The organism is Actinomadura sp. NBRC 104425 (assembly GCF_030269545.1).
Lineage (GTDB): Bacteria > Actinomycetota > Actinomycetes > Streptosporangiales > Streptosporangiaceae > Spirillospora > Spirillospora keratinilytica.
Window position 1 is genome coordinate 225,826 of record NZ_BSTN01000004.1, and the last position, 56,136, is coordinate 281,961.

General features: G+C 72.3%; 52 protein-coding genes. 29 read left to right on the plus strand and 23 right to left on the minus strand.

Going from position 1 to position 56,136, the window contains the following annotated elements; genetic code table 11:
* Nucleotides 1-113 precede the first annotated feature (113 nt).
* On the minus strand, nt 114-1,754 hold the full coding sequence (locus QSK22_RS08855) for a glycoside hydrolase family 64 protein (protein ID WP_285493529.1): 1,641 nt from the start codon (nt 1,752-1,754) through the stop codon (nt 114-116).
* Nucleotides 1,755-2,360: 606 nt separating this feature from the next.
* Between QSK22_RS08855 and QSK22_RS08860 the strand changes: the two genes are divergently transcribed.
* Nucleotides 2,361-4,445, plus strand: a complete 2,085-nt coding sequence (locus QSK22_RS08860; RefSeq protein WP_285493530.1) for a bifunctional phosphatase PAP2/O-acyltransferase family protein — start codon at nt 2,361-2,363, stop codon at nt 4,443-4,445.
* A 209-nt stretch (nt 4,446-4,654) separates the two neighbouring features.
* Here QSK22_RS08860 and narI read toward each other — a convergent pair whose 3' ends face one another.
* The 7 genes from narI to QSK22_RS08895 all read right to left on the minus strand — a co-directional run bounded on the left by narI (nt 4,655) and on the right by QSK22_RS08895 (nt 14,585).
* Nucleotides 4,655-5,437, minus strand: coding sequence for a respiratory nitrate reductase subunit gamma (gene narI, locus QSK22_RS08865; protein ID WP_285493531.1), 783 nt, complete (start codon nt 5,435-5,437; stop codon nt 4,655-4,657).
* Nucleotides 5,434-6,129: a nitrate reductase molybdenum cofactor assembly chaperone gene (gene narJ, locus QSK22_RS08870; RefSeq protein WP_285493532.1), complete on the minus strand. Its 696-nt coding sequence runs from the start codon at nt 6,127-6,129 to the stop codon at nt 5,434-5,436. Before narJ ends, narI begins: the two co-directional genes overlap by 4 nt.
* On the minus strand, nt 6,126-7,856 hold the full coding sequence (narH, locus tag QSK22_RS08875) for a nitrate reductase subunit beta (protein ID WP_285493533.1): 1,731 nt from the start codon (nt 7,854-7,856) through the stop codon (nt 6,126-6,128). Before narH ends, narJ begins: the two co-directional genes overlap by 4 nt.
* A complete protein-coding gene (locus QSK22_RS08880) occupies nt 7,856-11,524 on the minus strand; it encodes a nitrate reductase subunit alpha (protein WP_285493534.1) in 3,669 nt (1,222 codons plus the stop codon). Before QSK22_RS08880 ends, narH begins: the two co-directional genes overlap by 1 nt.
* Before the next feature lie 94 nt (nt 11,525-11,618).
* A complete protein-coding gene (locus QSK22_RS08885; RefSeq protein ID WP_285493535.1) occupies nt 11,619-12,884 on the minus strand; it encodes an MFS transporter in 1,266 nt (421 codons plus the stop codon).
* Nucleotides 12,885-13,259: 375 nt separating this feature from the next.
* Nucleotides 13,260-13,502, minus strand: a complete 243-nt coding sequence (locus QSK22_RS08890; RefSeq protein WP_285493536.1) for a hypothetical protein — start codon at nt 13,500-13,502, stop codon at nt 13,260-13,262.
* A gap of 156 nt (nt 13,503-13,658) precedes the next feature.
* A complete protein-coding gene (locus tag QSK22_RS08895) occupies nt 13,659-14,585 on the minus strand; it encodes an amidohydrolase family protein (RefSeq protein ID WP_285493720.1) in 927 nt (308 codons plus the stop codon).
* A 548-nt stretch (nt 14,586-15,133) separates the two neighbouring features.
* On the opposite strand from QSK22_RS08895, the gene QSK22_RS08900 reads away from it, so the two are divergent.
* The 10 genes from QSK22_RS08900 (at nt 15,134) to QSK22_RS08945 (ending at nt 26,769) form a co-directional block, all read left to right on the plus strand.
* On the plus strand, nt 15,134-16,720 hold the full coding sequence (locus QSK22_RS08900) for a DUF1593 domain-containing protein (RefSeq protein ID WP_285493537.1): 1,587 nt from the start codon (nt 15,134-15,136) through the stop codon (nt 16,718-16,720).
* Nucleotides 16,721-16,850: 130 nt separating this feature from the next.
* The gene (locus QSK22_RS08905) at nt 16,851-17,882 is read left to right on the plus strand and encodes a sugar phosphate isomerase/epimerase family protein (RefSeq protein WP_285493538.1); all 1,032 of its coding nucleotides are present in this window, start codon (nt 16,851-16,853) and stop codon (nt 17,880-17,882) included.
* Complete coding sequence (locus QSK22_RS08910) at nt 17,879-18,778, plus strand: transketolase (protein ID WP_285493539.1); 900 nt, start codon at nt 17,879-17,881, stop codon at nt 18,776-18,778. Before QSK22_RS08905 ends, QSK22_RS08910 begins: the two co-directional genes overlap by 4 nt.
* Complete coding sequence (locus QSK22_RS08915; protein ID WP_285493540.1) at nt 18,775-19,728, plus strand: transketolase family protein; 954 nt, start codon at nt 18,775-18,777, stop codon at nt 19,726-19,728. The genes QSK22_RS08910 and QSK22_RS08915 overlap by 4 nt, the downstream gene beginning before the upstream one ends.
* On the plus strand, nt 19,728-21,197 hold the full coding sequence (locus tag QSK22_RS08920) for an FGGY-family carbohydrate kinase (protein ID WP_285493541.1): 1,470 nt from the start codon (nt 19,728-19,730) through the stop codon (nt 21,195-21,197). The genes QSK22_RS08915 and QSK22_RS08920 overlap by 1 nt, the downstream gene beginning before the upstream one ends.
* On the plus strand, nt 21,194-21,871 hold the full coding sequence (locus QSK22_RS08925) for a DUF2291 family protein (RefSeq protein WP_285493542.1): 678 nt from the start codon (nt 21,194-21,196) through the stop codon (nt 21,869-21,871). The genes QSK22_RS08920 and QSK22_RS08925 overlap by 4 nt, the downstream gene beginning before the upstream one ends.
* A complete protein-coding gene (locus QSK22_RS08930) occupies nt 21,868-23,433 on the plus strand; it encodes a sugar ABC transporter ATP-binding protein (protein WP_285493543.1) in 1,566 nt (521 codons plus the stop codon). Before QSK22_RS08925 ends, QSK22_RS08930 begins: the two co-directional genes overlap by 4 nt.
* Before the next feature lies 1 nt (nt 23,434).
* Entirely contained in the window at nt 23,435-24,628 is a 1,194-nt protein-coding gene (locus tag QSK22_RS08935; protein WP_285493544.1) for an ABC transporter permease, read from the plus strand.
* Between the two features lie 70 nt (nt 24,629-24,698).
* Nucleotides 24,699-25,688 (plus strand): D-ribose ABC transporter substrate-binding protein, encoded by a 990-nt coding sequence (locus QSK22_RS08940; protein WP_285493545.1) that lies wholly within the window; start codon nt 24,699-24,701, stop codon nt 25,686-25,688.
* Between the two features lie 115 nt (nt 25,689-25,803).
* Complete coding sequence (locus QSK22_RS08945; RefSeq protein ID WP_285493546.1) at nt 25,804-26,769, plus strand: sugar-binding transcriptional regulator; 966 nt, start codon at nt 25,804-25,806, stop codon at nt 26,767-26,769.
* A 105-nt stretch (nt 26,770-26,874) separates the two neighbouring features.
* Here the strand turns inward: QSK22_RS08945 and QSK22_RS08950 are convergent, their stop codons facing one another.
* The 3 genes from QSK22_RS08950 to QSK22_RS08960 are packed head-to-tail and all read right to left on the minus strand — an operon-like array spanning nt 26,875 to nt 29,143.
* Nucleotides 26,875-27,330, minus strand: coding sequence for a MaoC family dehydratase (locus tag QSK22_RS08950; RefSeq protein ID WP_285493547.1), 456 nt, complete (start codon nt 27,328-27,330; stop codon nt 26,875-26,877).
* A gap of 11 nt (nt 27,331-27,341) precedes the next feature.
* Entirely contained in the window at nt 27,342-28,229 is an 888-nt protein-coding gene (locus QSK22_RS08955; protein WP_285493548.1) for an amidohydrolase family protein, read from the minus strand.
* Entirely contained in the window at nt 28,226-29,143 is a 918-nt protein-coding gene (locus QSK22_RS08960; RefSeq protein ID WP_285493549.1) for an SDR family oxidoreductase, read from the minus strand. Before QSK22_RS08960 ends, QSK22_RS08955 begins: the two co-directional genes overlap by 4 nt.
* 157 nt (nt 29,144-29,300) lie before the next feature.
* On the opposite strand from QSK22_RS08960, the gene QSK22_RS08965 reads away from it, so the two are divergent.
* Nucleotides 29,301-29,780: a MarR family winged helix-turn-helix transcriptional regulator gene (locus tag QSK22_RS08965; RefSeq protein WP_285493550.1), complete on the plus strand. Its 480-nt coding sequence runs from the start codon at nt 29,301-29,303 to the stop codon at nt 29,778-29,780.
* A gap of 3 nt (nt 29,781-29,783) precedes the next feature.
* Here QSK22_RS08965 and QSK22_RS08970 read toward each other — a convergent pair whose 3' ends face one another.
* Both QSK22_RS08970 and QSK22_RS08975 read right to left on the minus strand, forming a co-directional pair.
* Nucleotides 29,784-30,977, minus strand: a complete 1,194-nt coding sequence (locus QSK22_RS08970) for a cytochrome P450 (protein ID WP_285493551.1) — start codon at nt 30,975-30,977, stop codon at nt 29,784-29,786.
* Nucleotides 30,978-30,998: 21 nt separating this feature from the next.
* Nucleotides 30,999-31,937, minus strand: coding sequence for a PhnE/PtxC family ABC transporter permease (locus tag QSK22_RS08975; RefSeq protein ID WP_285493552.1), 939 nt, complete (start codon nt 31,935-31,937; stop codon nt 30,999-31,001).
* Nucleotides 31,938-32,007: 70 nt separating this feature from the next.
* Between QSK22_RS08975 and QSK22_RS08980 the strand changes: the two genes are divergently transcribed.
* On the plus strand, nt 32,008-33,012 hold the full coding sequence (locus tag QSK22_RS08980) for a PaaX family transcriptional regulator (RefSeq protein ID WP_285493553.1): 1,005 nt from the start codon (nt 32,008-32,010) through the stop codon (nt 33,010-33,012).
* 55 nt (nt 33,013-33,067) lie between these two features.
* Here the strand turns inward: QSK22_RS08980 and QSK22_RS08985 are convergent, their stop codons facing one another.
* Together QSK22_RS08985 and QSK22_RS08990 are read right to left on the minus strand one after the other, a co-directional pair.
* Nucleotides 33,068-34,291 carry a CaiB/BaiF CoA transferase family protein gene (locus QSK22_RS08985; protein ID WP_285493554.1) on the minus strand — a complete coding sequence of 408 codons (1,224 nt, stop codon included), beginning with the start codon at nt 34,289-34,291 and terminating at the stop codon, nt 33,068-33,070.
* A complete protein-coding gene (locus tag QSK22_RS08990; protein ID WP_285493555.1) occupies nt 34,288-34,932 on the minus strand; it encodes a GntR family transcriptional regulator in 645 nt (214 codons plus the stop codon). The genes QSK22_RS08985 and QSK22_RS08990 overlap by 4 nt, the downstream gene beginning before the upstream one ends.
* Nucleotides 34,933-34,953: 21 nt before the next feature.
* On the opposite strand from QSK22_RS08990, the gene QSK22_RS08995 reads away from it, so the two are divergent.
* On the plus strand, nt 34,954-35,892 hold the full coding sequence (locus QSK22_RS08995; protein WP_285493556.1) for a hydroxymethylglutaryl-CoA lyase: 939 nt from the start codon (nt 34,954-34,956) through the stop codon (nt 35,890-35,892).
* On the opposite strand, the gene QSK22_RS09000 is transcribed toward QSK22_RS08995, so the two are convergent.
* Nucleotides 35,889-37,241 (minus strand): phosphotransferase family protein, encoded by a 1,353-nt coding sequence (locus QSK22_RS09000; RefSeq protein WP_285493557.1) that lies wholly within the window; start codon nt 37,239-37,241, stop codon nt 35,889-35,891. The genes QSK22_RS08995 and QSK22_RS09000 overlap by 4 nt on opposite strands.
* Nucleotides 37,242-37,380: 139 nt before the next feature.
* Nucleotides 37,381-38,016, minus strand: coding sequence for a TetR/AcrR family transcriptional regulator (locus tag QSK22_RS09005; RefSeq protein ID WP_285493558.1), 636 nt, complete (start codon nt 38,014-38,016; stop codon nt 37,381-37,383).
* A 134-nt stretch (nt 38,017-38,150) separates the two neighbouring features.
* On the opposite strand from QSK22_RS09005, the gene QSK22_RS09010 reads away from it, so the two are divergent.
* From QSK22_RS09010 to QSK22_RS09035, 6 genes are all read left to right on the plus strand, one after another.
* A complete protein-coding gene (locus tag QSK22_RS09010; RefSeq protein WP_285493560.1) occupies nt 38,151-38,381 on the plus strand; it encodes a hypothetical protein in 231 nt (76 codons plus the stop codon).
* Nucleotides 38,378-38,998, plus strand: coding sequence for a VOC family protein (locus QSK22_RS09015; RefSeq protein WP_285493561.1), 621 nt, complete (start codon nt 38,378-38,380; stop codon nt 38,996-38,998). The genes QSK22_RS09010 and QSK22_RS09015 overlap by 4 nt, the downstream gene beginning before the upstream one ends.
* A complete protein-coding gene (locus QSK22_RS09020) occupies nt 38,982-39,623 on the plus strand; it encodes a carboxymuconolactone decarboxylase family protein (RefSeq protein ID WP_285493562.1) in 642 nt (213 codons plus the stop codon). The genes QSK22_RS09015 and QSK22_RS09020 overlap by 17 nt, the downstream gene beginning before the upstream one ends.
* The gene (locus QSK22_RS09025; protein WP_285493563.1) at nt 39,620-40,789 is read left to right on the plus strand and encodes an acyl-CoA dehydrogenase family protein; all 1,170 of its coding nucleotides are present in this window, start codon (nt 39,620-39,622) and stop codon (nt 40,787-40,789) included. The genes QSK22_RS09020 and QSK22_RS09025 overlap by 4 nt, the downstream gene beginning before the upstream one ends.
* 583 nt (nt 40,790-41,372) lie before the next feature.
* Nucleotides 41,373-41,888 carry a DUF4189 domain-containing protein gene (locus QSK22_RS09030; RefSeq protein WP_285493564.1) on the plus strand — a complete coding sequence of 172 codons (516 nt, stop codon included), beginning with the start codon at nt 41,373-41,375 and terminating at the stop codon, nt 41,886-41,888.
* Between the two features lie 297 nt (nt 41,889-42,185).
* The gene (locus QSK22_RS09035; protein ID WP_285493565.1) at nt 42,186-43,121 is read left to right on the plus strand and encodes an aldo/keto reductase; all 936 of its coding nucleotides are present in this window, start codon (nt 42,186-42,188) and stop codon (nt 43,119-43,121) included.
* Between the two features lie 228 nt (nt 43,122-43,349).
* On the opposite strand, the gene QSK22_RS09040 is transcribed toward QSK22_RS09035, so the two are convergent.
* Together QSK22_RS09040 and QSK22_RS33715 are read right to left on the minus strand one after the other, a co-directional pair.
* Nucleotides 43,350-44,312, minus strand: a complete 963-nt coding sequence (locus QSK22_RS09040) for a Gfo/Idh/MocA family protein (RefSeq protein WP_285493566.1) — start codon at nt 44,310-44,312, stop codon at nt 43,350-43,352.
* A gap of 368 nt (nt 44,313-44,680) precedes the next feature.
* On the minus strand, nt 44,681-44,809 hold the full coding sequence (locus QSK22_RS33715) for a hypothetical protein (RefSeq protein ID WP_352231425.1): 129 nt from the start codon (nt 44,807-44,809) through the stop codon (nt 44,681-44,683).
* A 188-nt stretch (nt 44,810-44,997) separates the two neighbouring features.
* Between QSK22_RS33715 and QSK22_RS09050 the strand changes: the two genes are divergently transcribed.
* Nucleotides 44,998-45,795 carry a thymidylate synthase gene (locus QSK22_RS09050; RefSeq protein ID WP_285493567.1) on the plus strand — a complete coding sequence of 266 codons (798 nt, stop codon included), beginning with the start codon at nt 44,998-45,000 and terminating at the stop codon, nt 45,793-45,795.
* Nucleotides 45,792-46,250, plus strand: a complete 459-nt coding sequence (locus QSK22_RS09055) for a dihydrofolate reductase (RefSeq protein ID WP_285493568.1) — start codon at nt 45,792-45,794, stop codon at nt 46,248-46,250. Before QSK22_RS09050 ends, QSK22_RS09055 begins: the two co-directional genes overlap by 4 nt.
* A gap of 103 nt (nt 46,251-46,353) precedes the next feature.
* Here the strand turns inward: QSK22_RS09055 and QSK22_RS09060 are convergent, their stop codons facing one another.
* On the minus strand, nt 46,354-46,596 hold the full coding sequence (locus QSK22_RS09060; protein ID WP_285493569.1) for a hypothetical protein: 243 nt from the start codon (nt 46,594-46,596) through the stop codon (nt 46,354-46,356).
* A gap of 252 nt (nt 46,597-46,848) precedes the next feature.
* Between QSK22_RS09060 and QSK22_RS09065 the strand changes: the two genes are divergently transcribed.
* Both QSK22_RS09065 and QSK22_RS09070 read left to right on the plus strand, forming a co-directional pair.
* Complete coding sequence (locus QSK22_RS09065; RefSeq protein ID WP_285493570.1) at nt 46,849-48,087, plus strand: MFS transporter; 1,239 nt, start codon at nt 46,849-46,851, stop codon at nt 48,085-48,087.
* Between the two features lie 284 nt (nt 48,088-48,371).
* Nucleotides 48,372-48,872, plus strand: a complete 501-nt coding sequence (locus QSK22_RS09070) for a GNAT family N-acetyltransferase (protein ID WP_285493571.1) — start codon at nt 48,372-48,374, stop codon at nt 48,870-48,872.
* A 45-nt stretch (nt 48,873-48,917) separates the two neighbouring features.
* On the opposite strand, the gene QSK22_RS09075 is transcribed toward QSK22_RS09070, so the two are convergent.
* Nucleotides 48,918-49,469, minus strand: a complete 552-nt coding sequence (locus QSK22_RS09075) for a TetR/AcrR family transcriptional regulator (RefSeq protein ID WP_285493572.1) — start codon at nt 49,467-49,469, stop codon at nt 48,918-48,920.
* A gap of 83 nt (nt 49,470-49,552) precedes the next feature.
* Between QSK22_RS09075 and QSK22_RS09080 the strand changes: the two genes are divergently transcribed.
* A complete protein-coding gene (locus tag QSK22_RS09080) occupies nt 49,553-49,873 on the plus strand; it encodes an SDR family NAD(P)-dependent oxidoreductase (RefSeq protein WP_285493573.1) in 321 nt (106 codons plus the stop codon).
* Nucleotides 49,874-49,974: 101 nt separating this feature from the next.
* A complete protein-coding gene (locus tag QSK22_RS09085) occupies nt 49,975-50,481 on the plus strand; it encodes a Rossmann-fold NAD(P)-binding domain-containing protein (RefSeq protein ID WP_285493574.1) in 507 nt (168 codons plus the stop codon).
* 638 nt (nt 50,482-51,119) lie between these two features.
* Here QSK22_RS09085 and QSK22_RS09090 read toward each other — a convergent pair.
* Together QSK22_RS09090 and QSK22_RS09095 are read right to left on the minus strand one after the other, a co-directional pair.
* Nucleotides 51,120-51,935: an aminotransferase class IV family protein gene (locus tag QSK22_RS09090; RefSeq protein ID WP_285493575.1), complete on the minus strand. Its 816-nt coding sequence runs from the start codon at nt 51,933-51,935 to the stop codon at nt 51,120-51,122.
* 813 nt (nt 51,936-52,748) lie between these two features.
* On the minus strand, nt 52,749-53,555 hold the full coding sequence (locus QSK22_RS09095; RefSeq protein ID WP_285493576.1) for an IclR family transcriptional regulator: 807 nt from the start codon (nt 53,553-53,555) through the stop codon (nt 52,749-52,751).
* Nucleotides 53,556-53,672: 117 nt separating this feature from the next.
* On the opposite strand from QSK22_RS09095, the gene QSK22_RS09100 reads away from it, so the two are divergent.
* The 3 genes from QSK22_RS09100 to QSK22_RS09110 are packed head-to-tail and all read left to right on the plus strand — an operon-like array spanning nt 53,673 to nt 56,131.
* The gene (locus tag QSK22_RS09100; protein ID WP_285493577.1) at nt 53,673-54,320 is read left to right on the plus strand and encodes an ABC transporter permease; all 648 of its coding nucleotides are present in this window, start codon (nt 53,673-53,675) and stop codon (nt 54,318-54,320) included.
* A complete protein-coding gene (locus tag QSK22_RS09105; RefSeq protein ID WP_285493578.1) occupies nt 54,313-55,359 on the plus strand; it encodes an ABC transporter ATP-binding protein in 1,047 nt (348 codons plus the stop codon). The genes QSK22_RS09100 and QSK22_RS09105 overlap by 8 nt, the downstream gene beginning before the upstream one ends.
* Nucleotides 55,349-56,131 carry an ABC transporter permease gene (locus QSK22_RS09110; protein ID WP_285493579.1) on the plus strand — a complete coding sequence of 261 codons (783 nt, stop codon included), beginning with the start codon at nt 55,349-55,351 and terminating at the stop codon, nt 56,129-56,131. The genes QSK22_RS09105 and QSK22_RS09110 overlap by 11 nt, the downstream gene beginning before the upstream one ends.
* The last annotated feature ends 5 nt before the right edge of the window (nt 56,132-56,136 follow it).

The window sequence follows — 56,136 nt, forward strand, 5'->3', positions numbered from 1 at the left end:
GAACGCCCGCCCAGTCTCCTCGGCGCCGGCTGGTGGCCGCCGCCCGGGCAGAGCCGAGTGGGGCGGTACGTGTTGCACGTACCGCCCCTGTCGTCACGCGCGGCTGTTGCCGCTCAGCCGCGGCGCCATTTCTGGTTGGCGCCGCCGTTGCACTCCCACAACTGCAGGGCGGCTCCGTCGTTCGGGTTCCAGTCCTTGATGTCGACGCACTTGTTCGCCTGCGGATTCACCAGATCGCCGGCCTCGCTCAGCACGAACTGCTGCGCCGGGTTCCCGCTGCAGTTCGCGATCTGGATGACCGCGCCGTTGTCCCGCGACCCCCAGGCCACGTCCATGCACTTGTCGTTCTGCGTGCGCAGCGTGCCGTCGGTGAAGGTCCACTGCTGGGCGGCGGTGCCGTTGCACGTGTAGGTCTGCAGCGGCACGCCGTCGCTGAAGTTGGCGGCCGGGACGTCGATGCACTTGTTGTTCCAGTTGCTCACCAGCGCGCTGGTTCCGCCGTCGGAGGAGCCGCCCGAACCGAACGGCGTCAGCGTGATGGAGGCCGAGCGCGGGTCGCCGTTGTGCACCAGCGACTCGAAGTTGCCGACGTCGTCGAAGGGGAACCCGTACGCTTTGCCGTCCACCATGTTGGCGTGGATGATCCGCGAGTAGTGGTTGGTCAGCGAGCCGCGGTAGAACTCGGACGGGTCGTAGCTCGGCTGGGTGTCGATGGTGCCGAGCGTGGAGCGGTGCAGGGCCGCGCAGACCGTGCGTGCGATCGGGCCCTGGACGTTGTCGTTGGGGGCGAAGAGGGCCCCGCTGCAGCCCCACACGTCCGCGGTGCTCGGCTTGGTGATCGAGTGGACCTGGTTGCCGGAGGCGTCGGTGAAGTACATGACGTTCCCGGACGTGCGGCCGAAGTACTTGACGTCCGGCTGGTCGCGGAACGGCACGACGGTCAGTGTCTTGCTGGTGAAGGCGTTCCACGCGCTGTCGATGTACGAGGCGAGGTAGTTGCTGTCGAGCAGTCCGGCGTCGGTGGCCTTGCCGGGGGCCAGCACCCGGAGCACCGTGCCGTCGCTGCGCGTGTACACCGTGTTCTCCCAGCCGGGCTGCGCCTTGATGGCGTTGATCACCTTGTCGCGGCCGCCGTCGACGAGTTGGCCGGTCCGCTGGGTCGTCCCGTCGGCGCCGGTCACGCTGACGGCATGCGGGATCGCGAACTGGTCGACCTGCGTGCTGTTGAGCCACAGGCCGGCGTCGTTGTAGGTGAGCTCGCTCCAGTCGAAGAGGATGTCGCGGTTGGGGTCCCCGGCCGCCCACGGCGCGGGCTGCACCAGGCCGTCCGGGGTGAGGTAGAGCTTGAGCTTCTCCCCGAAGGAGAAGTACACCCGGCCGGACAGGAAGCGCGGGATGTAGATGGTCGTGCTTGCGCCGTTGGCCGGGCCGGGGATCGACACGTCGGGCGCCGCGGACGGCGGCTGCGAACCCGCGGGCCAGGCCGAGAACGCCCCGCTCTGGTTCACGTAGCCCAGCTTGCCGCCGGGCCGGAGGTCCTGGCCGAGGACGTAGAGGTACACCGGTTCGCTGCGTCCGGTGTTGTTGGTGACCGTGATCGGCAGCAGGTCCGGTCCGACGGCCTGCACCTGCGTCGCGCCGGCCGCGACGGTGAGCGGCAGCATGACGGTCACCGCGGCCAGCCAGGTCAGCAGTCTCCGGCCGGCGGACCTCAGTGTCCCTGTGACGGGGGGTTTCTTCGCTTTCTGTGACATGGCGGATCTCCATGGGAGTCGTGGGGGCGGTGTGTGCGGCACCGCCCCCGGCCGTCGATGGCGGTCTCGTGCGGAATCAGCCGAGGCGCGTGCGCACCCGGCGCTCGACCTGGGCCGCCGCGGCTTGGTGGGCCAGGCGCACGCGCGCTTGCGCGGCGGTCAGGTGCAGATCGCGCTGCAGCACCTGCTGCATGGACTTCCCGGACGGGACGGGGGTGGAGAAGAACCATTGGGCGGGGCGGCGTGGGCGGCCGCGGAGGGCGGGACGAGCGCGGCGGCGGAAAACGCCGCGCAGGCCGGCACGGTGAGTCTCATGACGATCCTTGGGAGCGGGGGCAGATCGTGAGAGCGCTCTCTGTTAAGAGACCTTACAGTTAGAGGCGCGGCAAGATCTACCGTTTCGCCGGAAATGTCGCCCAGGCTGCGAGTTCGCGGCCTCCGATCGGCGCGGATCCCCCGCCGGAGGGTGACAGAAAGGACGAGCCGGACCATCTGTCTCCGAGGTGGCCGTCCGCGCGGGGCTCGCCTGGCGCGAGGGCCTCGATCATCGCTCTCCGTGGTGACATGCATGCGTACAGGAAGGGTGAACGGGTTAGAGAAGATCATGTGACCGTCGAAACGTCGGCCCGGCCCGCGCGCGGAGCCGGCCTGTCCCTGCCGCGCGAGCTGGCACTGGGGCTGGTGCTGTTCGCCCTCTACTGCCTGGTCGACCTCCTGCCCGCCGGAGACCGGGCGGCCGCGGCGGAGGCGAACGCCCGCGCCCTGTACGCGTGGGAGCGGTCGCTGCACATCGACCTCGAACGGCCGCTCAACGCGTGGCTGGCCGGACACGACACGCTGACCGTCCTGGCCGACTACGAGTACGCCGTCACCTACCTGGTCACCACCGCACTCATGCTGGCCTGGCTGTACCTGCGGCGCCCCGACCGCTACCGGACGGCCCGCACCTCGTTCGCGCTGGTCAACCTGTTCAGCGTCGCGGTGTTCGCGCTGTGGCCGGTCATGCCGCCCCGGCTGATCGCCGACCTCGGCTTCGTGGACACCGTCGTCACCGAGGGCACCTGGGGTTCGTGGGGAACCCCGCTGGTAAACCACGCCAACCAGCTGGCCGCGATGCCGTCGCTGCACGTCGCCTGGGCGGTGTGGGTGAGCGCGGAACTGGCCCGGGCGGGCGCCGGCAGGGTCCCGCAGGCGGCGGGCGCGCTGCACGTCCTGGTGACCGTGCTGGTGATCGCGGCGACCGCCAACCACTTCCTGCTGGACGTCGTCGGAGCGGTCGCCGTCGTCGGGGCGGCGATGTGGGCGGCGGGCCGTCCGGCCAGGGCGCGCCGGCGGGTGCGGCCGCCGGACGCGTTCTTCCTCGCGGTGGAGTCCGCCCGGGCGCCCCAGCACGTCGGCGGGCTGATCATGCTGGACGCCCCCGACGGCTCGGTGCAGGCCGCCGATCTGGCCGCCGTGGTGCGGGCGCGACTGGACGGGCTGCCCCGGCTGCGGCAGCGGCTGTCGGCGCCCGCCCGATTGCGGCGGCCCCGCTGGGTGGACCATCCGGACCTCGACTGGGACTGGCACGTGACCGCGATGACGCTGCCGTCCCCCGGCGGTGACGAACGGCTGGCCGAGCTGGTCGCCGCGCTGCAGGCCGAACCGCTGCCGCGCGACCGGCCGCTGTGGCGGCTGATCGCGGTACGCGGCTACGCCCCCGACCGCACGGCCGTCGTCTTCCTGATGCACCATGCCGTCGCCGACGGCATGGGCGTGATCGCCCACGCGCTGAGGCTGGCCGGCCCGGGCCGCGTGGACCTGCCGACGGCGCCCCGCCCCCGCAACCCCCTGGGCACGGCGATCGGACTGGTCCAGCTCGCCGTCGACCGGCGGCCCCGGAAAGCGCCGCTGCCCGAGCCGCGCCCGGGGCGGCGGTCCTTCGCCTGCTTCCGGGTTCCGCTGCCGACGGTGCGGCGCATCGCCCGGCGGCACGGGGCGCGGGTGACCGACGTGATCCTGTGCGCGGTGATCGGGGGACTGCTGCGCGCGGGGCCCGCCCCCGCAGGCCCGACGCTGCGCGTCGCGGTGCCGCTGATGACGCGCACCGCCCGCACCCCTCCGGAAGGCAACCACACCGCCGCCGTCATGGTGGACCTGCCGTGCGGCCCGATGGCCGAGGCGGAGCGGCTCGAACTGATCGCGGCGGCCACCGGCAGGCGGCTGCGCACCGGCACCCGAGCGCTGGCGTCCGCCTTCGTCATGCAGCGGCTGACCCGACTGCTGCCGCAGCCCGCGCACGCCGCGTTCGCCCGGTCGGTGTACGGGGGGCGCTCCTTCCAAGCCGTGGTGTCCAACCTGCCCGGCCTCGATGCGCCGATCACGTTCGCCGGCGCACCGGTGCTGGCGGCGCATCCCATCGTGCCCACCGCGAAGGGCGCGCCGCTGGCGGTGGGCGCGCTGGGCTGGAACGGCCAGCTCGGCTTCGGGGTGAGCGTCGATCCCGCGCTGGTCGCCGACGCCGGGGCGCTGTGCCGGGCCATGACCGGTGTGCTGCTGGAGCTGTCCTCGAGCGGAACCGGCATGGTAACGCCGGCGCGTCAGCAGCGAGGAAGGGACGGAGCGTTGGCCGGCCCGTGGCGAGGCGACGCGGGGCGGGGGAGGACCGGGCCGAGGACGCCACGGCCTTCCGGCAGGCCCCGCCGGCGGTGAGTTCTACGGCGGGGCGTCGCGGCGGGCGGGAAGGCGGGTGACATGGCGGCGGCGAGAAGCGCCGCCGCCGTGACGGTGTTGCCGTAGTCGTCGGCGAGTTCCCATGCCCGACCTTCTTGCTCGGCGCCGCGCCGCGGTGGACGGCGCTCACATCGTCGGTGCGCGAGATCGCCGAACGCTGGTCGCGGTCGACGGCGTTGCCGGTGCGCTCACCCGGGGCGGTGCTCCCAGCCGCGGCGCGGAGCGCGGGTGCTGAGCAGCTCGTCGCGGCTGCGGTAAACGATGTAGGGCCGGGTGAGGTAGCCGACGGGCGCGGTCAGCATGTGCACCAGGCGGGTGAACGGCCAGATGCAGAACAGCAGCAGCGCGCTGAGGGCGTGCAGCTTGAACAGGATCGGGACGTCCGCCATCAGGTGCGGGTCGGGCTGCAGGTAGAACACCGACCGGAACCAGGGGGAGACCGTCTCGCGGTAGTTGTAGCCGCCGCCCACGAGGTTGGCGGCGACGGTCGCGGACAGCCCCAGCACGATCACCAGGGTGAGCACCGCGTACATCAGCTTGTCGTTGCGGGTGGTGGCGGAGAAGACCGGGCCGACGGTCCGGCGCCGGTAGATCAGGATCGCCAGCCCCGCCAGCGTGCAGAACCCCGCGACGGTGCCCAGGGACACGGCCGTCACGTGGTAGGCGTGCTCGCTGATCCCGATCGCCTCGGTCCACCTGTCGGGGATGACGAGCCCCCCGACATGGCCCATCAGCACCAGCAGGATGCCGAAATGGAACAGCGGGCTGCCGATGCGCAGCAGGCGGCTCTCGTACAGCTGGGACGAGCGGGTCGTCCAGCCGAACTTGTCGTAGCGGTACCGCCAGATGTGGCCCAGCACGAACACCGCCACGGTGACGTACGGCAGTACCACCCACAGCAGGACGTCGACGACCCCCGCCGACGTGTCCGCGGAAGGTGCGACGGTGGACAGGACCGTGCCGCCGGTCATCGGTGGGCTCCTTGCACATGAGGTGGGGACGGTGGGCGCGGCCGCGGATCCGGGAGGAGGACCGGGCCGCCGGAAGCGGGGCCGTAGGGGGCGAGACCGACCTCCTCTTCCGGCGGCCCTTCCTCGGCCAGCCGCAGGACGGCGTCGCGGACGCCGCCGTCCAGTCGGGGGAGCGTGGCCGAGACCGCGTCGAGCACCGCCGCCCACGGCGAGTGGGACTCCTGCAACGCCAGCCGCAGCAGCTCCAGGCCGGCGCGGTGCTCGTTGAGCAGGCGGGCGCCGGCGGCGGGGTCGGCGGCGGCGAACTCCAGCACGACGGCCAGGTGGTCGGGCAGTTCGCCGTCGCCGAGGACGAGCCCCGCGCTCCGGTAGGCCTGCTTGAACCGCAGGAGGGCCATGCCGCGTTTACGGGTGTCGCCGCAGGTGTAGTACGACAGGTACAGGCAGCAGCGTTTGCGGTGGTCGAACGTCTCGACGTAGTCGGCGGCCAGCTGCTGCAAGGGCGTCGCGTCGACGTGGTCGAGGAAGCGCCCCAGCGGCTCGGCCAGTTCCGCGGGCAGCGCGGCGGCGGCCCGGCGGAGCAGGGAACGGCGGCCGAGCAGGTCCTCGTCGGGGTAGTCGAGCAGCAGCGAGGCCGTCTGCCAGGCCGTCGCCAACCGCGTGTCGTCCAGCGCGGGGGTCCTCGTGGTCATCGCTTGGGCTCCTCGGAGACCGTCGTCGCCGTCCCGTCGGCGGACTCCTCCGCATCCGGGGCGGCGGTGCCGGACGCCTCGCGCCGGGGCGGGAAGAGCCCGGCGGGCCTGCCCTTGCCGTCCCAGTTGAGAAGGTTGACGCGGGCGTGCTTGTCGGCCGGGTCGACGGGGCTGTCGGCCGTCTGCCGCTGCCGGAGCATGTGGAAGTTCTCCACCGCGATGGGCGCGGCGCCGCCGGAGGTCTCGCCGAACGGGCCCCAGCCGCCCATGCCGGGGCCGCCCTCGTAGTTCAGGCTGCACTCGGTGGCGATCTCCTCCAGCCGGTGCGCCTGCTCGGTGTGCGCGGGCGGGATGACGTACCGCTCGTCGTACTTGGCCAGGGCCAGCAGCCGGTACATGTCGTACATCTGCTCGCCGGTCATGTCCACCTTGGCGGGGATGCCCTCGTCGGGTTCGCGGCCCAGGTTGATGTCGCGCATGTAGGAGCGCATCGCCGCCAGGCGGCGCAAGACGGCCTCCACGGGCGCGGGGTCGCCCGCGGTGAACAGCTGGGCGAGGTAGTCGACCGGGATGCGCAGGGCCTCGATGGCGGCGAACAGGTTGCCGGAGTCCTCCGCGTCGTGGCCGGTGTCGCGGACGACGTCCACCACGGGCGACAGCGGCGGGATGTACCAGACCATCGGCATCGTCCGGTACTCCGGATGCAGCGGCAGCGCCACCCGGTAGGTGTTGATCAGCGCGTGGACGGGGGAGCGCTGGGCCGCCTCGATCCAGTCGCGGGGGATGCCCGCCCGTCCGGCGGCCGCGACGACCTCCGGATCGTGCGGGTCCAGGAACACCTGCCGCTGCGCCTCGTACAGCCCCTTCTCGTCGGGCGTGGACGCGGCCTCGAGCACCTTGTCGGCGTCGTACAGCATCAGGCCGATGTAGCGCAGCCGCCCCACGCACGTCTCCGAGCAGACGGTGGGGATGCCGACCTCCACGCGCGGGAAGCAGAAGGTGCACTTCTCGGCCTTGCCGGTGCGGTGGTTGAAGTACACCTTCTTGTACGGGCAGCCGGTGACGCACATCCGCCAGCCACGGCAGCGGTCCTGGTCGACCAGCACGATGCCGTCCTCGGCGCGCTTGTAGATCGCGCCGGACGGGCAGGACGCCGCGCACGACGGATTGAGGCAGTGCTCGCAGATGCGCGGCAGGTAGAACATGAAGGTCTTCTCGAACTCCAGCTTCACCTTCTCCGACACCTGGCCGAGCACCACGTCCCGGTCGGCCAGGCCGGGGGAGCCGCCGAGGTCGTCGTCCCAGTTCGCCGACCAGGAGATCTTCATGTCCTCGCCGGAGATCAGGGACTTGGGCCGCGCGACCGGGGTGTGCTCCTGCAGCGGCGCGTTGGTGAGGGTGTCGTAGTCGTAGGTCCAGGGCTCGTAGTAGTCGTCGATGGACGGCAGCTTCGGATTGGCGAAGATCGTCATCAGTTTGCGCAGCCGCCCGCCGGCCTTGAGCTCCAGCCGGCCCCGCCGGTTCAGCGTCCAGCCGCCGCGCCACTTGTCCTGGTCCTCGTAGCGGCGCGGGTACCCCTGCCCGGGACGGGTCTCGACGTTGTTGAACCACACGTACTCGACGCCGCTGCGGTTCGTCCACGCCTGCTTGCAGGTCACCGAGCAGGTGTGGCAGCCGATGCACTTGTCCAGGTTCATAACCATGGCCATCTGGGCCATCACGCGCATCAGTACGTCACCTCCTGGGAGCGGCGGCGGATCACGGTGATCTCGTCGCGCTGGTTGCCGGTGGGGCCCAGGTAGTTGAAGGCGAACGACAGCTGGGCGTAACCGCCGATCAGATGGCTCGGTTTGATCAGCAGCCGGGTCAGCGAGTTGTGGATGCCGCCGCGCCGCCCGGTCGTCTCGCTGCGCGGCACGTCGATCAGCCGGTCCTGGGCGTGGTGCATGTAAACGGTGCCCTCCGGCATGCGGTGCGAGACGATCGCTCGGGCGACGACCACGCCGTTGCGGTTGACCGCCTCGACCCAGTCGTTGTCGGCCACGCCGATCTTGGCGGCGTCCCGGTCGCTGATCCAGATGGTGGGGCCGCCGCGCGACAGCGACAGCATGAACAGGTTGTCCTGGTACTCGGAGTGGATGGACCACTTGTTGTGCGGCGTCAGATACCGCACCGTCAGGCCCAGCGCGCCCTGCTCGCCCACCCGCGGCTCGTCGAACAGGGCGTGCATGTTCAGCGGCGGGCGGTAGACGGGCAGCTGCTCGCCGAGCTCGGCCATCCAGTCGTGGTCGAGGTAGAAGTGCTGGCGCCCGGTGAGGGTGTGCCACGGCTTGAGCCGCTCGACGTTGATGGTGAACGGCGAGTAGCGGCGCCCCCCGCTCTCCGAACCCGACCACTCCGGCGAGGTGATCACCGGGACCGGCCGGGACTGCGTGTCGGCGAAGGTGATCTGCTTGCCCTCGTTCTCGGCGGCCAGGTCGGCCAGGGCCGTCCCGGTGTGCTTCTCCAGAGTGTGGAACCCCTGGACGGCCAGCTGCCCGTTGGTGGTGCCCGACAGCGCCAGGATCGTCTCGCAGGCGTGCACGTCGCGCACCAGCGACGGGCGTCCGTCGGCCGGGCCGCCGCGGATCGTGCCGTTGCGGTGCCGCAGGTAGTCGACCTGGGCGGCCAGGTCGAACGTGACGCCCTTGACGGTGGCGCCGAGCGACTCGGCCAGCGGGCCGAGCGCGCGCATCCGGTCGGCGATCGCCCCGTAGTCGCGTTCCACGACCACCAGCTTCGGCATCGTCACGCCCGGCACCGGCTCGCACTCCCCGGCCTTCCAGTCGCGGACGCGCCCGTGCGGAGTGGCCATCTCGTCGGGGGTGTCGTGCATCAGCGGCGCCGCCACCACGTCCTTGCGGACGCCCAGGTGCACCGCGGCCAGGCGGCTGAACGCGGCGGCGATCGTCTGGAAGGCGTCCCAGTCGGTGCGGGTCTGCCAGGGCGGGGCGATCGCCGGGTTGAACGAGTGCACGAACGGGTGCATGTCCGTGGTGTTCAGGTCGTGCTTCTCGTACCAGGTCGCCGCCGGAAGCACGATGTCGGAGTAGACGGTCGTGCTGGTCATCCGGAAGTCCAGCGACAGCAGCAGGTCGAGCTTGCCGGTGGGGGCCTCCTCGCGCCACACGACGTCCTTCGGCCGCGCCCCCGGCGGCGCCTCCTCCGCGCGCAGCTGCGAGTCGGCGCCCAGCAGGTACTTGAGGAAGTACTCGTTGCCCTTCGCCGACGACCCCAGCAGGTTCGCCCGCCACACCGTCAGGATCCGGGGGTGGTTCTCCGGCGCGTCGGGGTCCTCGCACGCGAACCGCAGCCGCCCCTCCTTCAGCTGGGACACCACGTACTCGCCGACCGGCATCCCCGCCGCCTCGGCCTCGTCGGCCAGGTCCAGGGGGTTGCGGTCGAACGTCGGATACGACGGCATCCAGCCCAGCCGGGCCGCCTGCGCGATGACGTCCGCGGTGGTCCTGCCGGCCAGCAGCCCGCCCGCCCGCGCGGAGGCGAGGGTGTCGGCGCCGAAGCGGTCGTAGCGGAACTGGTCGGTGTGCAGGTACCAGAACGCCGTGCCGATCATCTGCCGGGGCGGCCGCGACCAGTCCAGCCCGAACGCCAGCTGCGCCCAGCCGGTGAACGGGCGGCACTTCTCCTGGCCCACGTAGTGCGCCCAGCCGCCCCCGTTGACGCCCTGGCAGCCGGTCAGCGTGGTCAGCGCCAGGAACGCCCGGTAGATGGTGTCGGAGTGGAACCAGTGGTTCGTCCCCGCCCCCATGATGATCATCGAGCGGCCGCCGGTCTGCTCGGCGTTGGCGGCGAACTCCCGGCCGATCCGCGCCGCGGCCGCCGCCGGAACCCCCGTGATCTCCTCCTGCCAGGCGGGCGTGCACGGCTCCGACGCGTCGTCGTACCCTGACGGCCACGTCCCCGGCAGCCCCTCGCGCCGCACCCCGTACTGGGCGAGCAGCAGGTCGAACACGGTGGTGACCAGATGGCCGCCGACCCGCCGCACCGGCACGCCCCGGCGCAGCACGCCCGGCGTCCCGTCCGCGGTGTCGAAACGCGGCAGCTCCACCGCCACCGGCGGCTCGGCCTCCGGATCCTCCTCCAGCGACAGCAGCGGGTCGGCGTCCCCCAGGTCCAGGTTCCAGCGGCCCGCGCCCTGCTCCCCGAACCGGAAGCCCAGCGACCCGCCCGGCACCAGCGGACGGCCGGTGACGCCGTCCAGCAGGACGGTCTTGAACGCGGCGTTCTCGCTGCGCGCCTGCGCACCCGGCAGGTCGGCGGCGGTGAGGAACTTGCCCGGAACGAACGCGTCGCCGGTGGCGTTCGGCTCCAGCCGCACCAGGAACGGCAGGTCGGTGTACCGCTTGGCGTAACCGGTGAAGTACTCCACCCGGCGGTCGACGAAGAACTCCTTGAGGATCACGTGCCCCATCGCCAGCGCCAGCGCCCCGTCCGTGCCCGGCCGGGTGGCCAGCCACTCGTCGGCGAACTTGACGTTGTCGGCGTAGTCGGGGGAGACCGCCACCACCTTCTGCCCCCGGTAGCGGGCCTCGGCCATCCAGTGCGCGTCCGGGGTCCGCGTCACCGGCAGGTTCGACCCCCACATGATCAGATACCCGGCGTCCCACCAGTCCCCGGACTCCGGCACGTCGGTCTGGTCGCCGAACACCTGCGGGGACGCCACCGGCAGGTCGGCGTACCAGTCGTAGAACGACAGCATCGTCCCGCCCAGCAGCGACACGAACCGGGAACCCGAGGCGTGCGACACCATCGACATCGCCGGGATCGGGGAGAAGCCCGCCACCCGGTCCGGCCCGTACGTCTTCACCGTGTGCACGTGCGCGGCGGCGATCATCTCGACCGCCTCGTCCCAGCTCGCCCGGACCAGGCCGCCCCGGCCGCGCGCCGACTTGTACCGCCGCGCCCGCTCGGGATCCGACACGATCTCCGCCCACGCCGCCACCGGATCCCCGGTGCGGGCCCGGGCCTCCCGGTACATCTCCAGCAGCACCCCGCGCACGTACGGGTACCGCACCCGCGTCGGCGAGTAGGTGTACCAGGAGAACGACGCGCCCCGCGGGCAGCCCCTCGGCTCGTAGTCCGGCCGGTCCGGCCCCACCGACGGGTAGTCGGTCTGCTGCGTCTCCCAGGTGATGATGCCGTCCTTGACGTACACCTTCCACGAACACGAACCCGTGCAGTTCACCCCGTGCGTGGACCGCACCACCTTGTCGTGCGCCCACCGGTCGCGGTAGAACTCGTCGGCCTGCCGCCCGCCGACCCGGTGCAGCGTCCGCAGGTCGTCCGACACCTGCGCGCGGGTGAAGAACCGCCGCGTCCCCACCAGCGCGTCCATCACCGGACTGTCCAGACCCGCCCGGCCCGGTGGCCGCTTCCCGTTCTCACCCAACGTCGCGTCCTTCGGCATCGATGTCATATCGGTCAGTACCTCAAGCGGTCCGCGCCACACGTCCGCCGACGCCGCGTCCGCGCACCGTCCGCTGGACGGCGACGATCGTGAAGGCCGCGGACGCGGCGGCGACCACCGACAGCAGCGCCAGGCCCAGCGCGTATGAGCCGCTGCTTCCGTAGATCGCCCCCATGACCAGCGGGGGCACGAAACCGCCCACGCCGCCGGCGGCCCCGACGACGCCGGTGACCGCGCCGACCCGGCTCGCCGGCGCCAGCAGCGCCACCAGCGCGAACGTGGCGCCGCTTCCCGCGCCCAGCGCCGCCGCCATGGACAGGCACGCGATCGTCCCCACCGGCGCCAGCGGCGGGGTGAACGCCTGCACGGCCGCGCCCGCCGCCACCACGGCCAGCGCCGCGGCCAGCACGCGCGCCGCTCCCAGCCGGTCGGACAACCAGCCCCCGACGGGCCGCATCGCGACGGCCAGGACGACGAACCCGGCCATGCGGTTCGCCGCGTCCGCCTGCTCCAGCCCGTAGCCGGTCCGCAGGTAGGTCGGCAGATACACGGAGAACGCCACATAGCCGCCGAACGCCACCGCGTACAGGGCCGAGGCCTGCCAGGTGACCCGCAGCCGCGCGGTCGCCGCCAGCCGCCGCCCCAGCGTCTCCGCGGGAACCGTGCGCTCGGGGGCCTCCCGCAGCACCACCAGCGCCGCCACGGCGTACACCGCCAGCAGCGCGGCGGTCACCAGGTACGGCGTGCTCATGCCGCCGGCGTCCACCAGCTTGACCGTGGTCAGGGCGCTGATGGCGGTGCCGCCCATGCCCATGCCGAACACCCCGATCGCCAGGCCCCTGCGCTCCGGCGGGTACCAGGCGTTGACGAACGGCACCCCGACGGCGAAGGCCGTGCCGCCGATGCCCAGAAAGAACCCGCCGACCAGCAGCGCCGTCAGCGACGACTCTCCGGCCCACCCCAGGTACAGCACCGGGACGATCGTGGCGGCCGACACCAGCGGGAACATCACCCGCCCGCCGAACCGGTCGGTCAGCGCCCCCACCGGGATCCGCCCGAGCGACCCGACCAGCACCGGCACCGCCACCAGCAGCGCCTGCTGGAACGCCGTCAGTTCCAGCGCCTCCTTCAGACGGGGCGCCAGCGGGCTCAGCAATGCCCACGCCCAGAAGTTCAACGCGAACCCCGCGGTGGCCATCGCCAGCATCACCGCCGGAGAACCCGCGGGCCATTCCCGTACCGGTCCGGCCGCCGCACGGCGGCCGCGCGCACGCCGCTGCTCACCCATTTCTCAGCACCATCGCCTCGCCCCATCCGGGCTGATCGCTGATCATCTCGTCCAGGCGGGCACGGATAGCCGCCCCCGCCGAGCAGACACCAGCATGTCCCTCGGTGGGGCGGGCGGAGGCGGTCCGTCCGCCCCTTCCCTAGGAGAGATAAGCCCGAAGATCAAGGACGAAGGTCCCTTGCGCCGCCGCCGCCGGCCGAAGCCGCCCTGCTCATGGACGCTCGCCCGCCCGAACGGGCGAGTGGATCCGAACGTGCGAGTGGAGAGGTGTTCGCGTCCGCCGCGCTCCGAGTGACGAAGGCCCGCAGCGGTCGGGTTCGTCCGCCGTCCGGCGCCGTCGGCGGTGAACCGCCCTTCCGCGGTCGGCCGCGGCGGCTATCGGTCGGCCGGAGATCCGGTCGGCCGATCCTCCTCGGGGGCGTCGATGTAGCGCTCGCCGCACTGGGGGCAGCCCCATCGGTAGGAGTCGAGCTCGCACCCGCCCAACATGACCTCACCGGCGTCGAGGGCCCGATCGAGCTCCTCGGAGAAGACGGGGAGGCCGTACATGATCGGCGCGAGGCGACCGCCGCAGTGCGGGCACGGCGGCCGCTCCTCCTCGCCCCTCTTACCGTCCATCGTTCCTCCTCATGTGCGGATCTTGGTCCTCTCTCTGAGAGAGCCGAACCGGCGCACTTGTTCGCCTCCAAGATCGGGCGGCGCGAGTCGAGGGGACGTCGCGGCCGCAGGTTCGACGGGGATTCGCGAGCGGCGGTTGGGTGCTGCGGCCTTGCGCTACCGTCCGGTGCCGCCCTGCGCCTCCTCGGAGGCCAGGCCGAACAGTTTCGCCGCGTTGTCGTGGCACACCGCCCGCAGCCACTCCCGTCCCAGCCCCAGCGCCTCCAACGCCTGCAGCTGGTGCACATAGGAATAGGGGATGTTGGGGAAGTCTGAGCCGAGCAGGATGCGGTCGCCGAGCGCGGCGAGCCGGGGCAGTGCCCGGCGGGGGAACGGCATGAACCGCTCGGTGAAACCGGTGAACGCCATCGTCGTGTCCAGCCGCACCTGCCCGTACCGCTCGGCGAGGCCGAGGAACTCCTCGTACTCGGGCATCCCCATATGCGCGATGATCAGCCGCAGCCGGGGATGCCGCGCCAGCACCCGGGCGATCGGCTCGGGACCGGTGTGCTTGCCGGGCGCGGGCCCGGAGCCGCAGTGGATCACCACGGGGATCCCGGCCTCGGCCAGCACCCCCCATGCCTGCTGGAGCAGCTCGTCGGCCGGGTCGTACGCCCCCACCTGCACATGCGCCTTGAACACGCGCGCGCCCGCTTCGACGGCCTCGCGGACGTAGGCCGCGACGTCCGGCTCGGGGTAGAGGGTGGCGGTGTGCAGGCAGTCGGGGGTGCGGCGGGCGAAGTCGGCCGCCCAGCCGTTCAGCCACCGGGCCATGCCGGGCTTGTGCGGGTAGAGCATCGCGGTGAAGGCCCGGACGCCGAACTCCCGGAGGATGGCAGTCCGTTCCGCCTCCTGTTTCCGGTAGGTGATCGGCCATTCGAGCCCGCCGATCAGCGGCCCGTGCCCGTCGAAGTAGTCCCACACCTTGTGCAGGACGCGCTCGGGCATGAAGTGGGTGTGGACGTCGACCAGGCCGGGAAGACCGAGCCGGTCCCAGAAGCGGCGGACCTCGCCGGCCTCCTCGGCCCAGGCCGCGCCGCTCATGGCCGCCTGCGGACCCGTGGCGGCGCCCGACGTCGGCACCCCGGCACCGAGCGACGGGGCGACAGGGGTCATGCGGTGATCGCTCATGTCACCCACGATCGGCCCTGATGAGGGGACGGGTCCACCCCCTCCGTGCGGGCGACGCGTGAGGAATCCGTCACCCCGGGCCGCGCTCGGCGCCGACCAGAGCGCGGTGCGCCTTACGAATCGGTGCGGGGACGGGCGGGGAAGTCGTTCTCGTCAAGAGGGCCATCCCGTCGGGCAGTAGGGCTCCGTCGCGACCATTGACAGCATACATGTGATGCGTTACTCTCTCCCCGAATTAACGATCGGCTTTGAATATATAGTCATCACCGCGCGGCGGATTTCGTTGCCGACCCGGTTGCGGGCGCCGCGGAAAACCCACCCCCATTCCTTCTGCCTTCGTGTCGAAATTTGTCCCTGCCGGCCTCCGGATGGTCGGCGGAAACATCCGCAACGTCTGCGGATGATGTTCGTTGTGCCGATTCGGCGCATCGAGAAGGGATGTATGACGTATGAGGAAAGCCGTGGCATCGCCGGGCGCGCCGCTGGTCAAGGCGGCGGCGTCGGCCCTGGTCGCAGCCGTCGCCGGCGGCCTGCTGGCCGCCTCTCCGGCGGCGGCGGGGGAGACGGCCGGCGCGGCCGGGCACTCCCCGGGCGTCCGGTCGGACGGGCAGCGCAAGCCGCGCGTCATCCTGATGCACGACCCCGAACTGGACGACCAGAACACGCTCATCCGCTACCTGCTCTACAGCAACCAGTTCGAGACCGAAGGGCTGCTGTACGCCAGCAGCGGCGTGCACTGGGCCGGTGACGGAAAGGGCACGAAATGGTATGTGCCGGGACGGGAGTACACCCGGTTCGGGCTGAACCTCTGCCCGTGTGAGTCCTGGCGCTGGAAGCCCGGAGAACGCTTCATCCACGAGGCCGTCGATATCTACGAGAAGGTGTATCCGAACCTGCGGGTGCACGCCCAGGGATATCCGCGGCCGCAGGAGCTGAGGTCGCGGATCCTCAACGGCAACATCGAGTTCGACGGGGACATCTCCAAGGACTCGCCCGGATCCGACCTGATCAAGAAGGCGCTGCTGGACGACCGGCCCGGCCCGGTCTACCTGCTCACCGGCGCGGGCCAGAGCACGATCGCCCGGGCGCTCAAGTCCATCAAGGATCAGTACGAGGGCACGCCGCAGTGGCCCGCCATCTACCGGAAGGTGTCCCGGAAGGCCGTCATCCAGTCGTTCGGCGACCAGGACGACACCTACGCCGACTACATCAAGCCGAACTGGCCGGACGTCGAGTTCCGCGAGATGGCCACCACCATCTGGGGGTACGGGGCGCGTAACGCCGTGCTCCCCGAGGACGCCGTGTACCTGTCCGCCGAATGGACGAAGGCCAATGTGTCGGGCGTCGGCCCGCTCGGTGCGTTCTACCGGGTCTGGGGCGACGGAAAGCAGATGGTCCCCGGCGACATCTTCGACTACTTCGGCCATTCAGGGCTGACGGCCGAGCAGCTCAGGGCCATGGGCTACATCGTGTGGACCCCGCCGCAGGAGAAGGGATCGTGGATCTCCGAAGGAGACACCTCGATCTTCATGAACCTCATCGACAACGGCCTGCGCGGGAACGTCGACGCGAGCTACGGCGGCTGGGGCGGCCGGAACGGGACCGACGTCGACCCCAGCGGGCAGCCGTCGGCCGACTACGCCTCGTCCCGCTGGTTCGGCGCCGCCCAGCGCGACTTCGCCGCCCGACTGCAGTGGACGGTCACCCCGCGCTACTCCGCCGCCAACCACCAGCCCGCCGTCCAGGTGAGCGGGCAGCTGGACCGTAGTGTCCGCCGGGGCCAGACGGTGACGCTCACCGGCCGGGTGACCGACCCCGACCGCGACAGGGCGACCGGCCGGTGGTGGCGGTACGCCGACGCGGACACCTACCAGGGCGACCTGTCCATCGCCCAGAAGGCGCTCGGCGGCAACGCGGTGCAGGTACGGTTCCGGGTACCCAGTGACGCCGAGCCCGGCCAGACCATCCACCTGATCCTCCAGGGCACCGAAGACGGATCGCAGGGCCTCACCGCGTACCAGCGCGTGGTGCTGACCGTCCGAGGCTGAACCGCCGCCCGGCCCGGCCGGGCGGGCCGGGGGCCTGTCGCCCCAGGTCGGCCCGCCGGGCCGGGCTCGATCGTAGACAGTCCAAAAGAGAACCTTGACGCCGATTCGGTCCTCCCCTTAGCGTGCATGCATGTCTGATCGAGAGCGCATAAAAATTCACGGCGCTGACGGGCCCGTCTTCGGGGCGGGCATCTGGCACTTCGCCACCTACGTCGACCGGTACGCCACCGACGGCTACGGCGAACCGCGCACGGTGCTGGACGCCATCGAGCTGGCCGGGCAGGTCGAGGACCTGTCGGTCGTCGACCTCAACTGGCCCTTCCCGCCCGGCGGCATCAGCACCGCCGAGGTGAAGGACGCGCTCGCGGCGCGGAACCTGCGCGCCATCGCGGTCACGCCGGAGTTCTACACCGGCAAGTTCGCCAAGGGCGGTTTCACCAACCCCGACCCCGAGGTGCGGCGCGCGGCCATCGACCTGGTCGCCGCCTCGGCCGAGGTCGGACGCGAGCTGGGCGTCGACTACATCAAGCTCTGGCCCGGCCAGGACGGCTACGACTACCCCTTCCAGGCCGACTACACCGACCTGTGGGACAAGTCGGTCGACGCCGTCCGGGAGCTCGCCCAGGCGTTCCCCGACCTGAAGTTCGCGATCGAGTACAAGCCGCGTGAGCCGCGCAACCGCATGGTGTTCTCCTCGGTCGCGCGCACGCTGCTGGCGATCCAGGACATGGGCGTCGACAACGTGGGCGTGCTGCTGGACTTCGGCCACTCGCTGTACGGCGGGGAGACGCCGGCGGAGGCGGCGCGGATGGCGATCGCGCGCGGCAGGCTGTTCGCGATCGACGTCAACGACAACTTCCGCGGCTGGGACGACGACATGGTCGTCGGCTCGGTGCACCTGCTGGAGACGTTCGAGTTCTTCTTCGCGCTCCACGACGCGGGCTGGGACGGGGTGTGGCAGCTCGACCAGTTCCCCTTCCGGGAGAACCCCGTCGAGGCGGCGCGCACCGGAATCCGCACCATGAAGGCGTTCCACCGGGCGCTCGGCTACCTCGACCGCAAGGAGCTCGCCGAGGCGCAGGCGGCGCAGGACGCCCTGGCCGCCCAGCGCATCGCCAAGCGCGCCCTGTTCCGGGCGCTCGCCGAAAGCGAGGCGCAGTGACGGCAGTGCAGACCCCGCTGCGGGTGGACGAGGCGGTGGCCGCCGCCTACCTCGACAAGAGCGCGCGGCTTCGGGCGGCCACCCCCGAGCAGGCCGCGCCGGAACTGGCCGAGATCGCCACCGGCATCCGCCGGGACGTCCTCACCACCATCCAGGCGGCGCGGATGGGGCACGTCGGCGGCGACCTGTCGGTCACCGACCTGCTGGTGACCGCGATGTGGGGCACCCTGCGGCTCGACCCGCGCGACCCGTCCGACCCGCAGCGCGACCGCTTCGTGCTGAGCAAGGGACACTGCGCCGCGGCCCTGTACGCGACGCTCGCGTCCTGCGGTTTCTTCCCCCGCGAGCGGCTCACCGACTTCATGGCGCCGCTGTCACCGCTGAACGGCCACCCCAACCGGGTGAAGGTGCCCGGGGTGGAGACCAACACCGGTCCCCTCGGCCACGGGTTCCCCGTCGCCACCGGCTGCGCGCTGGGCGCCAAGCTGCGCGGGGAGGACTGGCGCACGATCGTCGTGCTCGGCGACGGCGAGCTGCAGGAGGGCAGCAACTGGGAGGCGGCGATGACCGCCGCCCACCACGGACTGGGCAACCTCACGGCCGTGGTCGACCGCAACCGGCTGCAGCAGGGCGCCCGCACCGAGGACACCAAGGCGCTGGAGCCGCTGGACGCCAAGTGGGCGAGCTTCGGCTGGGAGACGCGGGTCATCGACGGCCACGACCACGCGGCGATCAAGCAGGCCCTGGAACCGTCGACGACGGGCCGCCCGGTCGCCGTCGTGGCCAACACGATCAAGGGCAAGGGAGTGTCGTTCATGGAAGACCGGGTCGAGTGGCACCACAAGGTGCCCACCGACGAGCAGGTCCGGCTCGCCCTGGTGGAGCTGGCCGGATGACCGCCGTCGCCGAGCAGGCCCCGACGTTCGACTGCCGCGCCGACTTCGCCGACGAGCTGGCGGCCCTGGCCCGGGCCGACGAGCGCGTGGTGGCGGTGTGCAACGACTCGGTCGGGTCCAGCAACCTGGTGAAGTTCCGGGAGGAGTTCCCCGACCGGCTCATCAACGTCGGCATCGCCGAACAGGACATGGTGGGCGTGGCGGCGGGGCTGGCCAACGCCGGCTTCATCCCGTTCGCGTCGGCCGCCGCGCCGTTCCTCACCGGCCGCGCACTGGAGCAGATCAAGGCCGACGTCGCCTACAGCGAGCGGCACGTCGTCCTGTGCGGGCAGAGCCCGGGCATGGCGTACGGCGAACTCGGCCCGACCCACCACTCCATCGAGGACATCTCGTGGATGCGGGCCGTCCCGGGCCTGCGGATCGTCGTGCCCGCCGACCCCCGGCAGACCCGCGACGCCGTCCGCTGGGCCGCCGAGTGCGGACGCCCCTCCTACATCCGCATCCCGCGGTTCAAGGTGCCCGAGGTGACGCCGGCCGACGCGCCGTTCCGCGAGGGCCGGGCCGTCCGGCTCCGCGACGGCGGCGACGTCACCCTGATCGCGATCGGCACGATGGTCTCCCGCGTCCTTCAGGCCGCCGAGCTGCTGGCCGCCGACGGGGTGGCCGCCCGCGTGGTGAACATGACGTTCGTCGAGCCGCTGGACGTCGCCGAGGTGGTGGCCGCCGCCGAGGAGACCGGCACGATCGTCACGGCGGAGGAGGGCCTGGTCTCCGGCGGGCTGGGCGCCGCGGTCGCCAAGGTCGTCGCCGAGCACCGCCCCGTGCCGGTGCGCATGCTGGGGGTCCCCGCGTTCGCGCCGACGGGCAGCACCGCGTTCCTGCTCGACCACTTCGGTCTCAACGCGACCGGGATCGCCGCGGCCGCGCGCGAGGCGCTGGGACGGGCCTGATGGGACCGTTCGTGCTGGCGATCGACCAGGGCACCAGCTCCACCAAGGCGCTGCTGGTGGACTCCGCCGGGGACATCGCCGCCCGGGCGAGCGCCCCGGTGTCGGTGAGCCATCCGGGCCCGGGGCTGGTGGAGCAGGACGCCGCGGAAGTGCTGGCCAGTGTCCGCGCCGCCGTCGCCGCCTGCACGGACGGGGTCGATCCGGCGTCGGTCGCCGGGATCGGGCTGAGCACGCAGCGCGAGTCGGTGGTGCTGTGGGAGGCCGCGACCGGACGGCCGGTCGCCCCGCTGGTCAGCTGGCAGGACCAGCGGGGCGCCCCCCGGGCGGCCGAACTGGCCCGCGCCGGGCACGCCGACCTGGTCCGGCGGCGGACCGGGCTGCCCCTCGACCCGATGTTCTCGGCGCTGAAGATGGCGGCGCTGCTGGACGAGCACGACCCCGGACGGGACCGTTCCAGGCAGGGCGAGCTGCGGCTCGGCACCGTGGACGCGTGGCTGCTGACCTCGCTGACCGGCGACTTCGTCACCGAGATCGGCAACGCCTCCCGCACCCAGCTGCTGGACCTGCGCGGCGGGGACTGGGACGCCGAGCTGCTGGAGCTGTTCGACGTGCCGCGGGCGGCGCTGCCGGACGTCGTCTCCTCCACCGGGCCGTTCGGGGCGGTCCGCGACCTGCCCCCGCTGCCCGCGGGCGTGCCGGTGCTGGCCGTGCTGGGCGACTCCCACGCCGCGCTGTTCGCGCACGCGGGCTGGCGGCGCGGCGTCGTCAAGGTCACCTACGGCACCGGCTCGTCGGTCATGACCGCCGCCGACGCGCCCGGGACGGACGGGGCGGTGTGCGACACCATCGCCTGGTCGGTCAAGGAGGTGACGTTCGCGCACGAGGCCAACATCCGCTCCAGCGGACGCACCCTGACCTGGCTGGCCGAACTGCTCGACGTCCCCGCCGACCGGGTCGTGGAGCTGGCGGCGGAGGCCGACGCGGGCGGCGTCACGCTCGTCCCCGCGTTCGGCGGGCTCGGCGCGCCCTGGTGGGACCCCCAGGCCGTGCCGGTGCTGGCCGGATTCGACTTCGGCACCGGCCGCGCGCAGCTCGCCCGCGCCGCGCTGGAATCGGTCGCCCACCAGGTCGACGACGTGCTCGCCGCGATGCCCAGGGTGCGCCGCGTCGTCGCCGACGGCGGCCTGACCCGCAGCACCGCCCTCATGCGGCTGCAGGCCGACCTCGGCGGCGTCGAGGTCGCCCGCAGCCGCCACCACCAATTGTCCGCGGGCGGCGCGGCCGACCTGGCCGGGCTGGTCCTGAACTGGTGGACCATGCCGGACCTGGAGCGCCGCGCCGACACAGACCTGGAGGTCTTCACCCCCTCGTGGAGCGAGGAGCAACGCGGCCGCGCCGTGGCCCTGTGGCGGCGGCGTCTTGAGGCCGCCCGAGAACTCGGCGCACGCCCACCGGAGAGAACGTCATGACAACAGTTGGACAAGTACGGCGGCCCGGCGGGAGCGCCGCGCGCCGCCTCGGCCGGCTCACGCTCGGCCGCGTCTGCCTGGTCGCGCTGGTCGTCCTGATCGGTGCGATCCTGGCGGACACGACATACCGTTCGGACGACGCCCAGCCCGCGGGTCAGGCCCAGAAGTTCGACGCGGCCAAGTTCGGCGCGGAGAACTACGAGTCCAAGGTCGTGCCCGCGATCCAGCAGAAGGCCGTCGACATCGTCACCCTGCACAAGGCCATCGCCGCCGACTCCGAGGCGGCGGGCCGCAAGTACGGCAACCGGGAGGGCACCGGCCCCTACAGCTACGCCGTGTCCCTCACCGGAACCGCCAAGGAGGCCGAGGGCGGACTTCTGCGGGTCGATGTGCCCGACCTGGACGACGCCCGGGTCTCGGTCCAGATCGGCCCGGCCGTCAACGGCACCGCCCTGCGCGACGCCGTCGGGTTCATCAAGTTCGGCCAGTTCACCAACCAGGTGGAGTACGCCGACGCCGGCACCGCCCTCAACAACCAGGTCAAGGCCAAGGTGCTGGCCTCGCTCGACGTCGACGCCCTCAAGGACAAGAAGGTCACCGTGGTGGGCGCGATGACCCCGCTCACCCCGGACGTCCTCACCATCACCCCGGTCTCCATCAAGGCGGCGTCATGACCACCGCGCCCGAACGGCCCGCGGCCGCCGCCACCGCACCGGCCCCGCCCGTGCTGCGCGCCGTCGACGTCACCAAGGTCTACGGCGGAACCCAGGCGCTCAAGGGCGTCTCCCTGGACATCGCCCCCGGACGCGTCACCGTGCTGTTCGGGGAGAACGGCGCCGGCAAGTCGACCCTGATGAAGATCCTCAGCGGGGTCGAGCAGCCCACCACCGGGCGGGTCGAACTCGACGGCCGGCCGGTCGTCTTCGGCAGCGCCCGGGAGGCGGCCGACCTGGGCGTCTCGATCATCCACCAGGAACTGAGCCTCTGCCCGAACCTGAACATCCAGGACAACCTGTTCCTGGGCCGGGAGCGCACCCGCGGGGGCGTCCTGCTCGACGGGTCCGCCGAGCGGTCGCTGGCGGCCGCCGTGCTGCGCCGCCTGGACGGCACGCTCGACCCCGGCCTGCCGGTCGGCGACCTGCGGCTGGGGCAGCAGCAGCTGGTCGAGATCGCCCGCGCGCTGCTCCAGGACGCCCGCATCCTGATCATGGACGAGCCGACCTCGGCGCTCAGCGCCCCCGAGGTCGAGGTGCTCTTCCAGGTCATCCGCGAGCTGACCGCCGAAGGCGTGGCGATCATCTACATCTCCCACCATCTGGAGGAGGCGCTCGACATCGCCGACGACGTCGCGGTCCTGCGCGACGGCGCCATGGTCGCCACCGCGGCCGCCGCCGACGTGGACCTGGCGTGGGTCGTGCGCACCATGGTCGGGCGCGAACAGGACGACCTGTTCCCCGAGCGGGACCCGCACCCGGGCCCGGTCGCCCTGGAGGTCGACGGCCTGTCGGTGGCCGACCCCGCCAACCCCGACCGGCTCGCCGTCGACGACGTGTCGTTCACCATCCGCGCGGGGGAGACCGTCGGCATCTACGGGCTGATGGGCAGCGGCCGCACCGAGCTGCTGGAATGCCTGGCCGGGCGGCTTGCGGCCGTCGCCGGGCAGGTGCGCCTGCACGGCGAGCCGGTCACCGGGTCGATCCGGCAGCGCATCGGCGCGGGGCTGGTGCTGGTCCCCGAGGACCGCCAGCGCGACGGCCTCGTCCAGACGATGAGCGTCGGCCAGAACCTGTCCCTGGCGGCGCTCACCAGGTTCCTGCGCGGGCTGCTGGTGAACCGCGGCGCCGAACGCGCCGCCGTCACCTCGATGATCGGCGATGTCACCGTCAAGGCCGCCGGGCCGGACGCGCCGATCGGCTCGCTCAGCGGCGGCAACCAGCAGAAGGTCGTCATCGGCCGGGCCCTGATGACCGACCCCCGCGTGCTGCTGCTAGACGAACCGTCCCGCGGCGTGGACGTGGCCGCCAAGGCCGACGTCTTCGAGCTGATGGCCCGCCAGGCCGAACGCGGCCTGGCCGTCCTGTTCACCACATCCGAGACCGAAGAGGCGCTGAACATCCCCGACCGCCTGCTCGTCCTGGTCCGCGGCCGCCTGGTCGCCGACCTGCGCGCGGGCGAGATCACCCGTGACCGGCTGATGAGCCTGGCCGACGGCGCCGACCTCCAGCAGGGGGCGTGACATGACCGACACCCTGACCCACGACCACGCGACCGCCGCCCGGCGGCACCGCCAGGCCGCCGCCGAGGCCCGCCGGCTCAAAACGCTGAACGCGATCTTCGAACTCCGGGCGTTCATCGCGCTCGGCGTGCTGATCGTCGTGTTCAGCCTGCTGTCCGACTCCTTCCTCACCGTCGACAACCTCATCACGATGACCAAGCACGTCGCCATCAACGCCGTGCTGGCGCTGGGCATGCTGCTGGTCATCCTCAAGGGCGGCATCGACCTGTCCGTCGGCTCGATCGTCGGCCTGTCGGGCGTCGTGGCCGGCGAACTGCTGCAGGGCGTGCACCTGGGGTCGTTCGGCGTCATCGCCTACCCGCCGGTGTGGGCCGTGGTGGTGCTGTGCATCGCCGTCGGCACGCTCGTCGGCACCGTCAACGGCATCCTGGTGACCCGGTTCAACGTGGCGCCGTTCATCGCGACGCTCGGCATGCTGTACGTCGCCCGCGGCGCCGCCCTGCTCATCTCCAACGGCGCCACCTACCCCGACCTGGCCGGGGACCCCGCCACCGGCAACACCGGCTTCGGCTGGATCGGCAGCGGACGCCCCCTCGGGCTGCCGGTGGCCATCTGGATCATGATCATCCTGGCGGCCGCCGTCGCGCTCCTGCTGCGGTCCACCCCGTTCGGCCGCTGGCTGTACGCCACCGGAGGCAACGAGCGGGCCACCGAGCTGACCGGCGTGCCCGTCCGCAGGGTCAAGACCGTCGTCTACATGGTCTCCGGCGCCTGCGCCGCCATGGCCGGCGTCATCATCGCCTCCGAGCTGACCTCCGCCGCCCCGCAGGCCGGGGACAGCTACGAGCTCAACGCCATCGCGGCCGTCGTCATCGGCGGCGCCGCCCTGTCCGGCGGCCGCGGCAACGTCCGCGGCACCCTCGTCGGCGCGTTCGTCATCGGGTTCCTCGCCGACGGCCTGGTCATCCTCGGCGTCTCCACCTTCTGGCAGATCTTCATCAAGGGCACCGTGATCGTCGTCGCGGTCATCCTCGACCAGAGCCAGCAGCGCTTCCAGCGCCGCCGCGCCACCGTCTCGGCCGTCGCCGTCGCCACGACGGACGGCGCCGCCGGCGCCGCGGCGGAGGAGCCCGCCGAGGCGGGCGGGCCGCGCGAGGCGGACGATCCCGCCGACGCCCCGGCGAAGACCACCTGAGCCCCGCTTCACCCGCTCCGTGCGGGAATCCCACCCCAACGGCCTAGCGGCCATGTGATTAGGAGACACAATGTCCCACCCCAACCGTCGCCTGGTGATCCGGGCCGCCGCGGTCCTCGCCGCGGGCGCCCTGAGCCTGACCGCCTGCGGGTCGTCCGACGACTCCGGATCGGCCAAGGCGTCCGGCGGCAAGGCCAAGAGCAACCTCATCGCGATCATCACGCCGTCGCACGACAACCCCTTCTTCAAGGCCGAGGCCGAGGCGGCGAAGAAGAAGGCGGAGAGCCTCGGCTACCAGACCTCGGTCGCCTCGCACGACGACGACCCGAACAAGCAGAGCGAGCTGATCGACGCCGCCATCTCCCGCAAGGCCGCCGCGATCATCCTCGACAACGCCGGCGCCGACGCCTCGATCGGCCCGGTGCAGAAGGCCACCGACGCGGGAGTCCCGGTCTTCCTGATCGACCGGGAGATCAACAAGACCGGCGTCGCCAAGGCCCAGATCGTCTCCAACAACGCCCAGGGCGCCCAGCTCGCCGCCCAGGCGTTCGTCAAGGCGATGAAGGGCAAGGGGAACTACGTCGAGCTGACCGGCAAGGAGTCCGACACCAACGCCGGCGTCCGCTCCAAGGGCTTCAACGACGTCATCTCCCAGTACCCCGACCTCAAGCGCGTCGCCCAGCAGACCGCCAACTGGGACCAGCAGGAGGCCTTCTCCAAGATGGAGACCATCCTGCAGCGCAACCCCGACATCCAGGGCGTGATCGCCGGCAACGACACCATGGCCGTGGGCGCGGTCGCCGCGCTGAAGGCCGCCAAGAAGACCGACGTGGTCGTGGTCGGGTTCGACGGCAGCCCCGACGCCATCGCGCAGATCAAGGCGGGGGCCATGTACGCCACCGCGCTGCAGCCCGCCGCGCTCGGCGCCCAGCGGGCCGTCGAGCAGGCCGACAAGTACATCAAGACCGGCTCGACCGGGCAGCCGGAGAAGCAGTCGATCGACTGCGAGCTCGTCGACAAGTCCAACGCCGACCAGTTCGGCCTGTTCGCCAGACTCTGACGCGGAACCGGCCGGGGGCGGGCCTTCCCGCCGGGCCCTCGCCCCCGGCCGCCCCAGTGTCTACCATGCCGATTGGGCGCCCCCCGGCGCCCGCGTGAGGAGCTGCCAACCCGTGGTGACCGCATCGACGCCCAGCCCCGACCACCTTCGGCTGCTGGTCAAGGTGGCGCGCATGTACCACGAACGCGGGCTCCGGCAACCCGAGATCGCCGAGCGGCTCAACATGTCGCAGGCGCGGGTGTCCCGCCTGCTCAAGGAGGCCGCCGACCGGGCCGTCGTCCGCACGGTCGTGGTGTCGCCCGAGGGCGTGCACGCCGAGCTCGAGGACGCCCTCATCAAGGAGTACGGGCTGCGCGACGCGGTCGTCGCCGACGCCGGCGGCGCCGGGACCGACGTCATCCCCGCGCTCGCGGCCGCCACCGCCACCTATCTCGACGCCACCCTCAAGGGCGGCGACGTCATCGGGATCTCCTCCTGGAGCGCCACCCTCCTGGAGGCGGTCAACGTCATGCCCGCCAAGACCAACTCCGTCGCCCACGAGGTCGTCCAGATCGTCGGCGGATCGGGCAGCCCCGAGGTGCAGCTGCACGCCACCCGGCTGACCAGCCGGCTCGCCGAGCTCACCGGGGCCCGGCCGGTCTTCGCGCCCTGCGCCGCGCTCGTGCACAGCCGCGAGCTGCGCGACCTGCTGTCGAAGGAACCGGACGTCGCCGAGGTCATGCAGTCGTGGGCGCGGCTCACCCTCGCCCTCGTCGGCATCGGCACCCTGGAGCCGTCCCCGCTGCTGCGCCGGTCGGGCAACGCGATAACTCCGCAGGACAAGCGCCAGCTCGAGGAGCTCGGCGCCGTCGGGGACGTCTGCACCCGCTACTTCGACGCCGAGGGCCGTCCCGTCAACGCCGACTTCGACGACCGCATCATCGGCATCGAGCCCGACCAGCTCCGCGCGGTGGACCGCCGGATCGGCGTCGCCGGAGGCGAGTCCAAGGTCGCCGCCATCCGGGGGGCGGCCCGCGGCGGCTGGATCAACATCCTCATCACCGACGCCGACACCGCCAAGGCGCTGCTGAAGAACCCGTGACGCCCCGCGGCCGCCGTCCCGGCCGGGCGGAGACGACGAGGGGAGCAATCCGGCTCGCGCCCGGTCCGGCGGTCCGGCGCGGACGTGCCGCGCCTGCCGCGCCGGTCAGGCGTAGTGGCGGTAGACGGTGCGGGCGACGCAGGCGGGTTTGGCGGAGCCCTCGATCTCGACGGTGAAGTCGCACACCATCTGCACCCCGTTGCCGGGCACGTCCTCGACGGAGGCGACCTTGGCGGCGAGCCGGATCCGGGACCCGACCCGCACCGGGCTGGGGAAGCGGACCTTCTCCAGCCCGTAGTTGATGCTCATCGCGGTGCCCTGGATGTCGAGCAGGGCGCCGAACAGGGGGATGACCAGCGAGAGGGTCAGGTAGCCGTGGGCGATGGTGCCGCCGAAGGGGCCGTTCGCGGCCTTCTCGGCGTCCACGTGGATCCACTGGTGGTCGTCGGTGGCGTCGGCGAAGGTGTCCACCCGCTCCTGGGTGATCTCCAGCCAGTCGCCGTGTCCGAGGTCCTTGCCCGCCAGGGCCTTGATCTCGTCGAGTCCGTTGACGGTGAGCATGGGGGTCTCCTTCAGTCCGTGGCCAGGCCGAGCAGCCGGGCGGCGTTGTCCTTGAGGATCTTGGGGCGGACCTCGGGCTTGATGTCGAGCCCGTCGAAGTCGGCCAGCCAGCGGTCGGGGGTGATGACGGGGTAGTCCGAGCCGAACAGCACCTTGTCCTTGAGCAGGCTGTTGGCGTACCGCACCAGCTGCGGCGGGAAGTACCTGGGCGACCAGCCCGACAGGTCGATGTGGACGGTGGGCTTGTGGACGGCGACCGCCAGCGCCTCGTCCTGCCAGGGGAACGACGGGTGCGCCAGGACGATCCGCAGCCCGGGGAAGTCCGCGGCGACGTCGTCGACGAGCATCGGGTCGGAGTACTTGAGCCGGATGCCGCCGCCTCCCGGCACCCCGGCGCCGATGCCGGTCTGCCCGGTGTGGAACAGCGCGATCGCCCCCAGCTCCTCGATGGCCTCGTACAGCGGGTAGGCCATCGGGTCGTTGGGGGAGAAGCCCTGGATGCTGGGGTGGAACTTGAACCCCCGCACCCCGTACCGCTCGACCAGCCGGCGGGCCTCCCGCACGCCCGCCCTGCCTCTCCACGGGTCAACGCTGGCGAACGGGATCAGCACGTCGGCATGCTCGGCGCAGCTCTCGGCGACCTCCTCGTTGGAGATCCGCGGCCACCCGGTGGCGTGCTCGGCGTCCACGGTGAACACCACCGCCGCCATCTTCCGCTCGCGGTAGTAGGCGGCCGTCTCCGCGATGGTCGGCTGCCGGTGCCCCTGCGCCTTGAAGTACTCCGCGGAGGCGCCGAACAGCTCCGGGCTCAGCGACCGGTGGCCGTCTTCGGAAATCTCGGCGTGGGTGTGCACGTCGATGGCGACCAGCTCGTCGACGTTGATCGCGGCCTGGCTCATTTTGCGGCCTCCGGGACGTCGGGGGCGGGGATGCCGTAGGTCTCCGGCTCGGCGCCCACGCCCGTGTGCCACTGCGCGGCGATCGCCTCGGCGCTCCAGCCGCCGTCGGCGAACGCCACCGCCTTCTCCTGCGGGTGCGCCCACAGCGCCAGCCGGTCCCCGCCGATGCCGATCGCCTGCCCGGTGACGTCCTTGGCGGCGTCGGAGGCCAGGAACGTGATCAGCCCGGTGACGTCCTCGACCGTGCCCAGGCCCTCGTCCCTGCGCAGCCACCGCGGCAGCGGCGCGCCGGTGCGCTCGGACTCGGCGATGAACGGGGCGAACGCCGGAATGGTCTTGGTCATCTCGGTGGCCGCGACCGGCACCACGGCGTTGACGGTGATGCCCGACCGGGCCAGCTCCAGCGCCCACGTGCGGGCCATCGCGGCGATGCCCGCCTTGGCCGCCGCGTAGTTGGTCTGGCCGAAGTTGCCGCGCTGCCCGGCGGGGGAGCCGATGAGGATGATCCGCCCGCCCTCGCCCTGCTCGCGCATCCGCACCGCCGCCGCCCGGGCGCAGGTGAACGTGCCGCGCAGGTGCACCTTGACGACCGCGTCGAAGTCCTCGTCGGTCATCTTCCACAGCACCCGGTCGCGCAGGATGCCGGCGTTGGTGACCAGCACGTCCAGCCGTCCGAACGCGCGCACCGCCGTCGCGACCAGCTCATCGGCCGCCGCCGTCTCGCCGACCGCGGCCGTCACGCCGGTCGCCCGGCCGCCCGCCGAGGTGATCTGCTCCACCGCGGCGTCCACCGCCTGCGCGTCCACGTCGTTGACGACCACCGCCGCGCCCGCGGCGGCCAGCGCCTTCGCGTAGGCCAGGCCGAGGCCGCGCCCGCTCCCGGTGACGATCGCGACCCTGCCGTTCAGCTCCATGTCTCCGTCCTTCTCCCGGTGGGCAATCGACAGGAATCCTGTCGATTGACAGTGTCGTGTCCGACAGGTTTCCTGTCAATCGTCGATTCATGGCCGGTGGCAGGATCTGCTAGCGGCAGCACAGCGCACCGACCGGCGCGACCAGGGAGCACACCGAATGACCACCACCCCGGCCGACCAGCACCGCACACCCGGCGCCAAGGCGCGCCAGGCGCCCGTCAAGGAGCCGCCCTCGCTGCTCTACATGGTCAAACGGCTGGAACTGGCGGTCCGCGCGGGATTGGAGGACCTGGTGCGGCCCGCGGGCATCACCGCGCTGCAGTACACCGCCCTGACCGTGCTGGACCGGCACGACGGCCTGTCGGCGGCCCAGCTCGCCCGCGACTCGTTCGTCACCGCCCAGTCCATGGCCGACATGGTGCGCGCGCTGGAGGGCCGCGGCCTGATCCGCCGCGAGCGCAACCCCGCCAACCGCCGGGAACTGCTCATCCACCTCACCGACGCCGGACGGGACCTGCTGGCCGACCTCGCCGAGCCGGTCCGCCGCCTGGAGGAGCGGATGCTCGGCGACCTCACCCCCCGGCAGGTGGAGCAGTTCCGGCAGGCCCTGTCCGACGCCTGGCACGCCCTGTCCTGAGCGTCACCCGCCGCCCGCGGTGAGCCGCAGCGGCACCGACCTCGGGCCGAACTCCAGCCAGTTGAACATCGTCACCTCGCCGTCGAGGGCGATGCGGGTCGTGCCGCCCAGCAGCGCCCGCAGCGCGGCGGCCAGCTCCAGCCTGGCCATGGCCGCGCCGGGGCAGCGGTGGGCGCCCCGGCCGAACGCCAGGTGGCGGTTGGGCCGCCGGTCCAGGTCCAGCCGGTCGGGGGCGGCGAAGACGGCCTCGTCCCGATTGGCCGAGGGGAACAGCATGGTGACCGGCTCGCCGGCGCGTATGGTCCGGCCGCCGAGCTCGACGTCGCGGGTGGCGGTGCGGGCGAACACCCGGTAGGGGGCGTACAGCCGCAGCAGCTCCTCGATGGCGCCCGGCAGCAGCTCGGGCCGCTCCCGCAGCCGCCGCTGCAGGTCCGGGTCGCGGGCCAGGTGCACGGCGGCGCTGCCGAGCACGGCGTGCGGGGCGCCGATGCCCGCGACGATGGTCTGCCGGACCGTCCCGACCACGAGGTCGTCGGGGATCGGGCGGTCCGGGTCGCGCGCGGCCTCCAGCAGGCTGGTGACCATGTCGGTGTCCGGGTCGCCGGGGGCGCGGCGGCGCTCGTCGACGATCCTGCGCGCGATGCCGTACAGCTCGTCGCTGGCCGCCCTGATACGGGGCCGGTCCATGTCCTGGATGGCGAAGCTGTACTCCACCCCGATGCGGCGGATCTCCAGCACCCGATCGACCGGCAGGTCCAGGAACAGCGCGAAGCAGTGGGCGGCGAACGGCAGCGCGAACTGCGCGGAGTAGTCGCCGCCGCCGCGGTCCAGCATCGGGCGCAGCAGCTCGCGCGCCGCCTCAGTGAAGGCGGGCGCCAGGCGGCGCACCGCGGCGCGCCGCATCACCCGGTCCAGCGGGGCCCGGTAGACCCCGTGCTCGGGCGGGTCGAAGTGCAGCGGCGGCCGGCGGGCGCTGCGCGGCACGTGCGGGACGACGTTCTGCACGGCGGTGCTGAACGTTCCGCTGTCGCGGGCGACCCGCACGACGTCGTCGTAGCGGGTCACCGCCCAGAAGCCGCCGAAGGCGTCGCTCCACGGCACCGGGCAGCGCCGCCGCAGGTCGGCGTAGACCTCGTGGGAGCTGTCGAAGGTCTCCGGGAGGCGGGGGTCCCAGTCGGACGGGCGTTCGGTGCTCATCGCTTCCTTCCTCGGCGGGGGTCACAGCAGGTGGCGGCGGGCGAGGCGGGCGAGCGCCTCGATGCCGTAGACGACGACGGCGATCGCGATGACGATGGCGCAGGTGACGTCGTAGCGCAGGGTGGCGATGGACTCCTGCATCAGGTAGCCGACGCCGCCCGCGCCGACGATGCCCAGCACGATCGACTCGCGCAGCGCCAGATCGGCGACGAACAGGCCGTTGCCGGTGAACGACGGCACGAACTGCGGCCAGCTCCCGGCGGTGAACGCCTGCGGGCGGGTGGCGCCGACCGAGGTCAGCGCCTCGTGCGGTACCGGGGCGAGCCGCTCCAGGGCGTCGGTGAAGAACTTGGCGGCCAGCGCGGTGCAGGAGATCGACAGGGCCAGGAACCCGGCGAACGGGCCGAGCCCCAGCGCCGCCACGAACAGCAGCGCGTACACCAGGTCGGGGATGCCCCGCATGACCACCACCAGGGCGCGCACCACCGCCGCCAGCGGACGCCAGGGGGCGACGCCGGTCGCGGTGAGCAGGGCCGCCGCCAGCCCGCCCAGCGCGCCGACGGAGGCGGCGCCCAGCGCCATGAGCAGGCTCTCCAGCACCCCCATGAAGATCTCGCCGGAGAACGCGGGCGGCCACATCCCGGTGAGCATCGCGCGCACGTTCGGCCAGGCGCCGGCCAGCCGGTCCAGGCTGAGGTCCAGCGACCACAGCGAGACCAGGAACACCGCCGCGGCCGTGCCCGCCCCGGCGAACCGCAGCACCCGGTCGCGGTCCCAGCCGACGTCGTGGACGCGCCGCCCGGCGGGCAGCGCCGCGGACCCGGCCGGCCGCTCCTGCCCGCCGCGCCGGCGGATCGCCACCGACAGCAGCTCCAGCAGCAGGATCAGCACGATGATCACGCAGATGACGCCCGCCGCGCGCCGGTAGTCCAGGCTGCCCAGCGCGGTCTGCAGCGCCACCCCGATGCCGCCCGCGCCGGAGACTGGGGCACCTACACCGACTGAGGGGACCGACGATGAGGGGCGCCGGGTGACCGCGCCGACGACGACCGGCTCCCTGCCTCGGGGCAGGCAGGGAGCCGAGCCGCAGCGCCTGCTGACGACACTGCTGGGCGACTACTGGTTCTGGCGGCAGGAGCACATCCCGTCGGCGGCGCTGGTCCGGCTGCTCGCCGAGTTCGACATCACCGAGGCCGGCGCCCGCGCGGCCCTGCGCCGGGTCGCCTCGCGGGGGCTGCTGACCAGCTCCCGCGTCGGCCGCACCACCGCCTACGGGCTGCCGCCCCGCGCCCACGACGTGATCGTGGCGCACATGCTGCGGCTGCTGACGTTCGGCGCGGCCACGCCGTCGTGGGACGGCCGGTGGACCGTGGTGATGTTCTCGGTGCCCGAGGACCGGCGCGACACCCGGCGGGCCCTGCGCGACGGGCTGCGCCTGATGCACTTCGGCATGCTGTTCGACGCCGTCTGGGTCAGCCCGCACGACCGGACCGCCGACGTCGCCGCGCTCGTGCGCAGGCTCGGGGTGCGCGGGGTCACCGTGTTCCGGGCCGACGAGGTCGCCGACGAGGGCTTCGACCGGGTGCTGGAGCGCGCCTTCGACGTCAGCGCCCTGCGGGACCGGTACCTGCGGTTCATCCGCAGATACCGCAAGGAGGCCGGCCGCGTCACCCGGCCCGGCACCTCGCCCGCGGACGCCCTGCGGCTGCGCACGGCGGTCATGACGGACTGGCGCGCGTTCCCCACCCTCGACCCCGACCTGCCCGCCGAACTGCTGCCGCCCGACTGGCCGCGCGCCGAGGCCAGGCGGCTGTGCGTGCTCATCTACGACTCGCTGGGCGAACTCGCCGAGCAGCGGTTCCGGGAGATCCTGGCCGGTCACGCCCCCGAGCTCGCGGATCTGGCCTCGCACCACACGTTCGCCCAGGCGTCCACGCTGCGCGCCGGGCACGAGCGGCGCTGGAGCGAGTTCGACGAGACCACCGACCGGGACCGTTTGAGCGTGCTCGCCCATCCCCCCGACACGCCGACGTGAACGGCCGCCCCCGGCCGCGGCTGCGCGCCGGGACCGCACCGGCGGGGCCCTTCCCTCAAATCGTTCCGGCGGCGGCCAGGGCCTCGATCTCCTCGGCGGCCAGGCCGAGGGCGCCGTAGACCTCGGCGTTGTGCTCCCCGAGGGACGGGCCGACCGAGCGCACCGCGCCGGGTGTGTCGGAGAGCTTGGGGAAGACGCCCTGCATCGGGAAGTCGCCGAACTCCGGGTGCGCCATCCTGATGATCGCCTCGCGGGCCTTGAAGTGCGGGTCGGCGAGCATGTCCCGGGCCCGGTAGGTCAGCCCCGCCGGGATGCCGTTGTCGTGGAGCAGCTCCAGCAGCGCCGACGACTCCTGCTCCGCTGTCCAGGCGGCGATGAGGTCGTCCAGTTCGGCGGCGTTGGCGCCGCGGGCGCCGTGCGTGGCGAAGCGCTCGTCGTCGGCGAGTTCCGGACGGCCCATGAGGGCGGCGAGCCGGCGCCAGACCGTGTCGCGGTTCGCGGCGATGAGGACGGGGCCGTCCTTGGTCGGGTACACGTTGCTGGGCGCGACGTTCGGCAGCACCGAGCCGGTGCGCTCCCGCTGGTAGCCGGCGATCTCCCATTCCGGGATCAGCGACTCCATCATCGCCAGCACCGCCTCGTACAGCGCGGAGTCGACGATCTGCCCGCGTCCGGTGCGCTGCCGGGCGTGCAGGGCGACGAGGGTGCCGAGCGCGGCGAACGTCCCGGCGAGCTCGTCGCCGAGGGAGATCCCGGCGCGCGACGGCGGCCGGTCCGGGTCGCCGGTGACGTACCGGATGCCGCCCATCGCCTCGCCGATCGAGCCGAACCCGGCCCGGGGGGCGTAGGGGCCGTCCTGCCCGTACCCGGTGACCCGCGTGATGATCAGCCGCGGATTGTCGGCGTGCAGGACCTCGGGCGCCAGGCCCCAGCGCTCCAGGGTGCCGGGGCGGAAGTTCTCCACCAGGACGTCGGCGCCCGCGATGAGGCGCCGCGCCAGCGCCTGCCCCTCGGGGGTGCGCAGGTTGAGCGTGACCGACTTCTTGTTGCGGGCGAGGATCGGCCACCACAGCGACAGCCCGTGCGGCTTCTCCCGGCCCCACTCGCGCATCGGGTCGCCGGTGCCCGGCGGCTCCACCTTGACGACCTCGGCGCCGAAGTCGCCGAGCAGCTGCCCGCAGAACGGCCCGGCCAGCAGCTGCCCCATCTCCACGACCCGCAGGTCGCCGAGGGGACCGGAGGGCGCCCCGCCGGGGCGGGGGGACGCGTCGTCGCTCATGGCTCCTCGCTTTCGTCCGCGGTGAGCTCGGCCGCCGCCGCGCGGATGTGCGACCGCATCACCGACTCGGCCCACGCGGGGTCGCCCGCGGCGATGGCGGCGACCAGCTCCCGGTGGTGGTTCATGCTCCGGGCCAGCGCGTCCGCGCCGTACCGGCGGAACGTGCCGATGATCAGCGGCGCGTGCATGACCGAGGTCAGCATCGCCGGCAGCCGCCGGTTGCCGGACGCCTCGATCAGCGCGGCGTGGAAGCGGGAGTTGAGCCGCGCGACCTCGGCCAGGTCGCCGTCCGCCGCCGCCCGCTCCGTCGCCGCGCACAGGCGGCGCAGGTCGGCCAGGACGGTCTCGCCGGGCCGGCGGCGGGCGGCGCGCGCCGCCGCGTACGGCTCCAGCAGGGAGCGCAGCTCGAAGATCTCCTCCAGGTCCGCGCGGGTCCACCGGACCACGCGGGCGCCGCGGTGGGGGAGGACCTCCACCAGGCCGTCCGACCCGAGCCGCTGCAGCGCCTCCCGCACGGGGGTGCGCGACAGGCCCAGCGACTCGGCCAGCTCCGCCTCGCCGAGCCTGCTGCCGGCCGCGGCCTCCCCCGAAAGGATCATCTGGCGGACCGCCTCGTAGGCGGTGTCGGCGGCGCGGGGCATGAACCCTCCTAGCGGTATTGCATGCAATATAGTCGCGATTACGCGTACAGCTCCGGCCTGGGGGGCAGATTGCATACAACGGTCCTGGAAGTAGGCCCGCGTGACGGCCTCCAGAACGAACGGCGCACCCTCTCCCCCGAGGACAGGATCGCGTTCATCACCCGCTGCGTGGAGGCCGGGACCCGCCGGATCGAGGCCGTCTCCTTCGTGAACCCGCGGCGCGTCCCGCAGATGGCGGGCGCGGAGGAGGTCATGGCGGGGGTCCCGCGCCGCGACGGCGTCCGCTACAGCGGGCTCGTCCTCAACCGGCGGGGCCTCGACCGGGCCCTCGCCGCCGGGGTGGACGAGGTCAACGTGGTCGTCGCCGCGTCGGACGCGTTCTCCGTCCGCAACCAGGGCCGCACGACCGCGCAGATGCTGGACGCCTGGGACGAGATCGCCGTGGCCGCCGCCGACGCGGGCGTCCCGGCCGGGATGACGATCGCGACCGCGTTCGGCTGCCCCTTCGAGGGCGAGACGCCGCCCGAGCGCGTCGCGGAGATCGCGCGCCGCGCGCACGCCGCCGGGGCCTTCGAGATCGCGCTCGCCGACACGATCGGGGTCGGCGTCCCCGCGCAGGTCCGCGACCTGGCCCGCCGGACGCGGGAGGCGGCCCCCGGCACGCCGCTGCGCTTCCACTTCCACAACACCCGCAACACCGGCTACGCCAACGCGCTCACCGCGCTCGACGAGGGCGCCGCGGCCCTGGACGCCAGCACCGGCGGCTTCGGCGGCTGCCCGTTCGCCCCGGCCGCCACCGGCAACATCGCGACCGAGGACCTCCTGTACGCCCTGCACCGCAGCGGCGTCGAGACGGGCATCGACATGGCGGCGGTGGCGGAGACCGGCGCCTGGCTCGGCGGGCTGCTCGGCGTGCGGCCGCCCGCCCTGCTCGGCCGCGCGGGCCCGTTCCCGCGCTAGCGGGTGTTCAGGTAGGCGGGATTGGCGACGAGCAGCTTGTCCCGCACGGACGCGCGGACGGCCGCGACCACCTCGTCCATGCGCCCGTCCAGGGTGCCGTCGCGGATGGCCGCGGCCAGGGCGGCGTCGTCGGCGCAGCCCAGGGCGCGGAGCCGGTCGCGGTGCGCGGCCCGGTGCCCGTCCGCCAGCAGCAGCTCGCGGCGGGCGATGCGCAGCGCACCCGCCGCCACGCGCGCGTGGAAGCGCAGCCGCTCGTCCGGCTGCTCGGCCGACAGCAGGAACCCGGCCACGGCGTCGATCAGCGTGTGCGCCGACGGCCGGTCGTGCGGCGCGGGCGCCTGCGCCGATGCGCCGGACGCGTCCAGCGGGTCGGCGACCTTCTCCGGCTCGGTCAGCCCCAGGGCCAGCAGCAGGTCGTGCTCCTGCTCGCAGACCTTCCGGCCGAGGACCGCGTACTCGACCGACGGATCGGACCCGCTCAGGAAGCGCTCGGCCTGGAGCCGGCACAGGACCGCCCAGCGGAGCGTGCCGTACACCTCCCACCAGTGCAGCTCCTGCGGCGTGGGCGGGACGCCGCCCGCCGCCGCGTAGCCGTCCAGCAGGTCCTCGCGGGTGCCGAAGCCGCCGGCCGGCAGCGGCGAGCCGAACCGCCACGCCTTCACGCACAGCCAGCCGAGGTCCTCGGCGGGGTCGCCGGCGTGGGCGAGCTCCCAGTCCAGGACGCCGCGCACCCCCGACTCGTCGATCATCAGGTTGCCGTTGCGGAAGTCGCCGTGCACCAGCGAGCGGCGCCCGGATGACGGCGGGCGGTGCTCGGCGAGCCAGCGCAGGGCCAGTTCGACGGCGGGCCGCGGCTCCTCGAACGCCCGGTGGTGCGCGGTGAGCTCGGCGAGCGGGTCGCCGGACGGCAGGCCGGGGATCCGGTCCGGCGGGATCGTGTGGATCCGGGCGAGGATGCCGCCGAGCTCCCGGGCGAGGCGCGGCCTGACCCCGGCGAACCGGTCGTCGCGCAGCAGGCGGCGCGGGATGGTCTCGCCGTCCAGCCGCTCCATGACCAGATACGGGGTGCCGAGCAGCGCGTCGCCGTGCGCGGCGAGGCGGGGGACCGGCACGCCGGCCTCCGCGGCGGCGGCGAGCAGGGCGGCCTCGCGCGCCATGCCGCCGGCGTGCAGGGCGGACGGGCCGGGAGCGGACGGGGGCTCGCGGCGCAGGATGAGGGCGCGGCCGTCCGCCTCGAACGACCACGTCTCGCGGCTCGCCCCGCCCGACAGGCGGCGCAGGCCCGTCACCTCGGCGGACAGCACCCCGGCGAGCGCCTCGGCCAGGCCGTTCGCGTCCGCGCCGCTCATGCCCGGGCCGCCTGTCGCGCGTCCGCGTGCTTGTCGGCGGGGCCGGTACCGTCCGGGAGAAAGGCGCGCACGGCGCGGTCTCCCGCGGTGATGGAACGGTCGGTGCGTGCCAAGGCGGCTCCTTCGGGGCTGCGGGCCCTCAGGCCTGGAGGCCGAGGGCGCGGATGGTGAGGGCGTCCAGGGTGTCCAGAAGGCGCTCGGTGTCGGGGGTGTCCTCGCCCTGGACGAACCAGAGGTACAGGGAGTGGTCCACCATGGCGGCCAGGGCGCGGGCGGCCATCTCGGCGTCGAGCTTTCCGCCGACCAGCCCGGCGCGCTGCCACCGCCGGATCACCTCCGCCAGCCGTCCGGTCGCCCCGGCGCGGTGCTTGCGCCGCATCTCCTGGAACTCGACATTGAACGTCGCGACCTGCTCGATGATCGCCATCATCCGCGCGTTGCGCCGGTACGCCTCGTAGTAGGCCCGGTTGGCGCGGCGGACGCAGGCGGCCGGCGACGGGCCCTCGGACGGGACGAGGGCGTGCTCGGTCATGTCCTGGAAGAGCCGGTCGGCGACCTCCAGGAACACCGCCTCCTTGGACGGGAAGTACGTGTAGAAGGAGCCGTAGGCGACGGCGGCGCGGCGGGTGATGTGGGCGACCCGGGTGTCGAGGAACCCGCGCTCCTCGAACACCTCGCGGGCGGCGCGCAGGATGCGCTCCCTCGTCCGGGCGCCCCGCTCGGTCAGCGGTACCTGCCCGGCCGCCTCCTCGCCCGGTCCGGCCTTGCTGTGCATGCCCCGTGCCCCTCCTCAGCGGCGCCCGTACGGGGGTTGACAACCGATGTGTCCAGGTTCAGGATCCCGAGCATCGGCCAGAGCTGACATGACTGTCAAGTCAACTCCGAGGAGGAGCGCGTGCCGGAGCAGCCATGCTGATCAGCGGCGTCCCGATCGGCGGCATCGGCGGGATGCGCTTCCTCCGCGCCGCCGCACGCGCCGCGGACATCGCCACCGCCGGGAAGGGCATCGCGGCCGGCCGCGAGCAGCCCGGCGGCCGCAAGGTCCCGCGACGCGCCGAGTCCACCGCGCAACCGCCGCGCCGCGTCGCGGGCGGGCCCCTCACGCGGGAGCTGCGCGCCAGGCACAGGGAGGTCTCATGACGGGCCCGAAGAACACCGAGTTCGAGCTGGGCGGCATCAACCACCTCGCGCTCGTGTCGTCCGACATGAAGCGCACCGTCGACTTCTACAGCGGCGTGCTGGGCATGCCGCTGATCAAGACCATCGAGCTGCCGGCCGGCATGGGCCAGCACTTCTTCTTCGACTGCGGCGGCGGTGACTGCGTCGCGTTCTTCTGGTTCCCCGACGCCCCGGACGGCGTGCCCGGCCTGTCCGCGCCCGCGAACCGCCCCGAGCAGGGCAGCCTGGTCAGCGCGGTCGGGTCGATGAACCACGTCGCCTTCCACGTCCCGCCGGACAAGTTCGAGGAGTACTGGCGGCGGCTGCAGGACAAGGGCGTCACCGTCAGCCCGATCATCAACCACGACGACAGCCCGCTGGGCATCGCACGCGAGTTCGACGAGGGCGTCTTCGTCCGCTCCTTCTACTTCCAGGACCCGGACGGCATCTTGCTGGAGTTCGCGTGCTGGACGCGCACGTTCACCGACGCCGACGTCTCCCACGAACCGAAGACCGCCGCCGACCGCACCGCCCCCAAGGCCGTCCCGGTGCCCGTGCCCGCGGTGAACCCGAAGGAGCAGCATGCCCCGACTGCGTGAGGTCCCCCGCGCCGAGGTCACCGACGAGCGCATCCTCTTCTTCTACGACCACCTCTTCGGCCCCGACCGCGACCCCGCCGTCGACCACGGCACCGCCACCGGCTCCCCGGGCGACTGGTGGACGGTCTTCGCCCAGTCGCCCGACGTGTTCCGGCACGCCGTCCGCGGCTTCGCGCTCTACCGCAACGCCAGCCTCGACCCGGTGCTGCGCGAGCTCGGCCAGTGCCGGGCCGGCTGGGCGCGCGGCAGCCAGTTCGTGTTCTCCCAGCACTGCAAGCAGATGCGGGCGCTCGGCGTGCCGGAGGAGAAGATCAAGGCGATCCCGCACTGGCAGACCGCCGACTGCTACACGCGGCTGGAACGCGCCGTCCTCGCCTACACCGACGGGCTCGTGCTGGACGGCGGCCGCGTCCCCGACGAGGTGTTCGACATCCTCACCGAGCACCTCCCCGACGCGGAGATCCTCCAGCTCACCTACATCACCTGCATGTACGACATGCACGCGACGATGGCGAAGGCACTGCGCGTCGAGTTCGACGACCGCCCCGAGCCGGTCGTGGAGGTCCCCGCGCCGGACGGCTACGGCAGCCGCGACATCGCCGCCGACCTGACCGGGGAGGCATGATGCTGTTTCCCGTGCCGGACCGCGTCCGGGACATCCGCGACGCCGTCCACGCCTTCATGACGCAGCGGGTCGAGCCCGCCGAGCCGGTGCTGAACGCGGGCGGCCAACAGTCCCGCGACCTGCTGGCCGACCTGCAGCGGCAGGCGAAGAAGGAAGGACTGTGGGCGCTCGGGCACCCCGAGGAGCTGGGCGGCGGCGGCATGCCGTTCCTCGACTACGTCTTCGTCAACGAGGTGCAGGGCCGCAGCGAGTGGGGCCAGCTCGCGCTCGGCACGTTCACGCTCCAGGACTCGCTGATGCTGCACAAGTACGCCAGCCCGCGCTGGCGTGAGCGCTACCTCGCCCCGCTGGTGGCGGGGGAGGTGTCGCCGAGCTTCGCGATGACCGAGCCGTCCGTCGCCGGGTCCGACCCGACCGGCATCCAGACCACCGCCGAACTCGACGGCGACGAATGGGTCATCCGCGGCCGCAAGTGGTTCACGACGGGCGCCGCCGACGCCGCGTACACCACCGTCATGTGCCGCACCGAGAAGGACCCGCCGAGCCCGCACCGCGCCTTCAGCATGATCATCGTGCCGACGGACACGCCGGGGTACCGGATCGTCCGCGAGACGCCGGTGCTCGGCCTGCACGGCGGCCACTACGAGGTGGCGTACGAGGACGTCCGCGTCCCGGCCGACAACCTCCTCGGTCCGCGCGGCCACGGCTTCGTCATCGCCCAGGATCGGCTCGGCCCCGGCCGCATCTTCCACTGCATGCGCTGGCTCGGCCAGGCGCAGCGCGCGTTCGAGCTGATGTGCGACCGCCTCGGCGTCCGCACCGCGTTCGGGGAGCCGCTGTCGGACAAGCAGCTGATGCAAAAGCACGTCTTCGACTCCTACGCCGAGATCCAGGCGGCCCGGCTGCTCACCCTCCAGGCCGCCGAGCGGATCGACGCCGGGGACCAGGCGCGCATCGAGATCGGCACCATCAAGGTCGTCGGCGCCCGGATGCTGCACAACGTCATCGACCGCGCCATCCAGGTGTACGGCGCGGCCGGCTTGACGGACGACCTCCCCCTGTCGCGGATGTACCGGCACGCCCGCGAGGGCCGCATCTACGACGGCCCGGACGAGGTCCACATCCAGAGCACCGCCCGCCGCATCCTCAAGGCGGCGACCCGCTGACCGGCGGCGTGCCGCCCTCCTCGCCGCGCCGGCGGAGGGCGGCACGCCGCGACCGAGACGTCGCAGGTGCACAGGCACGCCCGGTCCTCGCCGACGAAGAGCGCCCGGCGTTCGACGCGGTCGTGAATTCGGCCCGCTCGACGGCGGGACCGCGTCGTGGGCATGCGGACGACGGCACGCGTGTGACCGGATGCGGTCGCCTCGGTGCGGGAGGGCGCCTCATTCGACCTGGAACGGCTGACCTGCATCCGCTCACACGTGTTCACTATGTGGCTCAGCGAGGGCATTGGGAACGTGTCGCGTCCGCGCACGACTCCGCGCTGTGGTCGGCCAGTTCCCGGGGGCGTCACACAATGCGATGGGATGGTTGCTCGACCACGTCGTTTCGGTGGGAAAGTCGCTATGATCGCCTGGATATCGACCTATCCCGGGAGCGGTCACAGTGCAACCCCCACAACCACCGCATGGTGGCTATCCACCGGGCTACGGGCCCCCTGCCGGCCCGCCGACGCCGCCCGGATCACCGGGATGGGGGCCGCCCGGCCCGCAGCCTCCCAACAACAACCCGGCCATCGTCGTCATCGTGGTCTTCGTGGCCTTCGTGTTCCTGATCGGGGGCGGGGCCGTGCTGTGGTTGCTGGTCGATTCCGACGATTCGTCAGGCAGGCCGACGGCCGCGAAGTCCACCCTGCTCGACCTGCCGACTCCGCCGACCTACACTCCGCCCACGTACAGCACGCCCACCTACGATCCGCCGACCTACACCCCCAACCCAGCGCCGTCCACCCCGGACAGCACATACTCACCGCCGAGGCTGTACTACGGGGCCATCGCCGTGGCGCCCAACGGCGCCATCGGCAAGTCCTGGGACTACAGTTCCGCGGCTGCCGCGAGACAGCGGGCGCTGAACGAGTGCCCCGCCTCCGGCTGCAAGGTCCTCACGACGTTCGTCAACGGCTGCGGCGCGGTCGCCTACAACCCCAACACCAACAAGTACTGGGGCGGCAGCGGCAAGACGCGGTCCGCAGCCCAGAAGGACGCGATAGCCAATGCGGGCGGCGGCCGCTGGATCACCTGGGTGTGCACCACACGGTATTGAGCGGCCCGCGCCGGCGTCCGCCGGCCTGACGGACGCCGCCCCTGCTCCGCAGGTCGTCCGCCACCGATCGCCTGGAGCCGCCCTGCTTCACCGGTGGAACGGGCTCGTCTCACCCGTCTGAGACGGTGGCGGACGCCACGTGCGGTCATCGGCCGAACCGGCCCCGTCCAGCGGCTCGGCCACAGCGACGACTTGGGGCGCTCCCGGCCGTGACGTTGATGGTCTTTGCATACAGTTGGCCGCCCCCGCATGGTGACCGGCGGGTGTGAGCGCCGCGTAGGAGAGGACTGCCAGCCAGTGAAGAGGTTCACCCTGCCGGGGACGGACATCTCCGCCCCGAATGTCGTGCTCGGTCTCATGCGCATCGCGGACAAGAGCGACGAGGAGATCCGTGCGCTCGTGCGCACCGCCCGGGAAGCCGGCATCGACTTCGTCGACCACGCCGACATCTACGGCCGGACGACCCACGAGTGCGAGCGGCGCTTCGCCGAGGCGATGCGGTTCACCCCTTCCGAACGCGACGCCGTCACCATCCAGACGAAGGTCGGCATCGTCCGGGAGGGCCCCTACTACGACCACTCCTACGAGCACATCGTCGCGGCGGTCGAGGAGTCGCTGCGCGCCCTGGACACCGACCGCATCGACATCCTGCTGCTGCACCGGCCCGACGCGCTCGTCGAACCCGAGGAGGTCGCCCGGGCCTTCGACGAGCTGGAGGCGGCCGGGAAGGTGCGGGCGTTCGGGGTGTCCAACCACACCCCGGGCCAGATCGAGCTGCTCCGCCGCCATGTGCGCCGGCCCCTCGTCGTCAACCAGCTCCAGTTGTCGATCACGCACGCCCCGATCATCGCCCAGGGCCTGACGGCCAACATGATGGGCGAACCCGAGTCGGCGACCCTGGACGGCGGCGGGATCATCGACTACTGCCGGCTGCACGGCATCACCGTCCAGGCCTGGTCGCCGTTCCAGTCCGGGGTCGTCGACGGCGTCTTCCTCGGCGCGCCCGAGCACGCCGAGCTCAACGCGGTCATCGACCGGCTCGCCGCCGAGTACGGGGTGCCGCCCATCGCGATCGCCACCGCGTGGATCACCCGACATCCCGCCCGCATGCAGGTCGTCCTCGGCACCACCACCCCCGACCGCGTGGCCGGGGCGGCCCAGGGGTCCGACATCCCCCTCACCCGCCCCGAGTGGTACGAGCTCTTCCGGGCCGCCGGTCACCGCATTCCGTGACTCGTCCATCGGTCGGACGCCGATCTCCCATTCCCCTGGGCGTGGCGGGACGGCACAGACAACGACCCTGGCGCACCGCGGGCTCGGCGGTGCCGGCCGGGCGTCTTCGACCTGTACCCCGCGGCATTCACGCCGACCACGACGGCGAGGCGCGGCCGATGCTCGCGCCGCGGCGTCCGGTGCTCCGCTCCCGCCGGCCGGGCGGCGACCCCCGACCGGCGGAGCAGGTCATTCCCCGGGGTAGACGACACCCAGTTGGCTGCGGATCTCGTCAAGGACGCGCATGATCCGCAACGTCTCGTCGAGCGGCAGCAGATCCGACTCCAGGCGCCCGGCCGCGACGCACCGCGCCGCCTCGGCGGCCTCGTAGCACAGCCCGCCGTCACGCTGATCCGGGACGTAGGCGTCCAGCAACTCGCCCTCGCGGCCGACCAGCCGGACCGTCGTCGGCGCGTAGAACTCGCCCTCGATCTCCAGGCGCGCCAGCGTTCCCGACACCGACGCCGTCGTCGGAGTGCGGGTGAACAGCGTGGTGTTGAGCACGCCGTGCGCCCCGGCCTCATTGGTCACCACGATCGACGCCTGCCCGTCGACCCCGGTGAACGCCTTGGTCCCGACGGCGGTGATCGACGTGAAGGGGCCCAGCACCATCGACGCGAACGACACCGGGTAGACGCCCAGGTCCAGCAGGGCCCCGCCCGCCAGTTCCGGCGCGTACAGGCGGGACGTCGCGTCCGGCACCATGAACTGGCCGTGGTCGGCGACGACCGTCTGCACCTCCCCGAGCATCCCGGACGCGAGCACCTGCCGGACCACGTCGATGTGGGGCAGGAACCGCGTCCACATCGCCTCCATGAGGAACACGCCCCGCCGGCGGGCGGCCTCGATGAGCTGCTCCGCCTCGCGGGCGTTGCGGGTGAACGCCTTCTCCACCAGCACATGCCGTCCGGCCTGGATCGCCTGCATGGCATGGGCGAAGTGCTCCGAATGCGGCGACGCCACGTACACGATGTCCACACGATCGTCATCGAGGAGCTCGGCGTAGCCCCCGTACGACGCCGCTATCCCGAACCGGTCGGCGAACGCCCGGGCCCGGCCCGCGTCACGCGAACCCACCGCCACCACGCGCTGCTCGGTGTACGTGTGCAGAGCGCGCGTGAAGGCCGCCGCGATCCCTCCGGGGGCGATCACCCCCCATTCGAGGGCCGGCGCCTCACGCGGAGACGGCGTACGCGGCGCGGGCAGCACACCCGCGGGTGACGCTTCACGCTCGTGCCCGTCAGCCGGAAGGGTCTGCGACATGTGACTCCCATCAGCGAATCGCGTGTCGTTGCGGGACAGGCGCCGCCCGGAACTCGTCTCATCGGAGCGGCGGCGGGGCGCTGGCATCCAATCAGGGGACGGGCAGGCGACACAACCGGCATTCCGTACTGGCGACGCCGACGGCGTGCCACCGGCCGGCGCGGACAGATCCGGACGGCAGGGCGGCCGCCCGTACGCCGGGCGACGTCGCGGCCGACGCCGCGTCCACCGGCCTGCCCGCCCTGGCCCCGTTCGGCTCACAGCCCGCTGAGCCTGCGCCGGACCCGCGCGGCCACCGCCGCCGACATCGAGCGGATCACCCGGGCACACGCCGACGCCGCGCTGCCGGCCGCCGAGGCGGGCTTCGACGCGGTGGAGATCCACATGGGGCACACCGCATTGGTGGTGTACCTGGCCGGAGAGGAGTCCGGCTTCCGCACCGGCGCCGAAGTCCTCGTCGACGGAAGCGTCACCGCGGGCATCGGTAACACCTGACGTCCCACCCGCAACGCGCCCCCGGCCCGGCGTGGACGCCGTCCGGCTCTGTCCGGCGGGGGTGGCTAGGCTTGCGGCCATGCCGGACACACAGTACGAAGACCTGCTCCGCCATGTGCTCGACACCGGCGTCCGCAAGAAGGACCGGACCGGCACGGGCACGCGGTCGATCTTCGGCCACCAGCTGCGCTACCGGCTGTCCGACGGCTTTCCGCTGATCACCACGAAGAAGGTGCACTTCCGCTCGATCGCCTACGAGCTGCTGTGGTTCCTGCGCGGCGACTCCAACGTCGCATGGCTGCGGGAGAACGGCGTCACGATCTGGGACGAGTGGGCCGCGCCGGACGGCGACCTCGGCCCGATCTACGGCGTGCAGTGGCGGTCGTGGCCGACCCCGGACGGCGGACACGTCGACCAGATCAGCGAGGTGCTGCGCACGCTCCGCGAGGACCCCGACTCCCGGCGCATCATCGTGTCCGCATGGAACGTCGCCGACATCCCGCGCATGGCGCTGCCGCCGTGCCACGCGTTCTTCCAGTTCTACGTCGCCGACGGCGAACTGTCCTGCCAGCTCTACCAGCGCAGCGCGGACCTGTTCCTCGGCGTGCCGTTCAACATCGCCAGTTACGCGCTGCTGACGCACATGATCGCCCAGCAGGTCGGCCTCGGCGTCGGCGACTTCATCTGGACCGGCGGCGACTGCCACATCTACGACAACCACGAGCAGCAGGTCCGTACGCAGCTCGCACGGGACGCGCGGCCCTTCCCCACGCTGCGCCTGAAGCCGGCGGCCAGCCTGTTCGACTACACCTACGAGCATTTCGAGCTCGACGGCTACGACCCGCATCCCGCCATCAAGGCACCGGTGGCGGTGTGATCGGGCTCGTCTGGGCGCAGTCGGCCAACGGCGTCATCGGCCGCGACGGCGCACTGCCGTGGCACCTGCCGGAGGACCTGAAGCATTTCCGCGCTCTGACCGCGGGCGCGACGGTGCTCATGGGCCGCCGCACATGGCAGTCGCTGCCGCCGCGGTACCGGCCGCTGCCGGGCAGGCGCAACATCGTCCTCTCCCGAACGCCGCAGGAGGGGGTGGAGACGTTCCCCTGTCTGCAGCAGGCGCTCGACGCGGTGTCCGGGGACGTGTGGGTGATCGGCGGCGCGGCCGTGTACAAGGCGGCGCTGCCGCTGGCCGACCGGATCGTGGTGACCGAGATCCGGGAGCTGTTCGAAGGCGACACGTACGCGCCGACCGTGGGCCGCCCGCCGGACTCGGTGGGCCCATGGCAGGAGTCCTCGACCGGCCTGCACTACCGCTTCCTGACCTGGGGCTGACCCCGGAACCGAGTGACCGCCCGGCGCCGGGCGGCCGCCGCACCGCATCGCCTCCCGCTCCGAACCGCCCCGACCGCGCACGCGCTGCGGGCGGCGGCCGATGTCAGACGGCGGGGCCGAGCGTCCTGGTACGCCTGGCCACCGCCGTGGTGATCTGCTCGGGGGGCAGGCCCGGGGGTTCGCGCTGATGGCCGTGCACCTCCGGGGCCAGGGGCGCGAGCAGGAGCTCGACGAGAGCGTCCGGGGCGGGCGTGCCGGCGGCGGTGAGCAGCGCGCGGAGATGGGCGCGCCAGAACCCGTAGGCGCCGGTCTCGAAGTGGGAGCGGCCCACTTCCGAGCCGATCACCAGGTGCCGGGAAGCGCCCGAACCAGGATCACGACCTGACGGTCGGATGCAGGGAACGCCCCCGGGCGATGGCACCGGCCTCGCAGGCCGTGGCGCCGCCGGGGACCGCTCATCCGAGGTGGTGCGAATGGAAGGCTCCGGTCTTGTGCACGCAAAGGCAGTGCAAAGAGAGTGCGGGGGGAAGTGGTATGGGCGGTAGCTTGTGCGGCGGACTTCGCACGAAACCGCCATTTCTATTCTAGGGCCCGCTTTATGTCCGAAAACTCCACGCTGTGCAGCCTTCTCAGAAATCCTGCGATTGCGCGGCTGTTCGCGGCGCGGGTGACGGGGAATGCCGGTGACGGTTTCGGCATGCTGGCGTTGTCCTTCGGGGCTCTTCACATGGGGTATGGAGCTGCCGGGCTGTCGGTGGTCGTGGCGGCGAAGGCGGCTCCGGCGCTGCTGGTCCTGGCCGGCGGCATCGTGGGGGATCGGTTTCGCCGGCACCGGGTCATGGCCGGTGCGGAGGTGCTCGCGGCGGGGGCGTGGTGCGGCCTTGCGGTGTGCTTCTTCGCCGGGGGCGCGCCGCTGGTGCTGGTGTGCGGTCTGGCGGTGCTGGCGGGACTCGCCCGCGCGCTGCTGGTCCCCGCCGAGCGCGGTATTGCCGCTGATCTGGTGGAGGGCCGGGCGCGGCAGGCGGCGAACGCGTTGCTCGGGCAGTCGGTGGCGGTGGGGTTGTTGGTCGGGCTTGCGGCGTCGGGGGTGCTCGTGGCGGCGGTCGGCGCGTGGGCGGCGGCCGCGATGAAGGCGGGGACGTCCGTGGTGGGCGCGGCGCTGCTGGTGCGGCTGCGCACCCCCGCAAGGCGTCGGGAAGGCTCGGGCATGCTCGCCGAACTGCGCGGCGGATGGCGGGAGTTCACCTCGGTGCAGTGGACGTGGGCTCTCACCGGGCAGTTCACCGCCGTGGCGGTCGCGGTCGGCGCGTTCTCCTCCGTCGTCGGGCCCTTGTACATGGCGCAGGGGCATGGCGGGCCTGGCGGTTGGGGCATGGTGGCGGCGATGGAGGCGGGTGGGGCATGGGCGGGTGCTCTGGTGGCGGCGCGGTGGCGTCCGGCACGGCCGGTCCTGGCGGCGGCGTTGCTGCCGGTGACGGCCGCGGGGCCGATGCTGCTCGCCGGTGCGGGGGCGGACTGGTGGCTGCTGGCTGCGGCCATGGTGGCGCCGGGCGCGAGCCAGACGATCTACGGGGTGCTGTGGTCGACCACGGTGCAGGCCACGTTCCCGCCGGACGTCCTGGCCCGGGTCAACAGCTGGAACCTGCTGGGAGGGTTCGCGCTGACTCCCGTGGCGGTGCTGGTGGCAGGTCCGCTCACCAGCGCGTTCGGAGTCTCCGTCGTGGCGGCGGGGCTGGCGGTGCTGATCGTCGCGGCGACCTCGACGGTGCTCCTGGCCGCGCAGGTTCGCCGGTTCGGCGCCCAGAACGAGTACGGTGAACTGGCCCAGACCGGATGACGGCGTGACAAACGTCGCGACTCAGCCCGGCCTTGCTCGCCCGCTGCCCGACTGTGTTCCGGTGCCGATGATGAGGCGGTCCTGCCATCCGTGAGTTCCATGGCGCCGTCCTCGCGCACGGCGCGTACCGGAAGCCGCAGCAGGCGGGGAGGGCGGTGCATGGTCCCCGGTCGTCAAGCCGGTTGCGGTTCGGGCACGGTGGGAGGGCCTCGACGGGGCCGGATGACCGCGCGGTGCGGCTCGGTGGGCGCAGTTTGGTCGGCGAGGGGTGGTTGGATGCAGCCATGATCATTCGTGGTGTACGTCCCGGAGAGATGGACGCGGTCGGTGAGCTGCGCGTTGCGGCATACCAGGCTCAGAACCATCTGGCGGTGAAGCCGGACTATGCGGACACTCTGCGTGTCCTCGGTGCCGATGGCGGCGGCAAGGTCCTGGTCGCCGTTGAGGACGGCCGGACGGCTCCGATGCTGGGAACGGTCATGGTGGAGCGTTGGCATGCCGCCAGCGAGGTCGCCCGTGGTGAGGACGAGGGCGAGATCCGAGCGCTCGCCGTGGCCCCGCAGGCGCAGGGGCGCGGAGTCGGCCGCGCTCTGGTGCGAGCGGCCATCGACCAGGCCGTCGCCTGGGGGATGCGGCAGCTGGTGCTGTCGACTCAACCGGCGATGACGGCCGCCCAGCGGCTCTATCTCGCCGAAGGCTTCGTCCGGCTCCCTGAACGCGACTGGGCGCCTGCCCCCGGCGTCACGCTTCTGGCGTTCGGGCGCCCGCTCGCCGGTCAGAAGTGAGCTCATGTCGCGAAGCGGCGGCCCCCCTCGACCGCCGTCCGCGGGCTACGGCCGAAGGCCGCGCAGCAGGACGTCCAGATAGCGGTCGATTGCGGTGCCGTCCTCGTCGCCGCCGCTGCGGACCGCATGCTGCAGCCCGCACGTCAGCCGGCGCACGTCGTCCGGGACGATATCCGCGCGGATGACCCCGGCCTTGCGGGCGCGGTCGAGCACGCGCATCGTCAGCGTGCCCAGTTCGCGGCCCAGGGCCAGGGTCTCGTCGCACTGGCACTCGGGTGTCGACAGAACCGCGGCGAGCGCGGGATCGGCAAGCTGGCGGCGCAGGGCGGCGCGCACCAGGTTGCGCAGACCATCTGCGATGTCCGGATTGTCGGCGGCTGCTGCGGCCTCTGCGATCAACGCCCGGTAGCTGTCCGCCGCCAGCGACTCCAGCAGCGCCTGCCGGCCGGCGAAATGCCGGTACACCGTGCCGACGCCGACGCCGGCGTCCTTGGCGATGGCGTTGAGCGGCAGTTCCATGTCACCGGCGGCGAGGCGCGCCCGCGCGGCGGCCAGCATCCGTGCCCGCACACGGGCGGAGTCGGCGCGCAAGGTCACACGGAAAGGATAATCCATCCGCTGCCGTGGTACCGTGGCCCCTGAACGGATAATTTATCCCTTATCAGGCAGAGGACGCGAGCATGGCACTGGCATGGTCCTTCGACGACATCCCCGACCAGACCGGCCGGACGGCACTGATCACCGGCTCGAGCAGCGGGCTCGGCCTCGTGGTCGCCGACCGGCTCGCCCGCCGCGGCGCGAGCGTCATCATGGCCGTACGCGACACCGACAAGGGCGAACGCGTCCGGGCCGGACTGCAGGGCGACCTTGAGGTGCGCCAGGTCGACCTGTCGGACCTCGATTCGGTGCGGCGCTTCGCCGACCGCATGCACGCCGACGGGCGCCGCATCGACGTGCTGCTCAACAACGCGGGGGAACCGGCCCGCAGGCGCACTCCCTGACACCGCAGGGGTACGAGCGGATCTTCGCCACCAACCACCTGGGCCCGTTCGCGCTCACCGGCCTGCTGCTGGGGCTGTTCCGCCCCGACCACGCCCCGAGGGTGGTCACCGTCGGCTCCAACTTCTACCGCCGCACCCGCCCCCGCACCGATTTCGAGGACCTCGTCGCCGAGCGCTCGTTCGCGCCCGGTGCCGCCTACGTGAAGTCGAAGACGGCGAACCTGCTCTTCGGTGCCGAACTGGATCGCAGGCTGCGGCGGGCGGGCAGCCCCGTGCGCAGTTTCCTGGTCCACCCGGGCATGGCCTCCACGCCGATGCACGACAGCGCCCGTGGGTTCACACAGAAGGCACTGCTTGCGGTCGGCAAGGCGCTGCTCAGCCGTCCGGTGGAGCAGGGCGCGCTGCCGCTGGCGTTCGCTGCCACGAGTCCGGCGGCGGAGACCGGGTACCTGCTCGGCTTCTCCCCTCGGCGCAAGGACATCCGCATTCATTTCGACGAACTCGTGCGCCCCGCCGACGATCTCGCCCTGGCCGAGCGCCTCTGGCAGCTGTCCCAGGACGCGACCGGTGTCCGCTACCTGGACGGTGACCGCGCCGAGCGCACCTGACGATCGCGATCACCGCTGACGGCGCCGGTCCGTGATGAGAGCCTCGCCTGCTGAGAGGGGCTCCGCCTGCGCAACGGCGGCTGCCGAGCGATGACATCGTGCGGGAGTTTCATTCGGCCGAGTACTCGAGGGTGTCAAACGTGACCGACGTTGCAACTTTCCAAACAGTCGCGCTTCTCATCGCAGTGCCAGAATCCTTCGCTCAGGCCCAACCGTCCACGCGTCGAATCGTGTCCTGCGACCGCGGGCCTGCGGAGCGGGATCCGGTGCCGCTGGTCGAGACCTGGGACTGATGCCGGCTCAGGCCGTTGGTGCCCCTGCCGCGGTGAACTCGGCGTCCACGCACCTGACATGGCGCGGTCGTCCTGCGCGGGCCTAGGTTGTGTCCGGTGGATCATGATGGGCCCGCAGCAGTGCGGTGACCAGGGCGACCCCGACCGCGTTGCTCCGTCGGCAGGGCGGCCGCCGCACCGGACCGCTCGCCATGACGGCGGCGAAGCCGCAGACTGGGGCGCAGCGGACGACCCTGCCCCCACCCGCACTCAAGAGCCGGATGCCGAGATCCACCGGACATGGCCTAGAGCCATGAACGCCGGGGCCCCTTCTGCAGGGAGGGGCCCCGACGTTCCATTTGGGGTTTACGGCAAGGTCGGAGGTTCGTTCCGGTAGGCGCGGTGGAGCAGCTCCAGGAAGGACGGCGCCTCGGGCAGTGGCACATCGCCGATCTGGTGGACCGCCACACCCGGTGTCCACGAGTTCATGACCACGGCGCCCGCCAAGGCTGGAAGGTCGCCGAGGGTGATCTCCTGGACGCGCTGGGGGACGCCGAGGCGCTCCAGTTGGCGGCGCACGATGCTCATTGTGATGCCGGTGAGCATTTCGGCCTGGGGCCATACCACCGCGGTTCCGTCCCAGAAGGCCAGGTTCCAGATCGTCGCCTCGCTGAGACGGCCCCGGCGGTCGACGAACGCGGCGTCGTCGAAGCCCTGTGCCACGGCTTGGCGCAGGAAGTAGGTCTTGGCCACTTCCCCGACGTGCTTGACGGCCGGCAGGACGCGTTCGTACTCGACCGTCGTCAGTGTCAGCGGGCCCTGGGGGCCGGACGCGGCCGGGCCGGTGCGGATCAGCACCTGCGGCGCCCCGCCGGCACCGGACGCGGTGAATTCATCGGCAGGGGAGTAGACCGTGGCCGTCAGCGACAGGTCGGCCGGGCCGTTGTCCAGCGCCGTCCGCAGGTAATCGCGGATTCGTTCGTCGGGAAGGGCCTGACCGAACAACTCCTTGGAGGCCGAACGCAACCGCTCCAGATGCAGGTCGAGGCCCCGGATCCGGCCCCCGCGCACCTGCATGGCGGTGAAGTGGGCGAAGCCCGCGAAGGCGAGCGGCGCCAGATCCTCGGCTGTCGCATCCCGGCCGTTGCGTTGGACGACGAACGAACGGGCATCGGTGCTCATCGAAAACTCTCCCTCAGCAGTGGTCAGCAGACTGCCATTGGGATGCAGCTTGGCCCGCTGAAGCCCGCTTGCCCAGAGCCCTGTTCTGCGTACGACCGGTGGTCCTACTACTGGCAGGGTCAGGCTGGCGTGCGCTGGCAGGGCCGAGACGCATGGATGATCGGGCTGAAGCGAAGAATGCGGCGGATCCCGACGCCAGGCTATGACCCGAGCGCCCCACCTCGGCAGGCCCTCACCCGAGCGCTGCTGCGGCAACGCCGGCCCGGCTAGGCCCGCGCTGACGCCGACCTGCCTCGATCATGGCGGCGGTCACGGTCGTGGGTCGTCGTCGAGTACCAACGGCTCGGCGGTGACCGCCGCAGGTCATGGTGTTCGGGCACGTCCCCGTCGGGCCGCCCCTGGATCGGGGTTCGGCACCCGCTGGTCATCGGTTCGCGGACGTCCCATCCGCCGCCTGGGCGGCGACGGCTCCGGCATGGCTCGGCATCGGACGGTTCATGACGGCGCGCCATGCATCGCGTGATCGTCGCGCACGAACCGTTACGCGGCCACTTCGACGACACCGGCCGGCGGAACCCGCACGTGATTCGGTCGGTTCGGTGCGGGGTAGGCCGCCCCGCTGCGCGCGCTGACCAGCCACCGGGCCGTGAGGGGGGACGGCTGATATACGGCCCGGTGACCGGTCCGGGCGGCGTCGGCAGTGCGGCGGGCATGGGGCGGGATCGTCGGTTCCCGCGGTGACGTCATCGACCTGGTCTGCGCACGCGGCGGCAACTGCGCTGGGGAAGCCGCCCTCCGGGGCGGAGGGTCGGCTCAGTGGGGGCGTGTTTCGGGGTGGTACCCGAGCTTGGCGGACAGCTCGCGGGCTACGGCCAAGGTCCGGCGGCCGGCTTCGTCCAGGTGGCCGCCGAGCCGGCCCTTGGGGGCGGAGACGTTGATCGCCGCGATGATGCCGCCGCGGAAGTCGCGGATGGGGGCCGAGACGCCGACGAGGCCCGGTTCGAACTCCTCGTCGACGGCGGCGAACCCCCGCTTGCGGATCATGGCGATCTCGCGCAGCAGGTAGTCGATGTCCGGGGGGCGCTGGCGGGGGTGGCCGGGCATCGGGCTCTCCTTCAGCCAGGAGGCCATCCAGGCCCGCAGCGTGTCGGGAGCCCAGTCGGACAGCAGGACCCTGCCGGCCGATGTCATGGGCACCGGTACGGTCACTCCCTCCCAGCCGAGGCCGCGGAAGGCATGGGTGGGGGAGACCGACAGCAGAGTCAGCACCCCCGAGCCGCGAAGGACGCACAGATGGGTCGTCTCGTTGAGCGCGGCGACCAGGCGGCGGAGGTAGGGGGCGGCGAGGTGGGTGAGGCGGGCCTCGGCGGTGCGGGCGGCCAGCGCGTACAGGCGCCAGCCCAGCCGGTACTCCAGCGACTCGGGGTCCCGGTCGGCCATGCCTTCGGATTCCAGGGCCTTCAGCGCTCGCGAGACCTGGCTCTTCTCCCGGCCGAGCAGTTCGGCGATCCGGCTCACCCCGAGGCCGCCCGAGGCGTGTTCGGGACGGGCGAGCAGCTCCAGGATCTCCAGGTCGCGGCGGAGGCCGGCGGACACGGGGGCGCGGGGGCGGTCGGTCACCACGACTCCTGACGTGTGCGTTGCGATGTGCGCAACAAGTATTGCACTGACCGATACCCGGGTTCTAGCGTTCCATTCTGCCTGGTCACGGGCTTCCGAGCGAGGAGGAGGTGCCCGGTGAACTTCAGCGACTACGTACAGTCGCGCTGGGACGAGCTGTTCCAGGCCGCCGTTCAGCACGCGCTCGTCACGGCACTGTCGATCGCCATCGCCACCGTGATCGGGGTGGGGATCGGCATCGCGGCCCACCGCCGCCCGCTGCTGTCGGGCCTGGCGGTCGGCGTGAGCGGCGGTGTGCTGACGGTCCCTTCGTTCGCCCTGCTGGGGCTGCTGATTCCGTTCCTCGGCCTCGGCTGGGCACCGACCGTGGTGGCGCTCGTGCTGTACTCGCTGCTGCCGATCGTGCGCAACACCATCGTCGGCCTGCGTTCGGTCGACCCGGCGGTGCTCGAGGCGGGGCGCGGGATGGGGATGAGCGCCCGGCGGGTGCTGGTCCGGGTGCAGCTCCCGCTGGCCTGGCCGATCATTCTCGCCGGCATCCGGGTGTCCACCCAGATGATCATCGGTATCGCGGCGATCGCCGCCTATGTCGCCGGTCCCGGGCTCGGCAACCAGATCTTCGACGCGCTGGCCAGGCTGGGCTCGGTGAACTCGCTGAACGCGGCGCTGGCGGGGACGCTCGGCGTGGTCGTGCTGGCGCTGGCGTTCGACCTCTTCTATCTCGTCGTCCGACTCCTCACCACCCCGAGGGGGATTCGTGCTTGACAACCTGAGCGGCGGCGCCCGCATCGAACTGGACGGGCTGACCAAGCGCTATCCGGGACAGGACGCGCCCGCCGTCGACAACGTCTCGATGGACATCCCGGCCGGTGAGCTGGTCGTCTTCGTCGGTCCGTCCGGCTGCGGCAAGACCACCACGATGAAGATGATCAACCGGCTGATCGAGCCGACGTCGGGCAGCATCCGCATCGGCGGCCGGGACGTGCTGGCCATGCCCGCCGACGGGCTGCGCAGGCACATCGGGTACGTCATCCAGCAGACCGGGCTGTTCCCGCACCTGACCATCGCCGACAACGTCGCCCTGGTGCCGCGGCTGCTGCGCTGGCCGAAGGCCAAGACGGCGGCCCGCGTCGAGGAGCTGCTGGACCTGGTCGGCCTGGACCCGTCGACGTTCGCCGGCCGGTACCCCTCCCAGCTGTCCGGCGGCCAGCAGCAGCGCGTGGGCGTGGCCCGCGCCCTGGCGGCCGACCCGCCGGTGATGCTCATGGACGAGCCGTTCGGCGCCACCGACCCGATCACCCGGGAGCGGCTGCAGAACGAGTTCCTGCGCCTGCAGCGGGAGCTGCGCAAGACGATCATCTTCGTCACGCACGACTTCGAGGAGGCGCTCAAGCTGGGCGACCGCATCGCCGTGCTGCGGGAGCGGTCGCGGATCGCGCAGTACGACACGCCCGCGCGCATCCTCGCCGCGCCCGCCGACGACTACGTGGCCGGCTTCATCGGCGGGGACGCGGCCCTCAAGCGGCTGGCCCTCATCACCGTCGGCGACGTCGCCGCGGCCGACTCCACCGCGTCCGGTTCCGACAAGCTGCCCCGCGTCGACGCGACCGCCAGTCTGCGGCAGGCGCTGGACACCATGGTCGCGCACGGCGTGCAGGAGGTCGCCTGCGACCAGGGCGTGCTGACGTACGCGCACGTCTGCGCCGCGCTCCGGGCGGCCGGACCGGCGATGGACGGGAGCGGGCGGACGGGCGCGGCGGAGACCGAGGAGACCCAGAGCGGGGCGGTGCGCGGTGCTCGCTGAACCGACGGCCAGGCCGGCGGCCGCGCTCCCCGCGCGCAGGGCTCACCTGGGCCGGCGCGTCCTGCGGCACCTGGCCACCCCCGCGGCGCTCGCCGTCGTGCTGGGCGCGCTGTACCTGTACGTCTCGGCGCAGAGCCTCGACTCCATCGAGCGGCGCACCCTCAACTCCGGGTACCTGGTCGCCCGGGTCGGCGAGCACCTCAAGCTCACCGCGATGGCCGTGCTGCTCGTCCTGCTGATCGCGATCCCGCTCGGCGTCCTGCTGTCGCGCCCTTCGGCCCGCCGGCTGGGCTCGCCCGTCCTGGCGCTGGCCAACCTGGGGCAGGCGACGCCGGCCATCGGGCTGCTGGTGCTGCTGACCATCAAGTTCGGCGTCGGCTTCCGGATCGCGCTGATCGGCCTGGTCGCCTACGCCGTGCTGCCGGTGCTGCGCAACACGATCGTCGGGATCCGGCAGGTCGACGGGGCGCTGGTGGAGGCCGCCCGGGGCATGGGCATGACCCGGACCCAGGTGCTCGTGCGGGTCGAGCTGAAGCTGGCCGTCCCGGTGATCCTCGCCGGCCTGCGCACCGCGCTGGTGATGGCGGTCGGTGTGGCGACCCTGGCCACGTTCGTCAACGCCGGCGGGCTCGGCGACATCATCGTCAACGGCATCAAGCTCGACCGCACCCCGGTGCTGCTGACCGGCAGCGTGCTGACCGCCTGCATCGCCTTCCTCGTCGACTGGGTCGGCGGCGTCGCCGAAGACCTGCTGCGCCCCAAGGGCATGTGACGCCC

Bases quoted from the DNA above. Each gene is read 5' to 3' on its own strand.
- QSK22_RS08855 (WP_285493529.1), bottom strand. From the start codon at position 1,754: ATGTCACAGAAAGCGAAGAAACCCCCCGTCACAGGGACACTGAGGTCC.
- narI (WP_285493531.1), bottom strand. From the start codon at position 5,437: ATGACCGGCGGCACGGTCCTGTCCACCGTCGCACCTTCCGCGGACACG.
- narJ (WP_285493532.1), bottom strand. From the start codon at position 6,129: ATGACCACGAGGACCCCCGCGCTGGACGACACGCGGTTGGCGACGGCC.
- narH (WP_285493533.1), bottom strand. From the start codon at position 7,856: ATGCGCGTGATGGCCCAGATGGCCATGGTTATGAACCTGGACAAGTGC.
- QSK22_RS08880 (WP_285493534.1), bottom strand. From the start codon at position 11,524: ATGGACGCGCTGGTGGGGACGCGGCGGTTCTTCACCCGCGCGCAGGTG.
- QSK22_RS08885 (WP_285493535.1), bottom strand. From the start codon at position 12,884: ATGGGTGAGCAGCGGCGTGCGCGCGGCCGCCGTGCGGCGGCCGGACCG.
- QSK22_RS08890 (WP_285493536.1), bottom strand. From the start codon at position 13,502: ATGGACGGTAAGAGGGGCGAGGAGGAGCGGCCGCCGTGCCCGCACTGC.
- QSK22_RS08895 (WP_285493720.1), bottom strand. From the start codon at position 14,585: ATGAGCGGCGCGGCCTGGGCCGAGGAGGCCGGCGAGGTCCGCCGCTTC.
- QSK22_RS08905 (WP_285493538.1), top strand. From the start codon at position 16,851: ATGTCTGATCGAGAGCGCATAAAAATTCACGGCGCTGACGGGCCCGTC.
- QSK22_RS08915 (WP_285493540.1), top strand. From the start codon at position 18,775: ATGACCGCCGTCGCCGAGCAGGCCCCGACGTTCGACTGCCGCGCCGAC.
- QSK22_RS08920 (WP_285493541.1), top strand. From the start codon at position 19,728: ATGGGACCGTTCGTGCTGGCGATCGACCAGGGCACCAGCTCCACCAAG.
- QSK22_RS08925 (WP_285493542.1), top strand. From the start codon at position 21,194: ATGACAACAGTTGGACAAGTACGGCGGCCCGGCGGGAGCGCCGCGCGC.
- QSK22_RS08930 (WP_285493543.1), top strand. From the start codon at position 21,868: ATGACCACCGCGCCCGAACGGCCCGCGGCCGCCGCCACCGCACCGGCC.
- QSK22_RS08935 (WP_285493544.1), top strand. From the start codon at position 23,435: ATGACCGACACCCTGACCCACGACCACGCGACCGCCGCCCGGCGGCAC.
- QSK22_RS08940 (WP_285493545.1), top strand. From the start codon at position 24,699: ATGTCCCACCCCAACCGTCGCCTGGTGATCCGGGCCGCCGCGGTCCTC.
- QSK22_RS08950 (WP_285493547.1), bottom strand. From the start codon at position 27,330: ATGCTCACCGTCAACGGACTCGACGAGATCAAGGCCCTGGCGGGCAAG.
- QSK22_RS08955 (WP_285493548.1), bottom strand. From the start codon at position 28,229: ATGAGCCAGGCCGCGATCAACGTCGACGAGCTGGTCGCCATCGACGTG.
- QSK22_RS08960 (WP_285493549.1), bottom strand. From the start codon at position 29,143: ATGGAGCTGAACGGCAGGGTCGCGATCGTCACCGGGAGCGGGCGCGGC.
- QSK22_RS08965 (WP_285493550.1), top strand. From the start codon at position 29,301: ATGACCACCACCCCGGCCGACCAGCACCGCACACCCGGCGCCAAGGCG.
- QSK22_RS08970 (WP_285493551.1), bottom strand. From the start codon at position 30,977: ATGAGCACCGAACGCCCGTCCGACTGGGACCCCCGCCTCCCGGAGACC.
- QSK22_RS08985 (WP_285493554.1), bottom strand. From the start codon at position 34,291: ATGAGCGACGACGCGTCCCCCCGCCCCGGCGGGGCGCCCTCCGGTCCC.
- QSK22_RS08990 (WP_285493555.1), bottom strand. From the start codon at position 34,932: ATGCCCCGCGCCGCCGACACCGCCTACGAGGCGGTCCGCCAGATGATC.
- QSK22_RS08995 (WP_285493556.1), top strand. From the start codon at position 34,954: ATGCAATATAGTCGCGATTACGCGTACAGCTCCGGCCTGGGGGGCAGA.
- QSK22_RS09000 (WP_285493557.1), bottom strand. From the start codon at position 37,241: ATGAGCGGCGCGGACGCGAACGGCCTGGCCGAGGCGCTCGCCGGGGTG.
- QSK22_RS09005 (WP_285493558.1), bottom strand. From the start codon at position 38,016: ATGCACAGCAAGGCCGGACCGGGCGAGGAGGCGGCCGGGCAGGTACCG.
- QSK22_RS09010 (WP_285493560.1), top strand. From the start codon at position 38,151: ATGCTGATCAGCGGCGTCCCGATCGGCGGCATCGGCGGGATGCGCTTC.
- QSK22_RS09015 (WP_285493561.1), top strand. From the start codon at position 38,378: ATGACGGGCCCGAAGAACACCGAGTTCGAGCTGGGCGGCATCAACCAC.
- QSK22_RS09020 (WP_285493562.1), top strand. From the start codon at position 38,982: ATGCCCCGACTGCGTGAGGTCCCCCGCGCCGAGGTCACCGACGAGCGC.
- QSK22_RS09025 (WP_285493563.1), top strand. From the start codon at position 39,620: ATGATGCTGTTTCCCGTGCCGGACCGCGTCCGGGACATCCGCGACGCC.
- QSK22_RS33715 (WP_352231425.1), bottom strand. From the start codon at position 44,809: ATGTGGATCTCCACCGCGTCGAAGCCCGCCTCGGCGGCCGGCAGCGCG.
- QSK22_RS09050 (WP_285493567.1), top strand. From the start codon at position 44,998: ATGCCGGACACACAGTACGAAGACCTGCTCCGCCATGTGCTCGACACC.
- QSK22_RS09065 (WP_285493570.1), top strand. From the start codon at position 46,849: ATGTCCGAAAACTCCACGCTGTGCAGCCTTCTCAGAAATCCTGCGATT.
- QSK22_RS09070 (WP_285493571.1), top strand. From the start codon at position 48,372: ATGATCATTCGTGGTGTACGTCCCGGAGAGATGGACGCGGTCGGTGAG.
- QSK22_RS09080 (WP_285493573.1), top strand. From the start codon at position 49,553: ATGGCACTGGCATGGTCCTTCGACGACATCCCCGACCAGACCGGCCGG.
- QSK22_RS09090 (WP_285493575.1), bottom strand. From the start codon at position 51,935: ATGAGCACCGATGCCCGTTCGTTCGTCGTCCAACGCAACGGCCGGGAT.